The sequence below is a fragment of the Nocardia flavorosea genome (assembly GCF_015477805.1).
GTDB classification, from domain to species: Bacteria; Actinomycetota; Actinomycetes; order Mycobacteriales; family Mycobacteriaceae; genus Nocardia; species Nocardia flavorosea_A.
The window spans coordinates 113,862-171,207 of the sequence record NZ_JADLQL010000004.1 but is presented as its reverse complement, the minus strand read 5'-3'; the positions used below and the strand labels follow the sequence as shown (position 1 = coordinate 171,207).

Annotated in this window: 51 protein-coding genes and 1 pseudogene (1 of these 52 running past the window's edge); 30 read left to right on the top strand and 22 right to left on the bottom strand. The window is 67.2% G+C overall.

Translation table 11 applies throughout. The annotated features are described in order from the left end of the window. Positions 1–379: 379 nt before the first annotated feature. A pseudogene (locus IU448_RS19470) lies at positions 380–1,607 on the top strand (cytochrome P450). Between the two features lie 174 nt (positions 1,608–1,781). On the opposite strand, the gene IU448_RS19465 reads toward IU448_RS19470, so the two are convergent. Beyond that, positions 1,782–2,645, bottom strand: coding sequence for an SMP-30/gluconolactonase/LRE family protein (locus IU448_RS19465; protein WP_195057099.1), 864 nt, complete (start codon positions 2,643–2,645; stop codon positions 1,782–1,784). A gap of 128 nt (positions 2,646–2,773) precedes the next feature. Here IU448_RS19465 and IU448_RS19460 point away from each other — a divergent pair, with 128 nt between their 5' ends. The 7 genes from IU448_RS19460 to IU448_RS19430 are packed head-to-tail and all read left to right on the top strand — an operon-like array spanning position 2,774 to position 9,655. Continuing rightward, on the top strand, positions 2,774–3,961 hold the full coding sequence (locus IU448_RS19460; RefSeq protein WP_195057098.1) for a lipid-transfer protein: 1,188 nt from the start codon (positions 2,774–2,776) through the stop codon (positions 3,959–3,961). 2 nt (positions 3,962–3,963) lie between these two features. Further along, positions 3,964–4,419, top strand: a complete 456-nt coding sequence (locus tag IU448_RS19455) for a MaoC family dehydratase N-terminal domain-containing protein (protein WP_195057097.1) — start codon at positions 3,964–3,966, stop codon at positions 4,417–4,419. Then, complete coding sequence (locus IU448_RS19450) at positions 4,416–4,847, top strand: MaoC/PaaZ C-terminal domain-containing protein (RefSeq protein WP_195057096.1); 432 nt, start codon at positions 4,416–4,418, stop codon at positions 4,845–4,847. Before IU448_RS19455 ends, IU448_RS19450 begins: the two co-directional genes overlap by 4 nt. A 13-nt stretch (positions 4,848–4,860) precedes the next feature. After that, the gene (locus IU448_RS19445) at positions 4,861–5,691 is read left to right on the top strand and encodes an SDR family NAD(P)-dependent oxidoreductase (RefSeq protein ID WP_195057095.1); all 831 of its coding nucleotides are present in this window, start codon (positions 4,861–4,863) and stop codon (positions 5,689–5,691) included. A 29-nt stretch (positions 5,692–5,720) separates the two neighbouring features. Next, positions 5,721–6,866 (top strand): acyl-CoA dehydrogenase family protein, encoded by a 1,146-nt coding sequence (locus IU448_RS19440; protein WP_195057094.1) that lies wholly within the window; start codon positions 5,721–5,723, stop codon positions 6,864–6,866. Positions 6,867–6,893: 27 nt separating this feature from the next. Continuing rightward, positions 6,894–8,441, top strand: a complete 1,548-nt coding sequence (locus IU448_RS19435; protein ID WP_195057093.1) for an acyl-CoA synthetase — start codon at positions 6,894–6,896, stop codon at positions 8,439–8,441. A gap of 5 nt (positions 8,442–8,446) precedes the next feature. Continuing rightward, on the top strand, positions 8,447–9,655 hold the full coding sequence (locus IU448_RS19430; RefSeq protein WP_195057092.1) for a TetR/AcrR family transcriptional regulator: 1,209 nt from the start codon (positions 8,447–8,449) through the stop codon (positions 9,653–9,655). An 847-nt stretch (positions 9,656–10,502) separates the two neighbouring features. On the opposite strand, the gene IU448_RS29425 is transcribed toward IU448_RS19430, so the two are convergent. The 4 genes from IU448_RS29425 to IU448_RS19415 all read right to left on the bottom strand — a co-directional run bounded on the left by IU448_RS29425 (position 10,503) and on the right by IU448_RS19415 (position 14,578). Further along, the gene (locus IU448_RS29425) at positions 10,503–10,634 is read right to left on the bottom strand and encodes a hypothetical protein (RefSeq protein WP_267467170.1); all 132 of its coding nucleotides are present in this window, start codon (positions 10,632–10,634) and stop codon (positions 10,503–10,505) included. Positions 10,635–10,736: 102 nt separating this feature from the next. Continuing rightward, positions 10,737–12,713, bottom strand: a complete 1,977-nt coding sequence (locus tag IU448_RS19425) for a neutral/alkaline ceramidase (RefSeq protein WP_195057091.1) — start codon at positions 12,711–12,713, stop codon at positions 10,737–10,739. A 573-nt stretch (positions 12,714–13,286) separates the two neighbouring features. Further along, positions 13,287–13,934: an enoyl-CoA hydratase-related protein gene (locus IU448_RS19420; protein ID WP_195057090.1), complete on the bottom strand. Its 648-nt coding sequence runs from the start codon at positions 13,932–13,934 to the stop codon at positions 13,287–13,289. Beyond that, positions 13,931–14,578, bottom strand: coding sequence for a TetR/AcrR family transcriptional regulator (locus IU448_RS19415; protein WP_195057089.1), 648 nt, complete (start codon positions 14,576–14,578; stop codon positions 13,931–13,933). The genes IU448_RS19420 and IU448_RS19415 overlap by 4 nt, the downstream gene beginning before the upstream one ends. Before the next feature lie 390 nt (positions 14,579–14,968). Between IU448_RS19415 and IU448_RS19410 the strand changes: the two genes are divergently transcribed. Continuing rightward, the gene (locus IU448_RS19410) at positions 14,969–15,487 is read left to right on the top strand and encodes a DinB family protein (RefSeq protein WP_195057088.1); all 519 of its coding nucleotides are present in this window, start codon (positions 14,969–14,971) and stop codon (positions 15,485–15,487) included. 64 nt (positions 15,488–15,551) lie between these two features. Here the strand turns inward: IU448_RS19410 and IU448_RS19405 are convergent, their stop codons facing one another. Next, positions 15,552–16,520, bottom strand: a complete 969-nt coding sequence (locus IU448_RS19405; protein WP_228813632.1) for an ABC transporter substrate-binding protein — start codon at positions 16,518–16,520, stop codon at positions 15,552–15,554. Between the two features lie 279 nt (positions 16,521–16,799). Between IU448_RS19405 and IU448_RS19400 the strand changes: the two genes are divergently transcribed. The 4 genes from IU448_RS19400 to IU448_RS19385 all read left to right on the top strand — a co-directional run bounded on the left by IU448_RS19400 (position 16,800) and on the right by IU448_RS19385 (position 20,675). Continuing rightward, positions 16,800–17,759, top strand: a complete 960-nt coding sequence (locus IU448_RS19400) for a FecCD family ABC transporter permease (protein ID WP_280457950.1) — start codon at positions 16,800–16,802, stop codon at positions 17,757–17,759. Positions 17,760–17,818: 59 nt separating this feature from the next. Beyond that, positions 17,819–18,838 (top strand): FecCD family ABC transporter permease, encoded by a 1,020-nt coding sequence (locus tag IU448_RS19395; protein ID WP_280457949.1) that lies wholly within the window; start codon positions 17,819–17,821, stop codon positions 18,836–18,838. Next, positions 18,835–19,635, top strand: a complete 801-nt coding sequence (locus IU448_RS19390; RefSeq protein ID WP_280457948.1) for an ABC transporter ATP-binding protein — start codon at positions 18,835–18,837, stop codon at positions 19,633–19,635. Before IU448_RS19395 ends, IU448_RS19390 begins: the two co-directional genes overlap by 4 nt. Positions 19,636–20,069: 434 nt before the next feature. Then, positions 20,070–20,675 (top strand): DUF2306 domain-containing protein, encoded by a 606-nt coding sequence (locus IU448_RS19385; RefSeq protein WP_324188642.1) that lies wholly within the window; start codon positions 20,070–20,072, stop codon positions 20,673–20,675. Positions 20,676–20,718: 43 nt separating this feature from the next. Here IU448_RS19385 and IU448_RS19380 read toward each other — a convergent pair whose 3' ends face one another. Both IU448_RS19380 and IU448_RS19375 read right to left on the bottom strand, forming a co-directional pair. Beyond that, positions 20,719–21,504 (bottom strand): hypothetical protein, encoded by a 786-nt coding sequence (locus tag IU448_RS19380; protein WP_195057083.1) that lies wholly within the window; start codon positions 21,502–21,504, stop codon positions 20,719–20,721. A gap of 60 nt (positions 21,505–21,564) precedes the next feature. Further along, the gene (locus tag IU448_RS19375) at positions 21,565–22,776 is read right to left on the bottom strand and encodes a helix-turn-helix domain-containing protein (protein ID WP_195057082.1); all 1,212 of its coding nucleotides are present in this window, start codon (positions 22,774–22,776) and stop codon (positions 21,565–21,567) included. A 485-nt stretch (positions 22,777–23,261) separates the two neighbouring features. Between IU448_RS19375 and IU448_RS19370 the strand changes: the two genes are divergently transcribed. The 4 genes from IU448_RS19370 to IU448_RS19355 all read left to right on the top strand — a co-directional run bounded on the left by IU448_RS19370 (position 23,262) and on the right by IU448_RS19355 (position 25,968). Beyond that, complete coding sequence (locus IU448_RS19370; RefSeq protein WP_228813628.1) at positions 23,262–23,546, top strand: hypothetical protein; 285 nt, start codon at positions 23,262–23,264, stop codon at positions 23,544–23,546. A 179-nt stretch (positions 23,547–23,725) separates the two neighbouring features. Continuing rightward, positions 23,726–24,298, top strand: a complete 573-nt coding sequence (locus tag IU448_RS19365) for a hypothetical protein (RefSeq protein WP_195057081.1) — start codon at positions 23,726–23,728, stop codon at positions 24,296–24,298. 158 nt (positions 24,299–24,456) lie between these two features. Further along, positions 24,457–25,023 carry a hypothetical protein gene (locus IU448_RS19360; RefSeq protein WP_195057080.1) on the top strand — a complete coding sequence of 189 codons (567 nt, stop codon included), beginning with the start codon at positions 24,457–24,459 and terminating at the stop codon, positions 25,021–25,023. Positions 25,024–25,050: 27 nt separating this feature from the next. Beyond that, positions 25,051–25,968 (top strand): hypothetical protein, encoded by a 918-nt coding sequence (locus IU448_RS19355; protein WP_195057079.1) that lies wholly within the window; start codon positions 25,051–25,053, stop codon positions 25,966–25,968. A 239-nt stretch (positions 25,969–26,207) separates the two neighbouring features. Here IU448_RS19355 and IU448_RS19350 read toward each other — a convergent pair whose 3' ends face one another. Further along, a complete protein-coding gene (locus IU448_RS19350) occupies positions 26,208–26,486 on the bottom strand; it encodes a hypothetical protein (protein WP_195057078.1) in 279 nt (92 codons plus the stop codon). A gap of 487 nt (positions 26,487–26,973) precedes the next feature. Here IU448_RS19350 and IU448_RS19345 point away from each other — a divergent pair, with 487 nt between their 5' ends. Then, the gene (locus tag IU448_RS19345; RefSeq protein ID WP_195057077.1) at positions 26,974–27,528 is read left to right on the top strand and encodes a hypothetical protein; all 555 of its coding nucleotides are present in this window, start codon (positions 26,974–26,976) and stop codon (positions 27,526–27,528) included. A gap of 178 nt (positions 27,529–27,706) precedes the next feature. On the opposite strand, the gene IU448_RS19340 is transcribed toward IU448_RS19345, so the two are convergent. Further along, positions 27,707–33,172, bottom strand: coding sequence for a carboxyl transferase domain-containing protein (locus IU448_RS19340; protein ID WP_195057076.1), 5,466 nt, complete (start codon positions 33,170–33,172; stop codon positions 27,707–27,709). A 171-nt stretch (positions 33,173–33,343) separates the two neighbouring features. Beyond that, entirely contained in the window at positions 33,344–34,228 is an 885-nt protein-coding gene (locus IU448_RS19335; RefSeq protein WP_195057075.1) for an alpha/beta hydrolase family esterase, read from the bottom strand. 277 nt (positions 34,229–34,505) lie between these two features. Here IU448_RS19335 and IU448_RS19330 point away from each other — a divergent pair, with 277 nt between their 5' ends. Both IU448_RS19330 and IU448_RS19325 read left to right on the top strand, forming a co-directional pair. Next, complete coding sequence (locus tag IU448_RS19330; protein WP_416383024.1) at positions 34,506–35,486, top strand: alpha/beta hydrolase; 981 nt, start codon at positions 34,506–34,508, stop codon at positions 35,484–35,486. A 326-nt stretch (positions 35,487–35,812) separates the two neighbouring features. Then, positions 35,813–36,514: an MspA family porin gene (locus IU448_RS19325; protein WP_195057074.1), complete on the top strand. Its 702-nt coding sequence runs from the start codon at positions 35,813–35,815 to the stop codon at positions 36,512–36,514. An 89-nt stretch (positions 36,515–36,603) separates the two neighbouring features. On the opposite strand, the gene IU448_RS19320 is transcribed toward IU448_RS19325, so the two are convergent. From IU448_RS19320 to IU448_RS19310, 3 genes are all read right to left on the bottom strand, one after another. Beyond that, complete coding sequence (locus IU448_RS19320; RefSeq protein WP_195057073.1) at positions 36,604–37,035, bottom strand: hypothetical protein; 432 nt, start codon at positions 37,033–37,035, stop codon at positions 36,604–36,606. Between the two features lie 121 nt (positions 37,036–37,156). Continuing rightward, positions 37,157–37,744: a YdcF family protein gene (locus IU448_RS19315; RefSeq protein WP_195057072.1), complete on the bottom strand. Its 588-nt coding sequence runs from the start codon at positions 37,742–37,744 to the stop codon at positions 37,157–37,159. Between the two features lie 31 nt (positions 37,745–37,775). Next, complete coding sequence (locus IU448_RS19310; RefSeq protein WP_195057071.1) at positions 37,776–38,630, bottom strand: oxygenase MpaB family protein; 855 nt, start codon at positions 38,628–38,630, stop codon at positions 37,776–37,778. Positions 38,631–39,149: 519 nt separating this feature from the next. Between IU448_RS19310 and IU448_RS19305 the strand changes: the two genes are divergently transcribed. After that, the gene (locus tag IU448_RS19305) at positions 39,150–39,923 is read left to right on the top strand and encodes a PaaX family transcriptional regulator C-terminal domain-containing protein (protein ID WP_195057070.1); all 774 of its coding nucleotides are present in this window, start codon (positions 39,150–39,152) and stop codon (positions 39,921–39,923) included. Positions 39,924–39,961: 38 nt separating this feature from the next. On the opposite strand, the gene IU448_RS19300 is transcribed toward IU448_RS19305, so the two are convergent. After that, the gene (locus IU448_RS19300; protein ID WP_195057069.1) at positions 39,962–41,593 is read right to left on the bottom strand and encodes an acyl-CoA dehydrogenase family protein; all 1,632 of its coding nucleotides are present in this window, start codon (positions 41,591–41,593) and stop codon (positions 39,962–39,964) included. A gap of 310 nt (positions 41,594–41,903) precedes the next feature. On the opposite strand from IU448_RS19300, the gene IU448_RS19295 reads away from it, so the two are divergent. Both IU448_RS19295 and IU448_RS19290 read left to right on the top strand, forming a co-directional pair. Next, on the top strand, positions 41,904–42,794 hold the full coding sequence (locus tag IU448_RS19295) for a manganese catalase family protein (protein WP_195057068.1): 891 nt from the start codon (positions 41,904–41,906) through the stop codon (positions 42,792–42,794). 28 nt (positions 42,795–42,822) lie between these two features. Then, entirely contained in the window at positions 42,823–43,407 is a 585-nt protein-coding gene (locus IU448_RS19290; RefSeq protein WP_195057067.1) for a hemerythrin domain-containing protein, read from the top strand. Between the two features lie 249 nt (positions 43,408–43,656). On the opposite strand, the gene dhaL is transcribed toward IU448_RS19290, so the two are convergent. Continuing rightward, positions 43,657–44,334 (bottom strand): dihydroxyacetone kinase subunit DhaL, encoded by a 678-nt coding sequence (gene dhaL / locus IU448_RS19285; protein ID WP_195057066.1) that lies wholly within the window; start codon positions 44,332–44,334, stop codon positions 43,657–43,659. Positions 44,335–44,345: 11 nt separating this feature from the next. Next, positions 44,346–45,341: a dihydroxyacetone kinase subunit DhaK gene (locus IU448_RS19280; RefSeq protein ID WP_195057065.1), complete on the bottom strand. Its 996-nt coding sequence runs from the start codon at positions 45,339–45,341 to the stop codon at positions 44,346–44,348. 459 nt (positions 45,342–45,800) lie between these two features. On the opposite strand from IU448_RS19280, the gene IU448_RS19275 reads away from it, so the two are divergent. Both IU448_RS19275 and IU448_RS19270 read left to right on the top strand, forming a co-directional pair. Further along, positions 45,801–46,760, top strand: a complete 960-nt coding sequence (locus IU448_RS19275; protein WP_195057064.1) for an alpha/beta hydrolase — start codon at positions 45,801–45,803, stop codon at positions 46,758–46,760. Continuing rightward, on the top strand, positions 46,738–47,088 hold the full coding sequence (locus IU448_RS19270) for an ectoine synthase (protein ID WP_195057063.1): 351 nt from the start codon (positions 46,738–46,740) through the stop codon (positions 47,086–47,088). Before IU448_RS19275 ends, IU448_RS19270 begins: the two co-directional genes overlap by 23 nt. Positions 47,089–47,214: 126 nt before the next feature. Here the strand turns inward: IU448_RS19270 and IU448_RS19265 are convergent, their stop codons facing one another. After that, positions 47,215–48,459, bottom strand: a complete 1,245-nt coding sequence (locus IU448_RS19265; protein WP_195057062.1) for a cytochrome P450 — start codon at positions 48,457–48,459, stop codon at positions 47,215–47,217. 354 nt (positions 48,460–48,813) lie between these two features. On the opposite strand from IU448_RS19265, the gene IU448_RS19260 reads away from it, so the two are divergent. The 3 genes from IU448_RS19260 to IU448_RS19250 all read left to right on the top strand — a co-directional run bounded on the left by IU448_RS19260 (position 48,814) and on the right by IU448_RS19250 (position 51,968). After that, complete coding sequence (locus IU448_RS19260; protein WP_195057061.1) at positions 48,814–49,629, top strand: class I SAM-dependent methyltransferase; 816 nt, start codon at positions 48,814–48,816, stop codon at positions 49,627–49,629. A 176-nt stretch (positions 49,630–49,805) separates the two neighbouring features. Next, positions 49,806–50,270: a peptide-methionine (S)-S-oxide reductase MsrA gene (gene msrA, locus IU448_RS19255; RefSeq protein WP_228813733.1), complete on the top strand. Its 465-nt coding sequence runs from the start codon at positions 49,806–49,808 to the stop codon at positions 50,268–50,270. 156 nt (positions 50,271–50,426) lie between these two features. Beyond that, positions 50,427–51,968, top strand: a complete 1,542-nt coding sequence (locus IU448_RS19250; RefSeq protein ID WP_324188662.1) for a bifunctional phosphatase PAP2/diacylglycerol kinase family protein — start codon at positions 50,427–50,429, stop codon at positions 51,966–51,968. 89 nt (positions 51,969–52,057) lie between these two features. Here the strand turns inward: IU448_RS19250 and IU448_RS19245 are convergent, their stop codons facing one another. Continuing rightward, positions 52,058–52,480 (bottom strand): VOC family protein, encoded by a 423-nt coding sequence (locus tag IU448_RS19245; protein WP_195057059.1) that lies wholly within the window; start codon positions 52,478–52,480, stop codon positions 52,058–52,060. A gap of 460 nt (positions 52,481–52,940) precedes the next feature. On the opposite strand from IU448_RS19245, the gene IU448_RS19240 reads away from it, so the two are divergent. Further along, entirely contained in the window at positions 52,941–54,380 is a 1,440-nt protein-coding gene (locus IU448_RS19240) for a glutamate decarboxylase (RefSeq protein WP_195057058.1), read from the top strand. 86 nt (positions 54,381–54,466) lie between these two features. Here the strand turns inward: IU448_RS19240 and IU448_RS19235 are convergent, their stop codons facing one another. The 3 genes from IU448_RS19235 to IU448_RS19225 form a co-directional block, all read right to left on the bottom strand. Next, entirely contained in the window at positions 54,467–54,841 is a 375-nt protein-coding gene (locus IU448_RS19235) for a hypothetical protein (protein WP_195057057.1), read from the bottom strand. Positions 54,842–55,057: 216 nt separating this feature from the next. Beyond that, on the bottom strand, positions 55,058–56,260 hold the full coding sequence (locus tag IU448_RS19230; RefSeq protein WP_195057056.1) for an NADH:flavin oxidoreductase: 1,203 nt from the start codon (positions 56,258–56,260) through the stop codon (positions 55,058–55,060). A gap of 64 nt (positions 56,261–56,324) precedes the next feature. After that, the gene (locus tag IU448_RS19225; RefSeq protein ID WP_195057055.1) at positions 56,325–56,903 is read right to left on the bottom strand and encodes a TetR/AcrR family transcriptional regulator; all 579 of its coding nucleotides are present in this window, start codon (positions 56,901–56,903) and stop codon (positions 56,325–56,327) included. 215 nt (positions 56,904–57,118) lie between these two features. On the opposite strand from IU448_RS19225, the gene IU448_RS19220 reads away from it, so the two are divergent. Continuing rightward, positions 57,119–57,346, top strand: the 5' portion of a protein-coding gene (locus IU448_RS19220; protein ID WP_195057054.1) for a 3-hydroxyacyl-CoA dehydrogenase. 627 nt of this gene lie beyond the right edge of the window; the window shows 228 of its 855 coding nt (coding positions 1–228); it begins with the start codon at positions 57,119–57,121; its stop codon lies off the right edge, out of view.

Here is a 57,346-nt window from a genome sequence, read left to right as displayed (position 1 = left end):
CCCTCTTCTGAACCGTGCCGGATTTCTCCGGGTGGTCGCACGGATCAGGACGTGGGGCGCGGGTTGGCGAACGACGTGCCGAGCGGCCACGATGTGTCTGACATATCGAATACCGTCGTGCCCAACTACGCTGATTTACAGCGCTTTACGGTAGCTATGTGAACGTTCTGTTCGCGTATGTGGCGACGACCGGTTAGTGTTGGGATCCGTCGGCAGGCAGCTGTCGCCGCTCCGGCGCTGGGGGTGCGCGGCACCGCGACCGGCCTTCCGAAGGCGGGGGACGCAGCCGAGAGCTGCCATCTGACGCGACAACGACCCATCACCTCGACCGGAGATGTAACCTTTGCCGAGCCAGCCGCAGCCTCATACCGCCGAGGTCATCCCGGCCGTATCGAGTTCGCCGTACGATCCGGACAGTGTCCGTATCCCCCTCTACACCGAGGAGTTCGCCGCCGACCCGCACCGTGCCTATCGTGAGATGCGCCGTGCGTACGGTGCGTTGGTGCCGGTGGATCTCGCTCCCGGTGTGCCGGCCACCCTGGTCGTCGGCTACGACGCCGCGCGCCGCATTCTCAACGATCCCGAACGTTTCCCGGCAGACCCGCGGATATGGCAACGCACTGTCGCACCCGACTGCCCGATACTGCCGATGCTGGAATGGCGGCCGTGCGCGATCCGCAGCGCGGGGGTCGAACATGCCCGCTACCGGCAGGCGACGGTCGCCGCGGTTGCCGGTGTGGATATGTTCGCGCTACGCGCTACGCGCTACTGTGGAGCGGCTCGCCATCGCGCAGGTGAATACATTCTGCGCGGACGGAACCGCCGATCTTATTCAGCAGTACGCTTTCCCGCTGTCGTTTGCCGTGGTGAACGTGCTCTTCGGCTGCCCGCCCGAGATCGGGACCCGGGTTGCGGACAGTATGGCCAAGATCTTCGAAGGCGACGACGCGGACCAGGCGAACGCGATGCTCGCGCAGGCCTTGCTGGACTTGGTGACGCTCAAGCGCAATGAGCCCGGCAATGATCTCACCACTCGTTTGATGGAGCATCCGGCCGCGCTCGACGACCACGAGATGATTCCGCAACTGGTCAGCCTGTACGGGTCGGGCATTGAGCCGCAGCAGAATCTCATCGTCAACACCATGCGCCTCATCCTCACCGACGACCGGTTCGCCGGGAATGTGCTCGGTGGTAGTCAGTCGACCCGTGCCGCGCTGGACGAGGTCCTGTTCACCGACCCGCCACTGTCGAACTATTGCATCTCCTACCCGCGGCATCCGGTTCTGATCGACGATATCTGGTTGCCGGCGCATCAGCCGGTGGTGATCAGTATGGCCGGTTGTAACAATGACCCGGCGATCTCTGGCGCCGACCGGGCCGACAACAGTTCGCATCTGTCCTGGAGTATCGGGGTGCATGCATGCCCCGCTCGTTCGGTGGCATATCTGGTGGTACAGGACGCCATCGATCAGTTGCTGGACGCTCTGCCGGAAATCGAACTGGCCGTACCCGCGGACGAGTTGACCTGGCGTCCCGGTCCTTTTCATCGCGCGCTCACCCGCTTACCCGTGCGTTTCCCGCCGTCGCCACCGCTACGGCTGCCCTGAAGTCTGTGCGTATCCCGCTCGAGTCGGTTGCCTGCGGCAAGGTTTCGTGTGCTCGCTATGGGCAGCGCGGCCGGCTTAATTCGGTATGAGGGCCCCCGGGCCGCGGGCTCCGGGCTTCCCGCGGCCTGCCGCGTCTGCCCGGCTGCCGGTCGGCCGGGCAGGCGGGGTCCTGGTTCAGCTCATCCGCGGCACGTCCACCGTGACCGATTCGATCCGCGCGGTTCCCTCGAAATTGTTCGACATCCGTTCCAGGTCCGTATCGGCGGTGCAGAGGTAGAGGGTGCGCCCGTCCCGTCCGCCGAGGGCGCAGGACACCACGAAATGGCCGGGCGTCGCGGTCGAGACGGTATCGGTGACGGTGCCGTCGGGGGCGATGCGCCGGACTTCGCTGCTGAACGGGCAGGTCACCCAGATGGCGGCCGCGGCATCCACGCACAGGCCGTCGAGGGCATCGGATTCGAGCCTGTCGAACTGTTTGAAGACCCGCTGGTTCGACAGGCTGCCGTCCGCGGCCACATCGAACGCGGTGAGCCGGAAGGTGAAGGTTTCGGCGACGTAGAGGGTTTTCCCGTCCGGGCTCAGGCCTACTCCGTTCGGGCAGATCAAACCCTGGCCGGCGGTGTGTACCGTGCCGTCGGGTTCGACGACGACCATCGTCGAAGGCTGCGCGTCGGCGCCGTTGAACAGGTCGTAGCCGATTTGGGTGATATAGGCACGGCCCTGGCGGTCGACCCACATATCGTTGGCGCCGGTCGCGACCCCCGCGAGGTCCGCGATGATCTCGGTGCCGCCGGCCGCGGTGATCTTGCGCAACTTGTTGTCGGCCTGGGTCACGACCAGCGCAACACCGTCCGGGGTGAAACCGAGGCCCGACGGTTTCGTGTCCACAGTCGCCGCGACGGCCACTTCGCCGTCGGCGTTCATGGTGTGCACCGTGCCCAGGGGGATATCGGAGAACCAGAGACGGTCGGCATACCAGCGCGCTCCTTCGAGGTACTGGAAACCGTCATGGACCACGGTGGCTGTTCTGGCGGTCATATCGTCGATCCCTTCGCGTCGTCGCGGGGCTTCACTGCTGGACCCCTGTACACATAAGTGAATCACCACTAGACTGATGCTGCAACCGATTCGGGTTGCGAATCCATGCGGTGAAATGAGGAAGGCTCATGGACCGAAAAGCGCGGGTGGCCGGTGTGGGACTGGAGCCCTTTGCTACGCCTAGTAAAAGCCGTGCATATGACGAGATGGGTGCGGCGGCAATAGTCTCCGCTCTCGCGGACGCTGGGGTCGAGTTCGGTGATATCGAACAGATCTACGTCGGCTATGTGTATGGTGACTCGACATCTGGGCAGAATGTTGCCTATCGGGTCGGAATGACCGGAGTGCCGGTCGTCAATGTCAACAACAACTGCTCGACCGGTTCGTCGGCGCTGTGGCTCGCCCGGCAGTCCGTCGAGAGCGGTGCCGCGGAATGCGTGCTCGCCGTGGGGTTCGAGCAGATGCAGCGCGGTGCCCTCACCGCAAAATGGGACGATCGGCCCACTCCGTTCGACCGATTCATGGCGGTCGCCCGCGAGGCCGCGCCCGCGGCGGACGAGGTGCCGATGGCCGCGCAATTGTTCGGCGGCGCCGGCGCGGCGTACGCGCAGCGGTACGGGATCGCCGCCGAGACCTACGCCCGTATCGCGGTGAAGGCACGGCAGCATGCGGCGCACAACCCGCACGCGGTGTTCCGGGAACCGCTTACCGTCGCGGAAGTAATGTCCTCGCCGCATATCTTCGGCCCGCTCACCCGCCTGCAATGCTGCCCGCCGACCTGCGGCGCCGCGGCGGTGGTGGTGTGCAGCCCGGAATTCGCCCGCCGCCGCGGTATTCCGGCGGTGGTCGAGATCGCGGCCCAGGCTATGACCACCGATCGGCCGAGCAGCTTCGACACCGCCGACCTGATGAAACTGGTCGGCTACGACATGACCGTTGCCGCCGCGCAACAGGTCTACGAGGCCGCGGGTATCGGCCCGGACGAGATTCCGGTGGTGGAACTGCACGACTGCTTCACCACCAACGAACTGCTCAGCTACGAGGCGCTCGGACTCACCGCGGAGGGGACGGCGGAGAAGTTCGTGGCCGACGGGCAGAACACCTTCGGTGGCCGGGTGGTCACCAACCCTTCGGGCGGGCTGCTGTCGAAAGGGCATCCGCTGGGGGCGACCGGGCTCGCGCAGTGCGCCGAACTCACCTGGCAGCTCCGCGGACAGGCCGGAAACCGGCAGGTGCCCGGCGCAGGCGTCGCGCTTCAGCACAATCTGGGTCTCGGTGGGGCGTGCGTGGTTTCGCTGTATCGGAAGGTCGATTGATCATGGCGATCGACCAGGCCGTCATCGGCACAGTCCTACCCGAAACCAGCCTGCTCGTGGACCGGAGCCGGTTGCGCCTGTTCGCGAAGGCCACCGGTGCCACCGATCCGGTCTACACCGATATCGCCGCGGCGCGGGCGGCCGGGTATCCGGATCTACCGGTGCCGCCGACATTTCTGTGCGCCCTGCACAACGAACAACCGGATCCGCTGTCCTGGATCGCCGGGCTCGGGGTGGACCTGGGCCGGGTACTGCACGGGGAGCAATCCTTCGAGTACAAGTCGATGGCGTACGCCGGCCAATACCTGACCGCCCGCAGTCGCATCACCGACGTGTACCAGAAGAAGGGCGGGGCACTGGAATTCCTCACCCGGGCTACGACGGTGACCGGGCCGGACGGCCGGACCGTCGCCGAGCTCACCGATATCGCGGTCGTCCGGCACGAGGAGCCGCGATGAACCGCAGTGCCACCGTACGAGTCGGCGACACCCTGCCCCCGGTGCGGCCCGCCCCGATCACGCGCACCACGCTGGCGCTGTTCGCGGGCGCTTCCGGCGACCACAATCCGATCCATATCGATATCGACGCGGCGCACGCCGCCGGGATGGCCGATGTCTTCGGCCACGGCATGCTGACCATGGCGCATGCGGCCCAACTGCTCACCGGCTGGATTCCGCAGCAGTATCTGCGCCGGTTCGAGGTGCGGTTTTCGGCGATCACGCCGGTGCACGCCGAACCGCTGTGCACCGGCCGGGTCACCGCGCTGGACACCGTGGACGGCGAACAACGCGCCACCGTCGAACTCACCGTCACCCTCGCCGACGGCATCACGACTCTTGCCGGGCAAGCCGTGGTGGCACTACCCGATTACGACCCCTCCAATTGAAAGATGAGTACCGATGGGAAATCTGGCCGATAAAGTAGCAATCGTCTCGGGCTCGGGCCGCGGTATCGGCCGGTCGGTCGCGCAGAAGCTCGCGGCCGAAGGCGCGTCCGTGGTCGTCAACGATCTCGATGCCGAACCCGCGGCCGAAACCGTCGCCGCGATCCGGGCCACCGGCGGGCAGGCGGTCGCGTGCGCGGGCAACGTCACCGACGACGATTTCGCGCAACGTTTCGTCGGCACCGCGGTGGAGTCTTTCGGCGGTCTCGACATCATCGTCAACAACGCCGGCTACACCTGGGATTCGGTGATCCAGAAGATGACCGACGAGCAGTGGGACGCCATCCTCGACGTCCATCTCAAGGCGCCGTTCCGGATTCTGCGGGCAGCGCAGCCCGTGATCTCGGCGGCGGTGAAGGCGGCGCGTGCGGCCGGTGCGCCCGTGCCGTGCCGCAAGGTTGTGAATATTTCGTCGATCGCCGGTATCGGTGGTAACGCCGGGCAGTCGAATTACGCCGCGGCCAAGGCCGGGATCACCGGCCTGAGCAAGACTCTCGCGAAGGAATGGGGACGCTACAACGTCACGGTCAATTCGGTGGCCTTCGGCCTGATCCTGACCAGGCTCACCGAAACACCGGCGGGCGGTGACGGCGCGATCGACGTGGCGGGTCGCGAAATCCGGGTCGGCGTCAATCCCGAACTGCTGTCCACCTTGGAACAGGGCATCCCGCTCGGCCGCGCCGGTACCCCGGACGAGGCTGCCGGTGCCGTGTATCTGCTGTGTACACCCGAATCGGACTACATCAGCGGGCAGACCCTGGTCTGCGGCGGCGGATTCCTGAACTGAACCAGCGCACGATATCGACCGGAGGGATCATGAACGCCTATCGCTCACCGTGGATGACCGAGGATCTGGACGCGCTGCGGGATCTGGCCCGGTCGTTCTGTGCCAAGCACATCGCACCGCATCAAGCGCGCTGGCGCGACCAGAAACATATCGATCGGGAAGTATGGACCGAAGCCGGTGCCGCGGGCCTGTTGTGCTTGTCCGTACCAGAGGAATACGGCGGCGGTGGGGGAACATACGCCCACGAGGCGGTGCTTCTGGAGGAGCAGGGCCGGGTGGGTGATACCGCGTGGGGAATCGGCGTGCACAGTGTCGTCGTCGCGCACTATCTGCTCGCCTACGGTACTGAGGAGCAGAAGCGGACGTGGCTACCGCGCATGGCCACTGGTACGGCCGTGGGCGCCATCGCCATGACCGAGCCCGGGGCAGGCTCCGACCTTCAGGGCATTCGTACCCGCGCGGTGCGCGACGGCTCGGAGTATGTGGTCGACGGTGCGAAGACATTCATCACGAACGCGACGCACGCCGATTTCGTCATTGTGGTCGCACGAACGGACCCGGACGCGGGATCGCGAGGTATCTCACTGGTCCTGGTCGAAACCGATCGCGCAGGCTTCCGGCGCGGCCGGATCTTGGACAAGATCGGCCAGCGGGGACAGGACGCCTCGGAGCTTTTCTTCGATGGCGTACGGGTTCCGGCGGCAAACCTGCTCGGCGGAGTCGAAGGCCACGGTTTCGCCCAGCTGATGGGTCAGCTGCCGAAAGAACGTCTCACGATAGCGGTCACCGCGGCGGTCGCGATCGAAACTGCTCTGGATCTCACTGTGCTTTACACCAAAGACCGCAGTGCATTCGGTCAGCGGGTGTTCGATTTCCAGCACAGCCGTTTCACGTTGGCCGAAGCAGCCACCGAGGCTCGGATCGTGCGCTGTTTCGTCGACGACTGCCTGCTCCGGTTACTACGCGAGGAACTCGACGGAGCGACGGCCGCCATGGCCAAGTGGTGGACCACCGAGCGGGCGATGCACATCATCGATCGCTGCCTGCAGTTGCACGGCGGGTATGGCTACATGGCCGAGTATCCGATCTCGCACCTCTGGGTCGACCAGCGAGTACAGCAGATCTACGGCGGCACCAATCAAATCATGAAAGAAATCATCGCCCGATCCCTCTAGACGCGGCATACACACAGGAGTTCGCCGATGTACCTGACCCAGCTTCTGCACCAGGCTTTGCAAACCGACCCCGGCCGAGTGTTCACCATCGACGGTGAACGGAGGCGGACGGTCGCCGAATCCGTCGACAGGATCGCCCGCCTGGCCGGCGGGCTCGCCGGGCTCGGCGTCGTGTCCGGCGACCGGGTCGCCATGCTGGGCCTCAATTCCGACCGCTACGTCGAATACCTCTTCGGTGTCTGCTGGGCCGACGCGGTGATCATGCCGGTCAACAACCGGTGGAGCGATGCCGAAATCGCCTACGCGCTGGACGAATCGGAAACCCGCGTGCTCCTGGTCGACGGGGCCTTCAGCAGCCGGGCGGACGGTATCCGGGAGCGGTACCGCGGGCTGGACCGCATCGTGTACTGCGGAGACGAGGCCTGCCCGGAAACGATGATCGACTACGAGCAGTTGATCGCCGGTTCCGCGCCCGCCGCGGATGCCCGCCGGGGCGGCCAGGATCTGCTCGGGCTCTTCTATACCGGCGGAACCACGGGAGCCCCGAAGGGAGTGATGCTCAGCCACAACAGTGTGCTGGTCAACGCGCTCGGTTGCTTCACCACCGGCGATTGGTTGACCCAGCACGGCCGGATGCTCCATGTGGCCCCCATGTTCCATCTTGCGGACCTGTTCCTTCTCATCAGCGGATCACTGGCGGGCCAGAGCCACATCATGCTGTCCGGGTTCACGCCCAGCGGGGTTGCGGCTGCGATCGAGCAGCACCGGATAACCGATGTCCTGCTGGTTCCCACCATGCTCCAGCAGATCGTCGATCAGCCCGATATCGCCGCCTTCGATCTGTCGTCGGTCCGGCATGTTCTCTACGGCACATCGCCGATCTCGGAAACCCTGCTCGAGCGCACCAGAGGGCTGGTTCCGCAGGCCGCCCTGGCGCAGGCGTACGGGATGACCGAACTCGCCCCGGTGGCGACCATCCTGCGGGCCGAAGACCACAGTGACCCGTCGTTGCGCCGTTCCGCGGGCCGGCCCGCGCCACATGCCGAGGTGCGTATCGTCGACGAGGACGATGCCGAGGTGCCGCGGGGCGTGGTGGGGGAGATCGTGGCACGTGGCGACCATGTGATGCTCGGCTACTGGCAGCGGCCCGAGGATACCGAGATCGCGCTGCGGGGCGGCTGGATGCATACCGGCGATGCGGGATATATGGACGAACGCGGATACGTCTTCGTGGTCGACCGGATCAAGGACATGATCGTCAGCGGTGGTGAGAACGTGTACTCCGCGGAGGTGGAGAACGTGCTCGGCCGGCATCCCGCGGTCGCGTCCTGCGCGGTGATCGCGGTGCCCGACGAGCGGTGGGGGGAGCGGGTCCACGCTGTCGTCGTCCGCAGGTCCGGACAGCAGGTGACGGCAGACGAGCTCGAGAAGTTCTGCCGCGAACACATTGCCGCCTACAAAGTGCCGCGCAGTGTGGATTTCGTCGCGGCCCTGCCCCTTTCCGGGGCCGGAAAGATACTGAAGCGTGAACTGCGCAAGGCTTACTGGTCCGAGAACAGCCGGCAAGTAGGTTGATACGGGTGACCACTGGATCGGTACCCGATGCCCCGCCGCGCGGAACCCGGCCCCGCAACCGCCGGGATCTCATCATCGCGGCGGCGGTCGACCTGTTCCACCGGTACGGATACGAGCAGGTCTCGATGGGGGAGGTGGCGAAGGCCGTCAACGTCAGTCCGTCCGCGCTGTACCGGCATTTCGCGGGGAAACCCGAACTGCTCGTCGCTGCTGTCGTCAGCGAGATGGCGCCGTTCCGGCAGATCTTCGCCTCGGTGCTGACCGCCTCATCCCGGATCGGCCCGGACGAACTCGCCGGCCAGGTCGCCGGGGTCGCGGCCGAGGTGAGCCGGCTGGGGACGCTGTGGCGGCAGGAAGCGCGCAGCCTGCCCGCCGACTCCTACGCGGTACTGCGGTCGGAGATCCGGTCCACACTCGACCAGTTCACTGCCCTCATCCGCGCGCAGCGGCCGGAACTGTCCGAGCCGGACGCCCTGCTCCTGGCCGAGAGCACCTGTTCGGCGCTGTGCGCGACCTCCCATCGCAGCCGGGACCTGTCGCGCAGCGAGTTCGAGCACGTCCTGCGCGATATCGCCGGCACGATATTGAACGCCGAACCGGTGGCGGCCGGCGCCCCGACCGCTCGGCCCGCCGGATACCTGCCGGTCACCCGCCGAGAGCGGCTGCTCGCCGCCGCCGCCGCGCTCTTCGCCGAACGCGGCTACCTTTCGGTCAGCATGGAGGAGATCGGTTCGCGGGCCGGTATCACCGGTCCCACCGTCTACTACCATTTCGGTTCCAAACAGGAGCTACTGGCCGCAACCCTGGAACGCGGCGCCGAATGGCTGTGGCGCGACCTCTACCGGGCGCTGGACGGAACCGGCGACGCCGCGCGCGGCACCAAGGTACTCGGTGCCTATGTGGCGTTCATCGCCCGGGACAGCGAGTACGCGGCAATCCTCGGCACCGAGACGCGGCACCTCGACGATACGAGCCGCGACCGGCTCCAGCAGAGTCACCGTGATTTCGTGGGGGAGTGGATCGAACTGATCTGCATCCAGAATCCGGCGGTGGGCGCGGCCGAGGCGAAGATCCGGCTCGATGCCGTGCTCACTTTCGCCAGCGATATCTCCCGTACGCAGTATCTGTGCCATCGTCCGGGAGTGTTCGAAACCATCGAGCAAATCGGGCATGCGGTGCTCTTTCCGGAGCGGCCGGTCGTGGCAAATGAGTGAGAACCCCCGGTCGCCGCGAGTGCCTGTGTCCGGTCCTGTCGGTCGGTCGGCGATTTCACCAGGGGGCCGCCGCGCCGAAGAGGGTGGTGCGGCTGGTTCTATCGGCGATCTGTGACGTCACTCATCGGTGGATGTTGGCGTCGGTCGGGATCGGGAGATGTTCGTATCGGCGAATTTTGACGTCGTGATCTTGGTTGCGGTGCGAGGATCGGTGTGCTTGGTCTCGGGTCCGGTCCTTGTGGAAGTGAGCCGCTGTTGCCTCGTCAGTCGAAGGTCGAGCTGTATGCCGCGATACGTCGGGATGCTCGGGCGGGGATGTCGGGGCGGGCGTTGCAGGCCAAATATGGGGTGGGGTGGCGCACGGTTCAGGCGGCGACGAATATGGTGTGGCCGGCGGAGCGGAAGTCGTATCCGCGGCGGGGGTCGAAGCTGGATCCGTTCAAGCCGTTCGTCGACGAGGTGTTGCGGGCTGATCTGGATGCTCCGCGCAAGCAGCGGCACACGGTCAAGCGGCTCTATGCCCGGTTGATCGATGAGCAGGGAATGTCCGGCATCGCATATCAGACGCTGCGGGATTATGTCGCTGATCGCAAGCCACAGATCCGGGTAGAGGCCGGTCGGGGGCCAGCGCAGGTGTTCATCCGGCAGAGCCATCGTCCGGGTGAGGAAGCCGAGGTCGATTTCGGTGATGTGACGATCCGGCTGAGGGGCGAGCTGGTCCAGGTTTATGTGTTTGCGCTGCGGTTGTCATTTTCGGGAAAGTCGGTCCACCGTTGCTTTCTTTCCGGTGGTCAGGAAGCGTTTTTCGAGGGCCATGCGCACGCGTTCGCGGTGCGGACCGCCGGGGTCAGGCCGCAGGTCGCAGCGGGCCGATATAGGTGCCCGGATGGGTGGCGCCGTCCTGGCGCTGCACGCTCACGCCGGTCGGCCACGGTGCCTCGAGTTGGGCACCGGTGCGGCCGCGCTGGTCGCCGACCACGGACCCCAGCAGTGGTTCGGGGCCCGGAGGTGCGGGAGAGTCATCGCCTGAGCGAGTCCGGGCGAACCGTGGGAAGCTCGTACCGACGCCGTGGCGGGACCGTCAGGCGCTGTGATCCTCGCCGTGGATCCGGAACTCGGGGGATGTTCCGCTGATGGGGACCGGGTCGCTGCTGGGTTTCACGGCGTCACCGAAATACCGGATCCGGTAGCTGCCGGGTTCCGCATCGGCGGGGCTGTGCCAGCCGATGGTGATCCGGGAACTCTGCGCCGGACCGGGCGTCCATTCGAAGGTGGTCTCCCAGTCGCCGTCGTCGGCGATCGTGCGCCAGCGTGCACCGTCGTACCGCTGCACCATGACATAGGTGCTGCCGCGATGGAGATCGTGATTGGGGTGCGCACCGGCGAACTCGACACTCACCCGTTCGCCGGCACGATACTCCGGCTCCGGCTCGGTGAGTACGTCGCCGAAATTCTGTCCCACCGGCGGGAAGTCCGGCGGCGGATCGGTTTTTGCGGATAGCCACAGCTGCGACAGATCGGGCGCCGCGGCCCCCGCGGGCAGGGGGCTCTCGTCGCGCAGCGCGGTCGCGAGCTGCGCCGCGATCTGTTGCAGGGCCGGCAACTGCCATCGGCCGAACAGGGTGCTCGCGCCCTCGTAACGCTGTGCGGTGTACTCCTCGGGCGTCGTGACGTAGTGGAAATAGGCGTTGCTGTACCCGGCGATCAGGACATTGGCCGGCTCGACCCCCAGGATTGCCGCTACCGTGCGCCGCAATCGCAGACCGGCGGCGATCGTCACTTCACCCGGAATACCGAGCAGATACAGCTCGGCGATCTGGAACAGCTGTACCGGGACGATCTCCTGGACGTACGGCTTGGACCGGTTGAGCAGTCCGCCGGGGGCGACGATCGCCTTGGGGGCCTGCGCATCCCGCAGTGCCGGTGCGAACAGGTACGCCGACCGGGACAGGAGATCCCAGCCCGGGTTACGGCCTTCGTGGAATGTCTTCCAGTTCGTGGGCCCGTCGTACCCCGCACCGGCGAAGGCTGCCGCGCCCCCGGCCGGTCTGCCCGTGCGGTGCTCGCGACCGTCACCGGTGAACTCCTCGGACACGGTCACGGCGGACAGATCGATATGCAGGAAGCGGTAATCGACGATGCCCGCCATTCGCGGCATGTATCCCGCGGCGAGTTTCGCTGCCGCCTCGTACTGGCGCAGGCCGAGGATCCGGGTGTTCTCCCGCTCGTCACCTGTGGGGCCGTGACCGGGCTTGCCGTCGAGATTGGGCGACATATCACCGGCGTTGGTCTGCGCGAAGGCCGCGACGAAATCGGGGTCTCGGTCCACCAGGTAGTTCACGCCCTCGACCACGCGTTCCCAGTGATACGCCGCGTATCCCTTGTTGTCTCCGCTGATCAGCGTGTTCCGGTTGGTCATGGACGTGCCGTGGGTGGCGAACCAGTTGACCGCGCCCACCGGTTCCCCTTCGCGATCGATACGCAGCAGGGTCGTCTGCGGGTCGATCGCGTCCGGGAAGAAATCCCTGTCCTCTTCCGGATTCAGGTCGAATGCCGCGCGCGAGCGGTTGACGCTGGCCTCGTGCAGTTCGCCGTGGATCAGGCGCAGGGTGGCCGGTGCGATATCGACGTGTGCCCGCTCGACCGCTTCGACGATGCCCTCGACGATCGCCGCGAAGGTCTTCGGCCGGAACCCGCCGGAACCGTTGTACAGCCGGTGATGCGAATAGCCGCCGGGCCCGCAGTGGGTATGGGTGGCGGTGATCATCACGTTGGATTCGGTGTAGGTGTCGCCGAAACGCTGCGCCAGGCGGCGCAGCACCTCCTGGGTGACGCTGGAGAAGATCAGCGGTAGTTCGGTGACGACCAGCAGGACCCGGCGGTCCACCAGCGGGTCCACGAACACGAAGGCGCGGGCGCGCAACCGGAGATGGATCCCGGTGGTCTTCTGATCGGCCTTGCCGTAACCGAGCATTCCGGCCTCGGCCGGTTCCCCGGTGATGTCGGCAATGGCACGGCCGACCAGATGGCGGTCGGTCGAGTAGTTCGTTTCCGGCATCGACCTCTTCTGTCCTGTCGGGATCGGTCCGCGGCAGCGGTGCGGGTTCGGTACACAGACAAGTTAGCAAGGACAGATCGGGAACGACTTGCGTCACCGACGGTTTCGTCTCCGGGCAGGTCGGCGGTGGTCGCATCCACTGTCGAGCAGGCCGTACCGCTGCGGTGGCCGACCGGCGGGCCCGTTGCCCGGCGGTTTTCACAGGTGCGCGACCGGGGCGCGCGGCTGCCCGCCAGGACCACGGCGACGATGCGTTCCGCGTCCCCGCGATCATGCTGGTGCGCAGCCGGCCGGACCGTTATCGCAATCCCCCACACAGAGCAGTCCCCGGTAGTCTCCATCGGATTCCTGAACCTCAGTCGTCGCTGACTGTCCGGGGTTCCGACTGGCTTGCCGGGGGCCTGGCCGGATCTCCGAGGGGTGTCACCGCGATTCTCCGAACGTCTTCTTCGAACCCGTCACACTCTTCGTTGTTCCGGTGTATCTCCAGTCTCCTCCGGATCGGCCGCCAGTCAAGACCTGAACCGCAGGTGGTGCCGATGTTTTGTCCCGCCGGGTGTCCCGGCCGCTGTCTCAGTGCAGTGCCGCGACAACCGCGCCGTACATGGTGGTCTTGATGGCGGCGAGTGTTGCGGGGTTCTTGCCCACGAGGGGGGTGATCCGTTCGACGGCGGTGGTGCGAACCGCCGATTCAGCGGCGGTGGCGTCGACGAGTCCGGCGGCCAGTGCCTCCGGCCCGGCGAAACGATGACCGGTGGTCATGGCGGTGACCGCGGCCTGCGGACCGAGTTTGGCCTGGATGAGCGCGGCCATGCCCGGGGTGAAGGGGATATCGATATCGACCTCGGGGAAACAGTAGTAGCCGCGGTCGGCGCGCATGACGCGGTAGTCGTGGGCGATGCCCAGCATGGCGCCGGCGCCGAAGGCGTGGCCGTTGACGGCGGCGACGGTGGGCAGCGGGAAGGTGAGGATCCGGGCGAACAAAGCCTGGACGCGGGCGACGTACCATTCGGCGCGGTCGCCGTTGGCCATCAACCAGTCCAGGTCCAGGCCGTTGGAGTAGAACTTTCCGCTACCGATGGTGATCAGGCCCTGGGCTTCGCGTTCGACGGTGTCGAGGTGGGCGTCGACGGTTTCCAGCCAGTCGGGAGAGAAGCGGTTCTCGTCGTCGCCGAGTGTCAGTACGGCGATCTTGTCCTCGTAGTCCAGGTTCGTGGTCATCGGGTGCCTTTCACTTCGTGGTCCGGGTGCTGGGGTAGGGGCAGCGCCAGTACGGCGCGGACGGCGGCCGCCAGGCGTTGACGCACTGCGGGTTCTGGAGTGCGCCGGCCGCGCAGTAGCAGCGCGGTGGGTAGTTCCACGACACAGTCGCGGACAACTGTGAGCGCTTCGCGGTCGGCCCGGTCGAATACGCCGCGCGCCAATACGGTGAACAGTTCGGTCAGGGCCTGATCGAGCCGGCGCATATCCCCGGCGATATCGTCGGGCATCTCGCCGGAACCGAGTAGTTCCGCTCGGGACACGGTCAGCAGGAACCGACCCGAGGCCGGCTGCCGCAGCAGGAATTCGGCCGGTGCGTCAGCGGCCGCGACGACCGCCTCGACAGCCTGCTCGACGGATGCCGCCGCGGTCAGTTCGCGATCGGCCGCCGCGCGCTGCAGGTCGAGGAACCGCTGTGCCGCCCGCAGCCATACCCGGCCCATCAGTCCGGAACGCGAGCCGAAGGCGTGATAGATCGCCCCGTTGGATACCGCGGTGGCCGCGGAGAGCGCCCGGACGGTGACTGTTGCGGGCCCGGTGTCCACAGCCATCTGCTCGGCGGTATCCAGCAGGTACTCGAGGTCGTGTATTCGAGGGCGGGGCATGATCCCATAGTAACAGAGCAATTGCTCTGTTACTGATCCCGGTGCACCCGAAATCCGCCGGGCAGCCCGTCGGGTACGCTTCGGGCAACGCCTGCGCGCGACGCACAAGCCGGTGGTGTGCCGGTTCTTCGCGACACCAGAGCTTGCGGTCGGATCCCGGCCTCACGCATCCGGCTTGTCTGCCCTCCGCGCGGCCGATGCCTCGACCGGACTGTGCTGGTGCCCGCGTTCGCTCTCTCTTCCGGGAAATGATTCCCACGCCGGATGGCGACCGGCACTCATTCCGAACTTCACCGGGCCCGCGGTCATCTCACCCCACCGACTGATCGATTCCCGAAACCCGCAGTGACAGAGCGTTTGCCGAAACCCGACGACAGAATGGAGACCGCAATGACATGGTCGATACCCCAGGTCACCACCGGTTGCGAGCGTTACCTCCTCGAGCATGTGCTCGATCGCAACAGGGCCGAATTGATCAATGCGGTGCGCGGCCTATCCGAAGCCGAGTCCCGCCGCCGGCTGGTCACCTCGCTGACCACGCCGATCGCCCTGGTGAAACACGCCGCGACCGCCGAGCGGATCTGGTTCCAGCATGTGCTCGCGGGTGTACCCGAAGGCGAATGCGGCGGCGGCACAACAGGTGGCGACCCCAGCTTCGTTGTCGGTGACGACGAAACACTGGCGGACGTGATCGCCGAATTCGAAGGAGCCTGTGCCCGTTCCCGCACTGTCGCCGCGGAATTCGATCTCGACGATATCGTCACCCACCACCATCTCGGTGATGTCAGCCTGCGGTTTATCTACCTGCAGCTGACCGAGGATTTCGCGCGGCACGCCGGCCACGCCGATATTCTGCGCGAGCAGATCCTGGATTCCAGGCCGCCCGATCACACCGGGCAGGCGCACTGAAATGTTGCCGCTCGCACCGGTTGCCGGCGATCCGGCGTTCGCCCGGATCCCGGTGAACCGGCGGCTATTCCGGAATCAGGTCCGCGCGCGGATCGACACCGAAGTGCTCCGCCAGTTCGGTGATCGAGGCATGCGCGCCCTGGATACTCACCGAGAGAACGAAAGGCTCGTCGTCGACGTGGAGCACGTCGCCGGAAAGGCGCTGCCACAGCGGGTTCGCTTCGAACGAAGCCTGCTGATCCCGGCTGGAATCGCCTTCGTCGCCCGGCGGCGTGTAGGCCGAGACCAGGACGACACCCGCGTCCGCCTTCAGGATCTGCTCCATCGACAGCGGTGTGAAGATCTTCTCGGTGGTATCGGGTGCGCCGGCCGGGCGCGGGATGCCCATATCCGCCATGATCTCGCCGATGAACGAATTGCTCGAATACAGCCGCGCGGTGTCCTCACCGGCGAAACGGATCAATGAGTAGGTGATATCGGGCCGTTGGGCCCGGATCTGGTCGCCCACCGCCGCAGCGCGTTCCTCGTAAGAGGTGATCAGCTCTTCGGCTCGGTCCTTGCGACCCAGTGCCTCGCCCAGCAGGACGATATTCTGTTTCCAGGTCGGGCCGGTGGACTCCGAGAACACCGTCGGCGCGATCTTGCTCAGTTGGTCGTAGAGCGATTCGTGGCGCACCTTGGCGGAAATGATGAGATCGGGTTCGAGTTCGAGAATCTTTTCGAGATCGGGTTCGGCCGTTGTGCCGACATTGACCGAATCGGCGACCTTCTCGTCGATATCGCCCAGATACTCCGGGAACGGATTACCCGGATCCGCCCGGTATTGGACGTAACCGGCGAGCGGAACGCCGAGTAGTAGCGCCGCGTCGGCGTAGCTGGGATCCAGCGCGACGACCCGCTCCACCGGGCCGTCGACGGTCGTGACCCCCATGGCGTGTTCGACCGAGATCGAGGAGTCGTTGCCGCCCGCCCCGCCCGGCTCCGTCTCGCCGGAACCGCCACAGCCTGCCGCGAACACCAGGCCGCAAGCCATGAGAGAGATCAATGATCGCCGCGCGATCGGTCGAGGGGATATACCTCTCATGACGTGACCTTTCTTCCGGGCCGGGCGGTACGACGCCTCCGAATAAGGATAGGCTGCCCAACGTAGGACGACCTTAGCAAGGAGTACCGAGATGTCGACACCGCATCCGCGAGCGCACCGGTGCTGAACGACACCCCCTCCGGCCCGCCGGCCTCCACGGGCACTGCTTCGCCGACGCCGGAAAACGCCCTCCGATCCGTCCGTTCACCACTGCTCACGGTCGTCGTTGTGATAGCCGCGGTACTGGCCGCCATCGTCGTGAGCGTGTGCGTCGGCAGTAACCCCTCGAGTGTGGCCGAGGCGTGGCATGCGATCTTCACCCCCACCGGAACCGATATGGACGTGACGATTCGCGAGCTCCGCTGGCCCCGCACGCTCATCGGTATCGCTGCCGGCGCCTGCCTGGGGGTGGCCGGGATACTGACCCAGGGCCATACCCGCAATGCTGTCGCCGAACCGGGACTGCTCGGCATCAACCAGGGCGCGGCCCTCGCGATCGTCGCCGCCACCTTCCTGCTCGGCAGCCTTCCCGTGCACGTCGAAGCCGGTCTGGCCTTCGCCGGTGCTCTGATGGCCAGTGTCCTGGTCTTCGCGGTCGGCACCGCCGCCCGGCACGGGGCAACCCCGGTCACCCTCGTGCTGGCCGGCGCGGCCGTCGCCGCACTATGCGGCGGCCTGGTCACCGGTCTGGCACTGCTGGACAGCGCATCCCTGGACACCCTGCGTTTCTGGCAGGTCGGTTCGCTGGCGGCACGTCCGCACACGATCGAGGCGATGTGGCCGTTCGTCGCCGCGGGATTGCTACTGGCCGTGCTGAACATCGGCGCGCTCAACACGCTGGCGCTGGGCGAGGACACGGCGCGCTCGCTCGGTACCTCGATACCGCTCGCCCGGTGTGCCGGTATCGCCGCGATCACCCTGCTCGCCGGATCCGCCGTCACCATGGCCGGCCCGATCGCCTTCGCCGGCCTGCTCGTGCCGCATATCGCACGTTCGCTCGCCGGCGCAGACTACCGTCGATCGGTGCCCGCGGCGGCCGCGTTCGGAATCGTCGCGGTCCTGCTGGCCGATACCGCCGGCCGGGTGATCGCGCGACCGGGTGAGCTGTCGGTCGGGGTTGTGCTCGCGGTGATCGGGGCGCCGTTCTTCGTGTTCCTGGCCCGCCGCCGCAGGCTGGTGACGGTATGAGCGGCGCCGCCCCGAATCTGCTCGCGCCCACCCGTGTTCTGCGGTGGAGGCGGATTTCCGTGCGCATCGCACCCCGCGCGCTGACGGTGGGTGTCTCGCTGTTCCTGCTCGTCCTGGCAGCCGCAGCCGTACATGTGGCCAACGGGGGTTCCGCGTTACCGCTCGACGAGGTCGTCCGGGCGCTGCTCGGCGATGATTCGAATACCCGGGTTCATCTCGCGGTGACCGAATTCCGGGCGCCCCGCACCGTCGGCGCGATCATCGCGGGTGGCTGCCTGGCCATGGCCGGAGCGTTGACCCAGACCGTCGCCCGCAACCCGCTCGCCAGCCCCGATATCCTCGGCGTCACCGCCGGTGCCTCGCTCGGCGCTGTCTCCGTACTGGTGCTGGCCGGTGGTGGCGCGGCGGGTTTGAGCGGTATCGCCGCGGAAACCGGATTACCGGCTGCCGCGTTCACCGGCGGCGTACTGGCCGGGGTAGTGGTGTACCTGCTCGCGTCGTCGGGGACTCTCGACAGCTATCGCCTCGTACTCGTCGGTCTCGGTATCAACGGCCTGGCTGTGAGCCTGACGACCTGGCTGCTGACACTCGGTGATGTCACCAACGCGGCCCAGGCCCTGACCTGGATGTCCGGGTCCCTCAACGGTAAAGACTGGCTGCTGGTCCGGCCGATGGGCCTGCTGGCACTCGCCCTGCTCGCGGGTGCGCTCCTGCTGGGGCAGCGGCTGGTACTGCTCACCATGGACGACGATGTGGCGATCGGCCTGGGCGTACGCCTCGGTGGCCTCCGGCTGTATGCGCTGCTGCTCGCGACACTGCTGGCCTCCGCCGGTGTCGTCGTCGCCGGCCCGCTCGTCTTCGTGGCACTGGCGAGCCCGCAGATCGCGCGCCTGCTCACCGGCTCGCCCGCCCCGCCGCTGTTCCTGTCCGGCCTGGTGGGCATGGTGTTCGTCCTGGTCGCCGATACGGTCGCCGCGAACGCGCTGACGGTATCCCTGCCGGTGGGGGTGGCCACCGCCGTACTGGGCGGCCCGTACCTCATATTTCTCGTCCTGCGGAACCAGAGGAGACTGACGTGACGGAGTCGGTACTGCGCACGGAGAACCTCACCCTCGGTTACGGCGGTGCCGATATCGTCACCGATATGACCTTCGAGGTCCCGACCGGATCGGTGACCTCGATCATCGGCCCCAACGGCTGCGGCAAATCGACCCTGCTGCGCGGTCTCGGCCGGCTGATCGCACCCCGTTCCGGCCGTGTACTGCTCGACGGCTCACCCATCGGCAGTCAACCCACCCGCCAGGTTGCCCGGCGCATCAGTATCCTGCCCCAATCACCCGCTGCCCCACCCGGTCTCACCGTCGCCGACCTCGTTTCCCGCGGCCGCCATCCCCGGCAACGGTGGTACGAGCAGTTCTCCGTCCTGGACGAGAAAACGCTCCGGCACGCGCTGACCAGCACCGGCATCCTCGACCTCGCCGGTACCCGGCTCGAGGAACTCTCCGGCGGCCAGCGCCAACGCGCCTGGATCTCCATGACGCTCGCCCAGGAAACCGGCATCATGCTGCTGGACGAGCCGACGACCTATCTGGACCTGGCGCATCAAGTGGAGCTGCTCGAACTGATCGTGCGAATGAACCGCGAACACGACCGCACCATCGTCATGGTGCTCCACGACATCTCCCTGGCCGCCCGCTACAGCGACCATCTCGTCGCGATGAAAGACGGCGCCATCGTCACCCAGGGCCGGCCCGAAGAGGTCGTGCGCCCGGAGGTACTGCACGACGTATTCGGCCTCACCGCCCAGGTGATCACCGAACCCACCCATGGTCGCCCACATGTCATTGCACTGGGCTCGATCGCGACGGGGACATGACCTCGAACGGGGCCATCGCCGCCTCGAGCCGGCAACCAGATGGTGCAGTCTTTCGGTCGATCGAGGCAAGCACTAGCTGTACGGGATCAGGGCGGCGGCCGCCATAAATACTGTCAGCGGGCAGGGGCGATGCCGGGGCGGTGTACACGCTGAGTTTCGCCGCCGGCGGCGTCGGTACTCACCGGCGCACTGCGGAGAACCAATCGCTGATCGAGGCTGCCACTGTTGGCCGCCAGGATAGCCAAGGGTGGAACTGCGGTATTGCATGACGGCGCCATGGACCGCTCCGGAGAGTGATGTGTATCCGCGCCCGACGTTCCTACTGTCGTTTCGTGATCACCGATAACACGATAGGTGCAGTGCGCCGACACCGTCCGGAACCGGCGACCGGTCCCCGTTGGTGGCGCCGTCCCTGGATTCTCCCGTTGGCGGCCGTGGCAGTGTTGTTCGTCGCGGTCTCGCTACCCCGGTATCTGACCTTCGATCCGGCTCTGTCGAGAGTTCAGCGCCCCGGCGTCGCGATGCACTACCCGTTACTGGTTGCGCACGTGCTCTTCGGTTCCATTGCCATGATCACCTGCTGTATTCAGGTATGGCCGTGGTTTCGCCGGAAGTATCCGTCCGTACACCGCTACGCCGGGCGCATCTACGTTCTGGCAGGTGTGCTGCCCGCGGGCGCTGCTGCGCTGGTCCTCGGGGCGACAACTCCGTTCGGGCCGGTCGCCATGGCGAGTAATGTGCTGCTGGCCGTCATCTGGCTCGGCTGCACGCTGCAGGGCTTCCGCACAGCCCGGCAGCGTCGTTACGCCGACCATCGCCGGTGGATGATCCGCAGCTTCGCACTCACCCTGTCGATCATTACCAATCGAGTGTGGGGTGTGCTGGTCGTTATGGCGTTGGCGCCGCAGCTCGACACCACGTTCGGCGGCAACGAGGAACTGTTCGGGCATGCGGTCGGCGGGACCGTGGCGTGGCTGGGCTGGACGGTACCGCTGCTCATCGCGCAGTGGTGGCTCGACCGGCCGCGCACCACCGCCTGATCAAGACACGGGCGGCGTCGAGGAACAGTGGTGGATGTGCCGATCAGGAGTCGGCGGGGACGGCGGCGATGAAGGTTCCGCCGCCGAACCGACGGTAGTGGGCACTGCCGCCGGGCAAGGCGTCGAACGGGATGAATGTGGGGTATTGCGGGGCGCGGAGGTCGGCGATGAGGGCTTCGTCGGGAAGAGTCGCCGCGGCGGCCGCCAACTCGGTGTCCGAGCAACGGCGGGCCGACAGCGCGTCGAGGGTGGTCGCTGTCGACTCGTCGCGAGGTAAAAGGATCTCGGCCGTGTTGGTCCACCAGTCCCGGAAGACTGTTTCGAAGTCCAGGTCGTAGCGATCGTCATCGTCCAGGTCCAGAACGAGATCCTCGACCTGTTCGCCGCCGGCAACCCGCAACGACAGGTCCAGCCCCTCGGCGAGCGCGGCGAACCAGTCGCTGACCGACGGCGCGACGAGAGTGCAGGTGTTGTCTTCCCAGTGACAAAAAACCGGTCCCCAGGCACCGGTTTCGGAATCGATATCTGCGAAATAGGTTTCCGCAGCGGCATTGTCGTGTAGCGCCCACCAGGTTGCCGGGGCTCCGGCACGGCAGCACCTGGTCTCTGTGTTCTCCGGATGCCCGAAGGTGACCGGAGCGTGGTCGTCGAACGAGATTGCGCCGATCTCACGTGCCAGCAGGCGGATATCGGACGGGACGGGGACCGGCCAGGTGTCGATCACATCGTCCGGAGTACCTGGCCCCAGCCGAACCTTACCGTCCGAGGCGGCCGCCACGGCCCGCAGTCGCCCAATCGCTTCCTCTGCCCGCGTAACCGGATTGTTCATGAGTTACTTTCTATCGGAGGTCATACCGACGGTCGAAACGCTATCGGGCGAAAGAGGTACTCAGCGAGCCGTCCAAAGACCAAGAAACTCCTGAACTTCGGGAACTCTGGCATGTGCCCGAAGCGAGGTAGCGAGTTCGCCGAGACGCCCCTGTAGCCGCCTGGAGGCAAGATCCAAGATGGTTGGCAACGTTTCGACAAGCTGATTGCATGCGGCGGCAACGTCTCCGCTCTGCAGGAAGTTGTGCGCGAGATGTAACTGCCATGAGGCCCGCTCCCGCGGCCACGCCGCAGATTCGGCTATCGCTTCCATGAGGTGTGCGGTGGCGGCAGCGTGGTCGCCGAGTCGCATATGGGCTTTGCCGGAGACCCCGCTCATTTCTGCCTTCGGCAGATACACCCAGTCCGGATCGAACCCCCGGTTTGATTCGTACGCCCGGAATGCCCGTGATATCGCGTAAGCCATCTCGGATCGGTCGCCCCTGGCGCCGGCGGCTTCGGCCTCCCGAAGCGCCATCAGCGCTCGCAGCTTCGGCCCGCCTCGTCGCAATGCCGCGCGCGAGGCAGCTTGGGCATACTGCACGGCCCGCTGATCGCCGTTGGTGCGGGAGCCGAACCGATTGACCATCAGGTGGCTGGCATTGCCGAGAGCGTGAGCAGCTGCGATGCCATCGTCCGCGGCTGTCGCTGTCTGCGCCGCCTCGGTGTAGTAGCGCGCAGCTTCATCAGGATGCCCGGAGTCGTAGTGCACCCAGCCTGCCGCGGTCATCATTTCAGCGGTTGCACCGGCAAGCTCGCGACCGACCGCATCGCTGTAGGTACCGACATTCAGGAGCTGCTGAGCATAACGAACCTGGCCGGTGGCCAACCCTCGTAGCCGGTCTCCGCCGATCACTAGGTCGAGGTTGTGAAGCTGCTGAATGCTCTCATTGATGGCCGCGAGGTCAGGGGCGCCAACCTTGACGGCTGGGGGTGGCGCCGGATCGGCGGGGATCGACATAGCGCCGACAGTGATGGCCGCCGTGCCCGCTCTGAAGAATTCGCGTCGTTTCACGTCCGCCTCCTCTTCATCCTCCACCACCAGTATGGCAAGTGGAATGTGTAGTGCGCGGGCTACACGGCGCAGCACACGCACATCGTGGACACCGGAACCGTCCCGCTCCAGCTGAGAAATGGCGGGCTGGGTATACCCGAGGACGGCACCCAGCTCCGCCTGGGTCATGCCGATCGACCGTCGGATACGTCGGATGACCTCGCCGGTCGTCATATGCATTCTGTTCTCCCCGCTCCCGGAGCCCGCTTCTGCATGGATTGCCGGATGACCAGCCCCATTGTCCAGCAAAGGCTTACCGACCAGCAACGGACAATATGTGAGTTTCTTATATCCCAAAAAGGGCGCTGCTTTCGGCCCTCCTGTGGCCGAAAGCAGGCCCTACGGTCACTCCGACGCCCGGTGCCAGGTGACGCTGTTTCCAGGACGGCGCACCAGCCCCTGCAGGTGGCGGGAAGCCGGTGGCGAAAGCCCTGGCGCCGGGTGCCACCAACCATCGGACCGAGGATGAGGGAGTGCCATGAACAGGGAACTGCCAACCAGAGACCGAGGCGCGACCGGTATCCCCGCCGGAGCCGGCTGGACCCCTCCGGCGACGCTCGTCCAGCTGGAACACCTGCTACAGGTGATCCGGAGGTGGGCGGACACCGCCGAGGACCGCCGTGCCTGACCGGAAACTCCGGCCTGCAGCGGTCGCGCTGATCCGAATGGACATCTCCACGCGCGGTGTCGACCTGTACGAACTTGCCGAAAGGCACGGGTACCGGCTGGTTCACACGGTCAAGGTCGACACCGTCGCCCGGCTGGCCATCTTTGCGCTGGCCAGGCATGCGGCCGAGGCCGGCGCGGAAGCGGTGGTGGTGCCGAGTTTCGAACATGCCGAGGACCTACGTCACTTCATCACCGAGAACGCTGCCTTGATCACGCCGATGCAGCTCTATCCGCGCGGGTACTGCTGGCCCAGCGGGAGTTTCGAATCGGCACTGATTTGATGTCGGCCGACACCGCACTTCTGATATTGGTGCTTTCGCTGATCGGCCTCACGATCGCGCTGTGCCTGCCGACTGATCGTCCGTAAGTGGAGGTCACGGTATGTGCTGCTCTGCCGGTCGGGTAACCGGCATGGACGAATCATCTGGTCACCGGCAAAAGCGGACAGAGGACACCTGAGATGAACACTGAATTCGAGCGTGCCCAGCAGGACCCGGAATACCTGGCGTGGCTCGAGGTCATGGACAGCGAGCTGAACCGTTTCCTCGCCGAGGACGCGCCCGAGATTGGCAAGCTCGACGATTCTTACACTGCGGAAGGGCAGGCACTGTGTGAGCAGGCGATCCGGGACCGGTTCGGTAGGGGGCAAGCTATTGCGGATCCCGTCAACGCCGAGATGGCCGACCGGTTTACCCGCTACATCGGTGAAGTGCACCGGCGCGCCACCGAAGCTCGTTGGGTGAACGCCGGCCGTATGTCCGAGGGCGCGGCGATTCGCCCGCAGTTGTTGTTCCCGTTCTCCGAGTATTCGTTCGATCCGTGTGAACAGATCGGTAGTGCCTTCGCTGCCGACCCGCAGCTGCCGTCTGAGCTGGTGTGGGTGCTGAACAACATGCTCGAGGAGCACACGCGATGGGTTGGGTTCGGGCGTCCTTCCGTCGATGAGTACTGGCGGCTCTACCTCGAGCGTTGGTGGCCGAGACCGATGGAAATGACTTATAAGGGTGCGGTGAGACCGCTGGGACAAACCTGATGCGCTGACGCCTGCAGAGCGGCAGCAATACGAAGAAAGGTACGTCCCCGGAAAACTCCGCGATGGCGAGATCCCAGGGACCGTCGTTGCCACGATCAGCAGCGGCACCGTAGCGTTCTACCGCGACACCGGATCGAACAGCAGGGGAAGGGCTCACTATGGATAACGTGTGGTTCGACGAGGCCGCCCAACAAGGCTCGGACTGGCAGCTGTTCGCACGCCCGGCCCGAATCGCCGAACAGGTCGATCGCCTGTTCACCGAGACGTTACCCACCGTTCCGACCGGCCCCGGCGGCTGGAAAACCTATGCCGGCGATCCCGTCCCGGCCATGCCGCAGGTCGACGATCGATACAGCGACGACCTGACCCTGCATTGGCTCGCGCAGGTGTTCGATTTCTTCTTTCCCGACGAGGACACGTTGTTCGACAAGGCCGATATCGCCGACCAGTGGGTCTGCTACATCGGGGCTTACTTCGTCGAACGCTGTGGCGGCCGCTGGGCCAACGTTCCCAGCGTCGGCGGGACGCTCTACGAGTACGGGCCATCGGTGGTCTACGACTGGCTTTCGTCCACCGCCGATTTCCCGGTCGACCTGTTGTGCACCGCGGTCGAAGAACAGGATTTCTCGGTCGTCACCGACAAGTGGTACCAGCGCGACGCTGACTATGCCGAGGCGCACGGGTTACCGCACGAGGCCAACGATCTGCGCCGAACACTCGGATGAGTTCGTGAGTGGCCGGGGGTGTGGGGGATGCCCAGCGACGATGAACAGCACCGGCGCCGATCCGCGCGGGGGCGAAAGCACAACGAGCGCGGCCGCCATTTCCACCGCGGAATGGCGCAACTACGTGGCGAGACGGGCAAGAACGGCTGGCGCCACGAGGTAACCGTCGAACTGTGCCGAGGTGTCGAGCGCAGACACGACACCGCCCGCGTCAATGAACGCGGAGGCCGCGATTTCACCGAGTACAAGGGCGGCAATCGGGTCGGCGGCGAGCGCACCGCGGACCAGCTCGCCAAAGATCGCGAAATCCTTACGCGCGACGTGAACGCACGCGGCACATGGGTACTCGTTCAAGGCGCGGTCAGCTCCACCGTCCGCAAAGAACTCGAGGCCCTGGCCCACGACTTTCCCGGGCGGTTCCGTATCGAGGAAGTCACCCCCGCTCGAGCGCGGCAGGCCCGCACCCTCGGCCGCAATCTCGAGCGCGAGCGTAACCAGCTCGAACTGGTCGACGGCGATGCACTGCGGTCGGTGCAACGGGCGCGGGAAAGGGCCCAACGCGCCCGGGACACTGCACGCATACGGGACGCCGCCCAGCGCGCTGTCGAACGTGACGAGCGCGAGCGCCGGCAGGGACGCGAAGAACGGGCACGCGAAGACGAGCGCATCCGAGAAGCGACTTGCCGCGCGCTCGCACAAGTGGAGATCGAACGCAAGGCGAAAGAACAACGCGAGGCCGCCGAACGGCTGGCAGCCGCCGCACGCGAGGCAGCCGCCCGCGGCGAGCGCCGCGCGATGAGTACCCGCGAGGTGGCCGACGTGCTCGCCCTATCGCAACCGACGCCGGGCGTCCAGAGCCCGAACCATCACCCGCACGTCCAACACCGCAGCAACCGGGTGCGAGAACGCAACAGCAGGGAACGGGGCCTCGGGCGCGAACGCTGAGTGCCACCCCCGCATGCCACTACAGCCCACAGCGCCAACGCGGGGGTCTGATTACGGCGTTCGATGCCGGGGCAGAACCGGATCCGCTCGCACGGCCGCAGTCCCCGGCATCGAACGACCTCACAGTGACCCATGCGAATTACCATGGAGGGTAAGGCGATGGCTTTGACGGCGCTCGAGCTCGGCACACCGATTGCGATCGGCTATCTACGCAGCGACATATCCGGCAGTACGCGCGTTTACGACGAGGCCAGCAGTTCGGCGCGCTCGTCGTGTGGTAGCAGTCCCTTCAGGGGGGAGACTTCGCGCATTTCGATCGAGTCGCGGTCCAATCCGGTAAGTACTCGATGAAGTCCGGGTAGGTCGCGTTCTTCGAGGAGCGAAGTCCAGCGATCGAGGTTACGTAGATGGGGTTGGCCGGTCACTCCGTTTCGGAGCTGCTGAATATTGCGGTCGATCCGTGGCCGCCGGGATTCGAGAGCCGGCCGGGTGAGATGGGTCGCGAGTCCACGGTGCAATTGCCAGGATCTACGCTCGGAGCGGGTCAGTTCGGGGAGTAGCGGTCAGCGTACGACCTCGAGGCGAAATCCCATACATGAGAGCAGCCGGCCGAGCTGTTCGTCGCTGAGGTTTGTCTTTACGGACAGGAATTGGCAGCGCACCACGAGGCCGTCCACGATCCCGACGTCGCCGAATGTGCCGCTGAGGGCGTCCGGTTCGGCGTTCAGGAACTCTTCGGAAGTGATCCGAGGGGGCTCAACCCCGGACGGCCATCGGTGCGACGAGACCGCAACTGTGTTCCCAGTGCTGACAAGTCGGAACGGCGGCATTGTCCGGCGGGAGTTCGAGAACGATATGGACTACAGGTCTGTTCCGGTACATCCGTGAATGTCTCGAATACGCAAAACACGAAGCGACGAAAGGGCTTTCAGTAATGAAACCTTCCGGATATGCGATCATCCACACGATCGATCCGCACATCGAACACAGATAGGGAAAAACACAATGAAATTCGCCAAAATCGCTGCAACGGCGTTGCTTTCCACTGCGGCCGTCGGCGTGATGGCCGGTACGGCACACGGTGAGGCGACCATGGCGCATCCGGTGGCCGGGAAAGTGGACGGGAATGTGGGGTATTCGATGGCGTGGTCGCCTGACCGCTCCAGCGCGACCACCACGCTGACATCGGGTAATTTCGAGGTCACCGCGGATTCGGTCGAGGTCGTCGCGGCCGACGGCGAAGTGCTGGAAGAGGTGCCGCTGGTGTACCAGGTCGCGGGCCGGGAAGTCCGTCTCGATGCGCAGGTGAACGCGGCCGGAACCGCCCTGACCATCGACCGTCCCGCGGCTGCCGCAAACGGTGCGCCGGTGCCGGCTGCGCCGCTGAAGGATATCGCCAGTAACGACACGATCATCCTGGGTGCTGCTATCGGCTGCGGGATCGGTGCCCTCGTCGGTCTCATCTTCCTGGTCTTGGGTGCCCTGCCCGGTTGTCTCATCGGTGCCATCGTCAACGGCGGCCTGGTGATGAACGGCCAGGGGATCCTGCCGCCTCGGTAATCGAACCTGCCGGGCGGTACCGCCCGAACCGGGCTGCGGCACCCTATGGTGCGGAGCGCAGGCGTGTGGCGTTCACACCTCCATAACCGACGATGCCCTCGCCGACTCGGGGTCGGCGAGGGCATCGGCAGGACTTCGGGCGGTGCACCCGGCCTACCGGGTGCACCGCGCGATCAGATCACCGGAGCCGGGCTTCGATGGCTTCGATGATGCGGGGGCGGAGTTCGGCGGCGCGGATGATGGCGTCCACCGAGCCGACCTCTACGGCGCGCTGGATGCTGTGCACACCGTCGAATTCCGCGGCGACCTCGCCCAGTTTCTCGGCGCGGACCGAGGAGCGCAGTTCGTCGAGTTCGGCGGTGAGAGCGGCGCGTTCGGTGCCGCCCGCGTTCGCCGCGCGCTGTTCCAGGTCGCGGACCCGGGCGTCGGTGGCGGTGCGTTTGCCGACCTCGCCCGCGAATACGACAGCCGCGGCGGGGGCGCCGCCGAGGACCGAGGCGAAGGAGCCTTCGATGGCCAGGACCGTCATATTCGGGTTCAGGGCCTTCGAGAACACCACGAACGCGCCACCGTGGTAGCGGGAGATCACGCAGAACACGATCGGCCCGTCGAAATTGACGATGGCGCGGCCGATTTCGGCGCCGTACTCGAGTTGCAGTTTGCGCATCGATTCCGGGGAACCGTCGAACCCGGACAGGTTCGCCAGGACCACCAGCGGGCGGTTGCCGCTGGCCGCGTTGATCGCCCGCGCGGCCTTCTTCGACGACTGCGGGAACAGGGTGCCCGCGGTGTAGGTGTCGGGGCCGTCGGTCGCCGGGAAACCGCGCCGCGGGATGCTCTGGGATTCGATACCCAGCAGGCAGACCGGGATACCGCCCAGGTGGACGTCCTGGACGACGGCGGTTTCGGCGTCGGCCATGCCGGCCCAGCGTTCGAGCACATCGTGGTCCTGGTCGGACAGTGCCCGCATAACGGTCCGGATATCGAACGGCTTCTTGCGGTCCGGGTTGGCGGTGGGGGAGAAGATTTCGCCGACGGTGGTGAAACCGCTGTCCGCCAGCACATGCGGGAAGTCGGAGATATCGCGATCCACCGGGTCGGTGGTGGTGGCCCGCCGCGGGGACTGCTCGCCGGGCGCCACGTAGGTGTGATCGTAATGCGACATCAGGACACCGCGGGCGGCGGTGAGGTTCGGCGCCCAGTACTGGGCCTGGCCATTCGGGCCCATCACGCGGTCATAGCCGCCGATACCGAAGTTGTCCTCGGCCGATACGCCGCCGGAGAAGTCCAGCGACTGTTTACCGGTGAGCACCATGGCCGAATCCGGGGTCATCACCAGGATGCCCTTGGTGTGCATGAGCATGGTGGCTTCGGCGTTCCAGTACGGCTGGGCGCCGACATTGATCCCCGCGACCACGATATTGATCTCGCGGCCGGCCTGGGTGAACTCGACGATACGTTTGAGCGCCGCGGCCACCCAGTCCATGTTCTCGGTGCCGGAGGTCATCGAGATCCGGGCACCGGAGGACAGCGCGTACCACTCCAACGGGACCTGCATCCGGTCGGCCAGATCGAGCGCGCCGATGATCCGGCGGCATTCCGGTTCCGACAGCGCGCCCAGCGATTTCGTGGGATCGCCGAGCAGCACCACGCGGGTGATGCCTTCCGGGTACCGGTCGGTCGGGGTGGTCACCACACCGGCGACGATCGCCGCGGTGTTGCGGCCCTTCGGCCGGTCGACCGGCACCAGCGCGTGCTCGGCGTCGAGATCGTATTCGGTGAAATCGCCGAGCTGATCGGTCAATTCGTACGGGTACACGGCATTGCGCCCGGCCGCCCGCAGCACCTTCTGGCGGTATTCGTCCAGCGGCTCCACCGGTTCGTCGGACCGCTCACCGACGACGACCTGGGTGCCGCCGATCGCGTCGAAGGTGATCCGCAACGCCAGTTTGACCAGGGCCCCGGTTCTCGGATCGGGCTGGCGGGCGATGAGCAGGATCTCCTCCAGCCCGGCGCCGACCGTGGTCGGGCGCACCCGCTCGACGATTTTCTCCAGCTCGCCGCGGGTGACGTCGATCGTGGGCCAGATGTACATGACGATGCGGTTGGTCTGCAGCCGTTTGGCCGCCGGCCGCCCGGCCTGCGCTCGTCGGATCGAATCGAGGCAGGTGGCGATGGTGCTCTCGGCGGTCGGCAGGGTGACCAGCCGGCCGTCGTGATCGCGCAGCGCGGTCAGGTCGCGGACCTGGGCGAACGCGACGAGACGTTCGTCGGCCGGATTCTCCTTGGCCACACACCGGAACAGGTACACCTCCTCGTTGTCCGAGGACGGCAGCTGGGTGAGATCGAATTTGTGCAGCCGCTTCATCTGCATCCGCTGCGCGATATACGGGTGCAGGCCGCGGATGAGGTGTTCCTCGTCCAGGCCGGTGGCCGACGGGCGGAAGGTGAAGTGATAGTGCATGACCGCGTTATCGCTGCCGGCGACGGTGGCGGTGATCCGATGGACCGAATTGGGCAGCGGCTGCGCATTCAGCACCTCGTGCAGCGCGGCCGCCATAGTCTCGAAATCCTCGGGCTGATTCTCCCAGGACAGGTAGATATCCGCCTCGATGGATGCGGTTCCGGTGCCCAGTTCGGCCAGCCCGCGCACGGTCTCGGCGAGGGAATCGAAGCTCACCGCGGCCGAGACCAGGTTCACGCCCTTGCGTTCGGCGACGACGAAGGTGCAACCGCCGGCCTGCCGGGTGCGGACATCGGTGAGGTCCTTGTTGCCGTAGTAGCGGCGGGTCAGCACCTCCAGCATCGCCGTGTTGTCCGCGGAACCCCGCGAAAGCCGCTGGCCCAGCAACCGCACCAGCGGTTCGGTGGCGCTCACCATCTGCGCGATCCGTTCGCTGCGGTCGGCGGCGTCCGGGTTGGCGTCGAGGTAGCTGAGGTTCTTGCGGGTGTCGGTGTAGACGCGGGCGCGGTTGCGGCGCAGCACCGGCTGGCCGTACCAGGCGAACACCAGACCGCGGGTGAGGTCGGCGATCACCGGGAAACGCACCTGGGTCGCCGCGACGAGGCGTTCCAGGGCGAGGCCGACGGGCTCCCGCAGCGCCCGGTCGGGCATCGGCTCGTTCAGCCATTCACGCAGCAGCGTCGAGATCACCTCGACGGTATCGGCGGGCCGCTGCTGGGCGAGGAAGATCCGGAAGACCGCGGCCTCGAGATCCGGGGTGCGATCCAGTTCGGTGACACCGTAGTGCCCGAGCGCCGCGGCGAGCTTCGCCCGATACGACTCCGGCAGCCCGGCCCGCTCGACATCGAGGCTCTGCAGATAGGTGTGGAAGTATTCGCGGGCACTGTGCACATGGCTGCGGCCGCCGCCGTCGTCGTCGAACGACCGGTTGTGGCTGAGTTCGGCCAGGTCGGCGAACACCTGCATCAGGTCGAGTTCCTCGGCCAGCGGCCGGTGATTGTCCGCGACGGCCGCCCGGCGCGCGGCGAGGTAGTCGTCGAGGACCCGGCGGTCGTCGTGCGGGTCGACATCGAAGCCCAGCAGCAGGCTGCGCAGGTCCTGGCGGCCGCGGGACATCCGCTCGTGTGGCAGGACCTGGCCGGATTCGGCGGGCAGATCCAGCTCGACCGATACGGTGGCCGAGGTTTCCCCGGCCGCGTCGTCGTCGGCGAGCGGTTCCAGGCGCAGCAGCGGCGCACCCGTCTCCACCTGGGTGCCGACGGAGACACCGATCTCCTTCACCCGGCCCCGGAACGGCGCTCGCAGCACCGTCTCCATCTTCATGCTTTCCAGCACCAGCACCGGGGCGCCGGCCTCGACCTCGGCACCGGCCTCCAGCGGGGTCGCGACCACCAGCGCCGGGGCGGGCGAACGGACGACACCGCCTTCGTCGCGGCTGATGCGGTGGGTCACGCCGTCGATATCGACCAGGTGGACCGGACCGTGCGTGCCGGTGATCAGGCGATACCGCACACCGTTGACCACGATCTGCCCGGTGTGCCGGTCGAAACGTTCGAGGTCGACATCGGCGGTGCGGCTGTCGGCGCCCGCCTCGATCCCGACCCGGAACCGGTGCGCACCGATCCGGGCGACCCGCACCCGGTAGCTCGCGCCGCGCAACTTCAGGTCGAGCGGCCGTCCGCTGTCGTGCTGGACCTGGGGGCGGCCACCGGCGGCGGTGGACAGCAGCCGATGCTGTTCGACCTGCTCTTCTTCTTCGTAGGCGTCGATGGCGGCGGCGGCCAGGGCGGCGCTGGAGTGCCGTTGCGAGACCAGCCGGCCTTCGCCGCGTACCCGGTCGATCCAGCCGGTATCGGCGCTGGCGTCGATCACCTCGGGCTGGTCCAGCAGGTCGAGGACGAAGCTCTTGTTGGTGGCGCCGCCCTCGATGATCACCCGGGTCTGCGCGACCGCGCGGCGCAGCCGGCCCAGCGCCTGCTCACGGTTGCTGCCGTAGGCGATGATCTTGGCGATCATCGAATCGAAATCGGCCGGGATGGTATCGCCCTCGCTGACGCCGGTATCGACGCGGATACCGGGGCCGGCGGGCAGGTCCAGGTGCGCGATACGCCCGGGGGCGGGCGCGAAATCACGGTCGGGATCCTCGGCGTTGAGCCGCGCCTCGATGGCGTGGCCGCGTTCGGCCGGCGGCTCACCCTCGAGCTTGCCGCCGGAGGCGACATGCAGCTGCGCCCGGACCAGATCGACACCGGTGGTGTACTCGGTGATGGGGTGCTCGACCTGCAGCCGGGTATTGACCTCCAGGAACGCGAACAGCTGCTCACCGGGGTGGTAGAGGAATTCGACGGTCGCCGCGCCGCGATAGCCGACCGCGATCGCGAGCCGTTCGGCCGAGGCCTTCAGTTCGGCCGCCTGCTCCGGGCTCAGCACCGGCGAAGCCGATTCCTCGATGATCTTCTGGTTGCGCCGCTGTACCGAGCAGTCGCGCACACCGAGTGCCCACGCGGTGCCCTGACCGTCCGCGATCACCTGGACCTCGACGTGGCGGGCGCCGGTGACCAGCCGTTCCAGGAACACCACGCCGCTGCCGAACGCACGCACGGCCTCCTGCCGGGTGCGTTCGTAGGCGTCGGCGAGTTCGGATTCGTTCGTGATCACCCGGATACCGCGGCCGCCGCCGCCGGCTGTCGCCTTCAACATCAGCGGGTAACCGATATCGCTCGCGGCGGCCAGCGCATCGTCGAGCGATTCGACCGCGCCGCGGCTCCACGGCGCCACCGGTACGCCGACCTCCTCGGCGATCAGCTTCGCGCCGATCTTGTCGCCGAGTTTGCGCATGGCCTCCGGGCTGGGGCCGACGAAGGTCACGCCGATCTCTTCGCACAGTTCCGCGAACGCCGGATCCTCGGCGACGAAGCCCCAGCCGACCCAGGCGGCGTCCGCCTTCGTCGCCAGCAGTGCGTTGCGCAGGACCTTCAGGTCCAGGTACGGGCGTGCGGATGCCGGGCCGAGGTCATAGGTCACATCGGCTTCCCGTACGAACGTCGCGTTCCGGTCGACGTCGGTGTACAGGGCGATCGTTTCGATGGGTTGCCCGGTTTCGGCGGACAGATCCCGGGCGGCGTGGATGAGCCGCATGGCGGACTCTCCACGGTTAACGATGGCGATGCGGTTGAACACTCGCCGACTCCTTCCTGCGCAAGCACGAGCCCGGTCGGGCGGGGTTGCGGGTTACGTTTGGGCCAGTCTGCCTCCTCACTGCGCGAAAATGCACAGCGTGTGGGGGCTACTGGCACGTATTTTTGCGGAGTCGGTCCGGCCGCGCCCGTCGGACGCGGCCGATCGGTGGCGTCAGGGGCGGGGATGGGCCTGGAACAGCGTCCACATCCGGTTGAGGATTTCGGTGCGCCGCGGCTCCGGCGGCCAGTTGTGGCCGCCGTCGTTGTAGACCCGCCACAGGACCCGGGTACCGGAGGCGCAGTCCCAGCGCCTGGAGTCCTTGACGTCGGTGCCGCCGTCCGCCTGCTCGTTCTGGCAGGGACGGTTTTCCCAGCTCCAGTACATGACATGGCTGTAGGCGATGGGTTCGGGGACGGTGAGGTCTGCTGCCGAGGCGAAAACGCCCCAGGAGATCGCGCGTGCCGGATTGCAGCCCGTGGGCGGGGGAGCGGGTGCGTACACCGCACCGGAGGCGAAGATGCCCGGATTCGGCGCCGGGTCCTCGCAGGCCACCCGGGACGCCATCTGCCCGCCGTTGGAGTGGCCGGAGAGATGGATGCGATTCGGATTCACGCAGTACTTCGTGCGGACGTCCGCGACGACTTTTTTGATATGGGTGTTGTCATAGGCGCCCGCGCCGGCATCCCAGCCCCAGCCCGAGCCCTCCGGTTTGCTGCCGCGCGGATAGACCACGATTGCCTTCTGTTGCCGGGCGACCGCGTTCCAGCCCGATTGGGCCTCGATCCCCTCGGGACTGCCCAGACCGCCATGGATGGCGACCACCAGTGGCGCCCCGGCGGCGGGTATCCCGGCGGGCACGTAGACGCGGTAGTACCGGCCGTCGAAATTGTCGACCCGCCGGCTGGTGTTTCCGGTCGGCGTTGTCGAGCAGGCGACGGCCGCACCCCCTGGTTCTTCGTCGGCGTGGACGGGAGCCGCTACGGACAGGGCGAGTGAGAGGGCTGTGCAGGAAGCGCCGAACAGTACTGCCAGATTCTTCTTCAGTGAGGACGCCACACCGAACTCCTTGTGTGCGATCAGTCTTGCGCTCCGCACACTACTCAGAAATGCGGGATTTCCGGACCGGAATCGGTCGATTAACTGGATGTAAACTGCTGTCGCACAGCGAATTTCGCGTTCACCGTCATTCGGATCACGGTCGCTCACCGGTAGCTGCAAGCCATCCCGGGCAAATGAGCGCTGCGACCGCCGCCGATAACCGTATGGGCGGAATTCCGGCCGGTTCGGTAGCGTTCTGCTCGAATACGAGACGAGACTGAATACGGGGTACGGAGTGCGAGCAGGGAATCCGGCTGCGCGGGGGCGGTTGCGGAAATTCGGTGTGGTGGTTGCGGCGATACTGCTGGCGACCTGGTTCGGTGGGGCAGTGGTGGCCGCGGCGCCGGTTCGCGCTCCGGTGCTGCGGGCCCCGGCCGGTGGGTATCAGGAGCTCGTGGTGCCCTCGGGGATGGGGCCGATCGAGGTGCAGGTGCAATGGGCGGCGCGGGGCGGTAGTTCGGCGCTGTATGTGCTCGACGGACTGCGGGCGCCGCATGATCACAATCAGTGGGTCAGCGATACCGATGTGTTGAAACGGTTCGCCGGCGACGATGTCACCCTGGTCTTCCCGGTCGGCGGGCATTCCAGCTTCTACGCCGACTGGTATCGGCCCAGCAGTACCAACGGTCAGACCACCACGTACAAATGGGAAACCTTCCTCACCGAAGAGCTGCCCGCCTTTCTGGCGCGGTACGGGGTTTCGCGGACGAACAACGCCGTCGTCGGCGCTTCCATGGGTGGTGGGGCGGCGCTGACACTGGCCGCACACCACCGCGATCAGTTCCGGTTCGCCGGTTCCTTCTCCGGTTTCGTGAATCCGACCTTCCCGATGTGGAACGAGGCGGTGCGCGCCGCGATGTGGGATGAGGGCCGGTTCGATGTGGACGATATGTGGGGCCCGCCGAGTGACCCGGCGTGGCGTCGCCACGACCCGACCGTGCAGGCCGAACTGCTACGCGGCCTGCCCCTGTACATTTCGGCCGGCAACGGCGTGCCCGGACTTCCCGATGTGCCCTACGGGGCGGGGAACACCGTGAACGCGATGGGGCTCGAGGCGATGGCCATGACCGCCGCCCGGATCTTCGCCGACCGCGCCGCATCCCTGGGCATCGCCGCACGCGTCGATATCGGCAACGGCACGCACACCTGGCCCTACTGGGAACAGGCCATCGGCACCGCTCGTCCGATGATCCTGGCAGCGCTGGGCGTTCACTGACTCGCGGTGCCGGCCGTCGATCCCGGCGTGGCCACTTCTCCGGGATCGTCGGCTGGTGGGATCGGGCCGATCGCCCCGTAGTCCAGGATTCGCCGGCGACTCGCCGGAGCGTCCCGAGCCGTTGAACTGCGCAGACGGTATTCTTCCGGTCTGCGCACGCCGGACAGCGATGCCCGGCTGCGCCGCATATCGGGCATGAGCGAGACCGGAGCCGGGCCCGTCTACCGAAGCGCAGGCGCAAGCACCACAGCACTGCCTCCGGACCCGACTCGCTGATGCCGACCCGTTTGCCACGTTCGCTTCGATGCCCACTCGACTGGAGCGCGATGAACCGCAAGCATTCCTGTATCGCGGCAGCGATCACCGTAGCGTCAGTGGCCGCCGCCGCTGCCGCCCTCGGCACACCGGCCCGGGCCGCGCCCGGCGAAATCGGCGTCGGCGGGATGCGCCTGATCGCCTCGGTGGATGCGACGAACTCGGCCCCCGCCGGGGATATCTCGGCCGGTGTTCCGTTCAGTCATGCCACCAAGGTGTCCGGGAACTTCTCGGTCGCCCTCGACGGGGCGCCGCAGTTGCAGGGCGGACGGATCGTGGCGGGTTATCTGGTCGGATGCGCGGTGGATGTGTCCGAGGGAGTTTCGATCGCGATCGTCCCGGAAATCGGTGGCGGGGCCTCGATCGCGCCCTATACGGAACTCGAGGTCGCCACCACCTTCGAAGAGGGCGCGGCGCCGGTCGTCACGATCGCGCCGCTCATCGGCGTAGAGCCGAGCGTCGGTGTCGAATCCGCGCTCGCCGGGGAAGTGGGGGTCAACCTGGCGCCCGGTACGGTGGCGCCGGTGGTGGTCGGCGAGACCGAGCTGACCCCGGAAACGACGTTCCCGTATGCCTTCGCCCACGCCGGCACCCCGCTGAACGTCGACGGATGTCTCTCCCCGGCTTCGGCCATGCCCTTTGTCACCGTCACTGCGCAGACTCCAGGCGGCACCGCCCAGACCACCGGCTACGGCACACCGTTCGAGTTCTGAACCGGGGCCGCCGCAGGTGCGCCGACCGATTCGGCGCCGAGTCGATGGTGGTTTGCCGGTGTGCGGCAACCACCATCGACGGCACGGGCTCAGGGGAGTGGCAGGCAGGTACTTCCGGCGCCGACACCGTATCCGATCACATCGACCTCGAGGTATTTCGCGGAGGTGTACCGGCCCGGAGTGAACTGCTGTGCGGTGATGTTCTGACGGCCCGTGTACTCGGGCGTCCAGGCGAACGTGGCCGTCCCGTTCTCGGGGTGGTACGTGGCTTGTCCGAGGCGGACGCCACCGCCGGGTACCCCGCCGCCGCTGTTGATGATCGTGACCTCGCCCGCCTCGGACGGTGGCGCGTCGACCGTGGCCGTCACTGTATAGCTGCAACCGACCCGCAGTCCTTCCGGTCCGGCAGCAACTCTCACGTCGGTGACCTCCGCGCCGGCGCCCGGCGCCGCGAGTACCGTCGCCAGACCGGCGATACCCGCAATTGCGGTGGAGCTGAACAGCCGGATGGATTTACGCATACAGTGCCTTTCTCGTCATACGTCGGACTACCCGAGTGTGGCACGCAATAACGGAGGGCCGCAGTGTGGGACAACGGCGTATTTCTTGTTGGCGTCTCGTAACTCGTCGGGAGCGAACGGTTTACGCCACAGAGTGTGCGGTGCGGCCGTGCTTCACCAGTGCATAGAGGGTCACCAGCGGCTTCAACGGCATCCATTCCCCGAACCGGTACTCCGCACCCCGGGTCAGGCGGTGCGCCAGATCCGGGCGCTGCCGTGCCAGATACCGGCGTGCCTTCGCTGCGTGGACGGGCAACGAGACGATTTTGATCTGGTCCACATCCACCAGATAGGGGACTGCGAACGCGATGTTCTGCCAGGTGCTGCGGCTCTGTTCTTCGAGTACCAGTTCACCGCGGTACCCGCGCGCGCCGGTGGCGTAGTCGGCCATGAGCGCGGCCTCCGACCGTGGGCCCGCACAGGCTCCGCCCGCCAGGATCAACCTGGTCCCGGCCGCGCCCGGGTCGAGAGATCGCAGGCCGGCCCGTACCCGCCAGCGGTTCATGGCGTTGGCGCGGTCCCCGCCGTTGCGGTATCCGAGAACGAGGACGGCTTCCGACCCGCCGGTCGCGGAGCCGGTCAGGCTGCGCGAGGCGCGCCAGTTCGTCCATTCGCCCCACAGCAGCAACAGCGTTATCGCACCGAGGGCGAGCCGGGTCCGTTTCCGCACCCGGCCAGTCGAGCACGTCGCATTGACCCCGTCAAACCAGTGGTTTGCCCAGAGCCCGGCGTCTTCTCATATCCGCGAGATGGCGGTTCAGCGGATACAGTCGCCACTGTTCGGGGCCGGCTGCCGTGACGAAACCGATGGCGCGCATCACCAGTTCGAAGGCCCGCTGGCGTCCCGGCCCCCACGCCAGGCCCAGTTCGTCGCGGAAACGCTGGGGCAGGAATCCGGTGGTGAAGAACCTGTTGATCCGGCGGAACGCCAGCCGTTCGAACCGGCCGTAGGGGCCCAGATCGACGACTTGGCCGAGCAGATAGGTTTTGACCTCGTCGTCGAGGGAGATCTCGGCGCTTTTGCGGTCCCAGTATTCGGCGAACGCGGCGCGGTCGGCGGGCCACATCTCCGGGCGCATCTGCAGGGTGGTGCCGAAGCGGGCCGATTCGCGGTACAGCTCGTCGGCGTCCGCCTCGCTCAGTGGACCGAAGAGAAAGGTCACCGAATCGACGACACCCTTGTAGATGCAGGCCGCGACCCACCGTTGCAGTTCCGGGTCGAACGCGTTGTACTTCACCGGACTGCCGGGCCGGGCGCGGACGTGGCGGTGGGAAGTGTCGGTCGCGGCGCGATAGGCCGCGCGTTCCTCGTCGGTGCCCAGCATGGCGACGGCGAGGTAGGTCAGGGTGGTGCGTCCGCGTTTGCGGGGATGAAGATCGAAACGGCCGCTGTCGACCGTGCTCTCGACGACTCCCCGGCCGACCGGGGCCAGGCTCAGTTGCATGATGACATTCGCCGGTCCGCCGAGCAGCGCTCCCGGACCGGCCAGGTGTTTACGGCGGGGCTCCGCATCGGGTTTCGGTGCGCGCGGCTCCGTTGACGCTGGGCGGGACATCTCGACCCCCTGAATGAGTGAGAGGATTACTATTGAATTCTCTCACACCTGGTGGGGTGATTCAACGGCCGCTGATGCTTTCCGTGTCCGCCGCCGATAGTCCGGACGGCTTGGGGTGATGGCGCGAAATCCCGGCTTCCGGACCGCAACGCCCGGTTCCCGGCCCGTGCCCACCCAGCACGGTCTTCGTCTGGCCCTCGAACCGGGGCTCGCCGACCTCCACGCTGACATGCCGATATCGACCCGACCCTGCCGCCGCGCCGAATCGGCCGCGCGCTGATCCCTCGGCCATGCGGCCGCCTGTACAACGGGTGCCGACCTCCGACAGGAGGAGCGGCGGACCCAGGCATGGCGGTGCCGGATATTCGGTGCCGGCCGCACGCGGTGTCGTACCTGCGTGGCCGGGCGGGGGCCGCTGGACGTCGGAAGTGCCGAGCTGCGGCTCCGGCGCGGCCGGTGCACGGCCGGCGTCGCGGCGACCGATACAGGGTTATCGGTGCAGGTCGATACGATCGGCCCATGTCTGCGTCTCCCGCCCGCGTCCGGGCGCTCACCGCGCGTTCGGCGATCCTGAGTGTCCTGCTCGGATCGCATCCGGCGCAGGCTCCGGCCGGCTGGATCGTCCGGGTCGGGGCCGGGCTCGGGTTGCAGGAATCCGCGGTGCGCGCCGCGCTGACCCGAATGGTCGCCGCGGGTGATCTCGAACGCGGCGCCGACGCGACCTATCGGCTGTCCGAACGGCTGGCCGAACGTCAACGCCGGCAGGACCGGGCCATCTCACCGGACCTGCGGGCCTGGCACGGTAGCTGGATCCTGGCGGTCGTGACGGTCGGCGCCACCGATTCCACCGACCGTGCCGCCTTCCGGGAAACTCTGCGACTGGCCCGGTTCGGGGAGCTGCGCGAAGGCGTCTGGTGCCGGCCCGACAATATCGCCGCCGACCTCCCCGAAGCCGCCCGGCAGCGGGTGGATCTGTTCACCGGGCAGCCCGAGGAGCCGGCGGCCGTCCTGGCCGGCCGCCTGTTCGCGCCGGACCGGTGGGCGAGCCGGGCCCGGGAATTGCTCACCGCCCTCGACGATGCCGAGACGATCGGGACACGTTTCGAAGTGGCGGCGGCCGTGGTACGCCATATCCTCGACGACCCGGTGCTGCCGCCGGAGCTGCTGCCGAAGGATTGGCCCGGCGGGGTTATCCGGGCACGCTACGAAGTGTTCCGCGCCGAGTTCCAGACCTACGCCGACGAACTCATCGAAACCAACCTGTTACGCCGTAGTGAATCCGATCCACGGTAGGGCGCCGTCGCAGCCCGCGACCTGTTCGCTGCCGCGAGTCAGCCGATCTTCGGAGTCAGCCGGTCGATGATCGCGCCGGTGTCCAGCCCCACCGGCAGGGTGCCGAAGACATCGCCGCGGTCGCGTCCGAGCCGGGTGCGGGTGAAACCTTCGGCGACAGCGGGATGTCCGTAGCGGACCAGTAGCGAACCCTGGAGCACCAGGGCCATATCGCCGACGATCCGGCGGGCGCGGTGCGGCAGGGTGTCGAGTTCGGTGAACTCGGCCTTCAGCCGCTTTATCGCGGTATCGAGCACGGAATCGGCGCCGGCGGCGAGTTCCACCTCGTCGAGGAACGCGGTCAGGGTGGCCGGTTGTTTGGCGAGCGCACGCAGGACGTCCAGGGCGGCGACATTGCCGGAACCTTCCCACACCGACATCAGCGGGGCCTCCCGGTACAGCCGCGGCATCCGGGAATCTTCCACATACCCGTTGCCGCCCAGGCATTCCAGGGCTTCGGCCGCGTGGATGGGTCCGCGTTTGCAGACGTAGTACTTGCTCACCGCCAAGCTGATGCGGCGCAGCAGATCGGCGGCCGCGTCGCCGGTGGTGGCGCGGTCGGTGAGTTCGGCCAGCCACAGGGCGGCCGTGGTTGCGCCCTCGGCCTCGATGGCCAGATCGGCGAGGACATTGCGCATGAGCGGCTGGTCGACGAGGTTCGCGCCGAACGCGCGGCGGTGCTGGGCATGGTGGATCGCCATGATGGTTCCGGTGCGCATCCCGGTGGCGGAGGCGAGGGTGCAGTCGAGGCGGGTCAGGTTGACCATCTCGATGATCGTGGGCACGCCGCGGCCCTCGTCGCCGACCAGCCAGCCGGCCGTATTGTCGTATTCGACCTCGCTGCTGGCGTTGGAGTGGTTACCCAGCTTGTCCTTCAACCGTTGTAGGTGGAAGGGGTTGCGGGTGCCGTCGGGCAGTACGCGGGGAACGAAGAAGCAGGACAGACCGCCGGGTGCCTGCGCCAATGCGAGGAAGAAATCCGACATCGGTGCCGAGGTGAACCATTTGTGCCCGGTGATCCGGTAGGAACCGTCCGGCTGCGGGACCGCGGTGGTGGTGTTGGCCCGGACATCGGATCCGCCCTGTTTCTCGGTCATCGACATCCCGGCGATCAGGCCGGGCTTGTCGGCGAGCGGGCGCAGAGCGGGGTCGTAGTCGCGGCTGGACAGCAGCGGTTCGTACCGGGCGGCCAGATCGGCGTTCGCGCGCAGGGCCGGGACGACGGCATAGGTCATCGAGATCGGGCAGCCGTGCCCGGCATCGACCTGCGACCACACGCTCGTTTTCGCCGCCCGGACCAGATGCGGTGCAGGCCGGGTATCAGCCCAGGGGGCGCCGTGCAGGCCGAAGCGGACGGCATGCCGCATGAGCTCGTGGTAGCTGGGGTCGTAGCGGACCTCGTCGATGCGGTGACCGTAGCGATCGTGCGTCTGCAGCACCGGCTGGTGTTTCTCGGCCAAGTCGCCGAGTTCCTGGGCGTGCGCGCTACCGGCCAGCCGGCCGATCTCGTGCAGTTCGTCGAGGGCATGGGCGGCCCCACCGCGTTCCAGGGCTTCGAGGATCACGGGCACCTCGGCGGCGTCGTAATCGACCAGCGGCGGGACCTGGTTGGTGACGATATGGGTGGACACGACGACTTCTCCTTCGCGGACGGCAATACGGGTGGCTCGGCGCGGGCGAACGGCCGCCTGGTTTCTTATTACAATTCTGAATCGGGCGATGAGAATTTGCAACACCGAATGTGCTGGGTGCGGGTGTCCGGCGTGCCGGCTTCACTGGGCGCTCGGCCGGAGGGACACGAACCTGTCGATCGCCTCCACACCGCGGACGATCCGGTTCCATGCCGGCCCCGGCAGGAGGCCGCGGCTGCTGGTTTGGCTGTGATGGGCCGGGGTAGGCGGCGGACATCACTGCTCGGCCCACCGCGACCAGAGGAGACCCATGTTCGTACACAACAAGGATCTGCAGTTCGAGGTACGGGTGGAACGGCCGGACCCCCGGTTCGCCACCCTGCTCCAGGAGCAGTTCGGCGGTGCCAACGGTGAGCTCAAAGCCGCCATGCAGTACTTCAGCCAGGCGTTCGTGCTCCGCCGCAAGCATCCCAAGATGTACGACCTGTTCATGGATATCGCCACCGAGGAATTCAGTCACCTCGAAATCGTCGGCAATATGATCACCATGCTGCTCGACGGCCTGAACGACGACCTGAAACAGGCCAACGAACACTGCGACTGGATGCCGGTGGTCGCCTCGGCCGACGGCAAGGAACAGGCCATCCACCAGGTGGCGACCGACCCGCTGTTCCTCGCGCTGCGCGGTGGCGGACCCGATGTCGGCAACTCCGCCGGGGTGCCCTGGAGCGGGGCGTATGTCAATTCCAACGGTGAGCCGTCGGTCGACCTGCGCAGTAATCTCGCCGCCGAATCGCGCGCCAAGATCGTGTACGAGTACCTGAAGCAGTTCACCGACGATCCGGGTGTACAGGACACGCTCTCGTTCCTCATGAGCCGTGAGGTCGCACATTTCCAGCAGTTCACCGCGGCGCTCAACGAACTGCCGGTCAACTTCCCTCCCGGTGCGCTGACAGGCGACGACCGTTTCCAGAACATGGCGTTCAACATGTCCAACGGCGATGCCAGTGCGCGCGGTCCGTGGAACGAAGGCCAGGGGCCGTGGCCGGAGGGGGTGGAATGGGAGTACGTCGCCGATCCGGTCCGCGACTGGCTCGGTAGCCGGGCGCGGGAGAACCAGGGCGCGAGCGCCAACCCCGAGGGCAGCCCCGCCGTGATGGGCACCAAGCAGTTCACCCACGAACAACACTCGCCCGCCTGAACTGCCGGGCCGGGCAACGGAGACGATCATGGACGCATTGACTTTCCTACGCGCCGACCACGAAAGCGTGCTCGGAATGGTCGAATCGCTGGAACGCGGCCGCGGTTTCAGCGAGGCCGAACTACAGAACCGCGCACATCTGGCGACCAGCCTCGTGATCGCCGCATCCCAGCACGAGGCGGTGGAAGAACAGTTCTTCTGGCCCGCGGTGCGCCGAGTGCTGCCCGACGGCGACGAACTCGCCGACCGCGCCCTCGACCAGGAGGACGCGGGTAAACAACTGCTCCAGCGGATCGAGGACGCGAAGGCCGGGTCCCGGGATTTCGAAGAGGCCCTCACCGAGTTCATCGGCGCGATCCGCGAACATATCGAATTCGAGCAGAACCAGGTGTGGCCCGCGTTCGGTCGCGCCCAACCGCCGGCGGAGATGGAGGAACTGGGCACCAAGATGGCCGCGGCCAAGAAAACCGCGCCGACCCGCCCACATCCGACCACACCGTCTACGCCCGGTGCGCAGAAGAGCGCGGGACTGGTCGGCGCTGTCGCGGACAAGGTACGCGACGCCTTCAGCGGACGCCGATCGCACCAGCCGCCGGACCCGCCCGCCCCCTGAGCGGCACCGCGGACCCAGGCCGGCGTGTTCAGGGCCTGTGCGGGTCGGCTTGGCTGTTCCGGCGGACAGCAGGCCGACCTGCCGGTAGAGGCGGGTGGCCGTCCCGGTGGCACGGCCCGCATAGTGCTCGGGCCACACGGTGTCGGCTCCCACCTGGCACCGCCGCACAGGGGCTTCACCGCAGCCGTGCACCACTGGCCGCGGCCACACCGAGCCGGCGATCAGCACGCCCGCGGCATCGGGGGCCGGTCAAGTAGCTGTGTCGAGCCATCCGGTGTCGATATCGCCGGGCCGGTCGGCGTAGGCCGCGGCAGCGGTTTGCAGGATCAGCGCCGCCGCGGCTGCGCCCGGATCCAGTACGCCCCGCGCCACCTCGCCCACATAGCTGGCGCGGCCGCGCTTGGCGACCAGTGATGCGGTACCGGCGGCGCCCCGCACCGCGGCATCGGCGGCGGCTTCGAGCGCTTCACCGGGGTCGCTGCCCGCCGCGACCCGGGCGGCGAGGGCTTCGGCCGCCGGCGCCAACGCGTCGACCATCGTCTTGTGCCCGACCTCGGCATTCCCGTACTGCTGCACCGTGGCGACACCGGCGCTCAAGCCGCGGGAGAACTCGGCCGGGCTGGGTTCCGAATCGCTTGTGCAGCGGGCGAGTTCGCGGAAGAACATGCCGAACAGCGGCCCGCTCGTCCCGCCCGTGCCGAGGAAACCCCGCGATACCGCGGTCAACCACGCCGTGTAGGAGGCCGCCGGTTCGGCGTCGATATTCTTGCGCGCCCGGCGCAGGGCGGCGGCGATATTGGCGCCGAAATCCCCGTCGCCGGCGCGGCGATCCAGATCCGCCAGGGCTTCGGTGCGGTCCAGGAAGGCCGCGAACATCGTGTTCACCCAGCGTTCGCCGAATCCGGCGGGCAGTGCTGCGTCGGTCATGGCGGGCTCCTTCACCAGGTCAGGGCGGGGGTGCGCACGGGCGCGTCCCACAGCGGCAGCAGATCGGCATCGGCGGGCAGCAAGGTGACCGAGACGCCGACCATATCGAGCGAGGTCACATAGCTGCCGGCGAGCGAACGGGCGACCGTGATGCCCTGCCCGGTGAGCCGCCGGTGCACCGCCCGGGCCGCGATCGACAGCTCGATCGGGTAGGCGCCGCCGAGGCCGTTCACGATCGCGACCACCGCGGACCCGCGCGTACAGCCGAGTTCGGCGACCAGCGGATCGACCAGCAGCGCGATGAGCGTATCCGCATCGGCGAACGGGACCCGGCCGGTACCGCGTTCGCCGTGGATCCCCACGCCCAGTTCGACTTCGCCGCTGTCGAGAGTGAAGGCGGGACTCGTCTCGCCGGGGTGCGTCCCCGCGCTCAACGCGAAACTCAAAGTGCGCGCATTACGGGCGACGCGACGGCCGAGTTCGGCGACCGTGCCCAGATCCGCCCCCGCTTCCGCGCCGGCCCCGCAGATCTTCTCGGCCGCGAGCACGGCCGCGGTGCCGCGGCGGCCCGGCCCGTCGTCGCTCTGGGTGGCCAGATCGTCGTCCACCAGAACGGTTTCGGTCGCGACCGCGTTGTCGTCGCCGGCGAGCTCACCGGCGATCCGGAAGTTGAGCACGTCGCCGGTGTAGTTCTTCACGATCTGCACCACACCCCGCCCGGAATCGGCGGCCACCGTGCCCTCGTGCACCTGCAGCGCGGTCGGGCTGGCGAAGACGGCGCCCGGTACGGCCACGTCCAGCATGCCGCGGCCCACGAAACCGGCGTGCAGCGGTTCGTGCCCGGACCCGCCGCCGGAAACCAGCCCGACCTTGTCGCGTGCCGGAGTGGCCCGGGTGACGAGGCCGCGTTCGCGGTCGTAGGCGATGAGCGTGGGATGGGTCAGGGCGAGCCCTTCGAGCGCTTCCTCGGGAGCGTTCTCGGGCTGGTTGAGAATCTGTCGGCGCACGGTGCTCCTTCGGATCGACTCCGACCGATGCTAGTCCAGCGACAGCGACCGAACCTGCTGCCTTTCGACTGCCCCGGCCACGGGATTACCGGCTCGTCGGCAGCCGGGTGCTGCATTCGATGCTGTCGGCGCGGGCGCGCTGCCCCGCGACGATGTCGAGTAGGCCGCATTCGATGCAGGGGCGCGGGCCGGCGCTGCGCCGCCCCGGGCGCGGAGAGTCCGGTGCGGCCGGTCGACCCGCTGCTCCGGGGACGTCGGCGGTACGGGCGAAACTGGACTTTTGTTTAGTTGCCGCCGCAGCGGTAATGCCGACGGCACGAGGCCGGTGGTTGCCGCGGGGGCGAGCATCCACCGCTCGTCGAACGCGATGGAACGGAGGACAGCCATGTCCGGATCGGACGCTCACCACAATGCCCTACGACCGGTTCGGCCGCATACTCGCGGGCAGGCAGGTATCCGATGACATCGTGGCGGGCGCGGGCGCTGTTCGCCCGGATGTGGTTGCGGCAGAACAAGCGGTTCTACGCCGATCCCTCGGCCATGCGCGATGGATTACCGCGACATCAGGAGCCGAAGCGTTCTCGGCCGCCGCGGCGTATCACCGCGAAATATCAGGTGACCTGCGAGGAGGTCGACGGCCGCCCGGTCTACACCCTCACACCACCCGGTGGGCCGAGTTCGCCCTGGCATATCTTCCATATGCACGGCGGTGGATTCGTCGAGGCGCCCGAACCGCATCATTGGCGGTTCGCGGGCCGGATCGTCGCACGCACCGGCTGCACCTACACGCTGCCGATGTATCCGCTGGCGCCCGAGAACGACCACCGGGCGATCGTGCCGATGGTCGAGCGCGCCTACGACCGCGTGACCCGTGCGACCGCACCCGGTAACCGGATCGTCTTCGGTGATTCGGCCGGCGGTACGCTCGCCCTCACGCTGGCCCGCCACCTGCATGAACGCGGACAACCGCAACCGCGTGCCCTGGCGTTGTTCTCCCCGTGGATCGATCTCGCGACCGACGATCCACTATCGCTGACCATCGACGACCGCGACCCGGAACTCGGCGTCTCCGGCTTGAAGCAGGCCGGTCGATGGTATGCGGGCGGCAGGGCCCTCGACGATCCGCATATCAGTCCGGCGTTCGCCGACCTCACCGGGCTCGCACCGGCCGTCGTCTTCATCGGCCACCGCGACATCCTGCTGCCCGATGCCCGCCGGGTGGCCGAACTCGGCGATGCGGCCGGAGTACCGGTCGAGCTGCACGAATATCCGGGGATGATGCACAACTGGATCATGAAACGAATCCCCGAGGCCGGGCAGGCGACCGATGAACTACTGCATTTCCTGCGAACCGTGCCCACGGCACTCCCTGCGAACAGTGAAGGAGGAACCGGCCATGATCGTGCGGACAACTCGTGACATCACCGGAACCGATCGGCAGGTCGATACCGACCACTGGACCTCGAAACGGATCGTCCTGTCCGACGACGAGGTCGGTTTCTCCTACCACGAGACCACCGTGGCCGCCGGTACCGAGACCCCGCTGCACTATCCCGACTACATCGAGGCCGTCTGGCTCATCGAAGGCCACGGCCACCTGATCGACCGGGACAACGGGGTGACCCATACGCTCGCGCCGGGCACCATGTACCTGCTCGACGGGCACGAACGCCACACCATCATTGCCGACACCCAGTTGCGGATGTACTGCGTATTCGCCCCCGCCGTCCCGCCCGGCAGCGACTGACCGGGCCTACGGCCCGGCAATCGTCGAACTCGCCCGCTCCGGCCGGTCGTCCCGGTACCGGCGACCCGATCACTTCCCGGCGGCCGCCGGCACGGCGGGCGGCCGGGCCGACCACGAGAGCAGCCGTCAGACGGGGAAGGGTGGTGACGGCGGGAACTTCACCGGCAGTGCGGTGAGTGATCGGTGGAACGGGCCGGGACGCCATTGCGGTCCGTCGGGCATATCCACTTCCATTTCCGGCAGGGCATCGAGTAGTTGATCGATCGCTTCCTGAGCCACCAGGTACGCCGGGGTCTGAGCGGGGCAGCTGCGCTGACCCAGGCCCCAGGACAGGTGCGAACGGTTCCCGCGCTGATCGGCGGATCTGATCGCCGGATCGTGGTTGCAGGCGGCGATACTGATGACCACCGGTTGGTGGGCGGGTAGCCAGACGTCTTCGATCAGGATCGGCTGCCGCGGATAGGTGATGAGGAAGTTCGCCATGGGTGGGTTGTCGAACAGCACCTCGTCGAGGGCGTCCCGGGTGGACAGGCTGCCGCCCAGCACACTGCCGCCGAAACGGTCCTCGGTGAGGATCAGCAGAAGGGTGTTGGCGATCAGGTTCTGCTGGAGTTCGATCACCGCGCCGTACTGGCCGGCCAGCTGGTGAACCATCTCCTCTTCGTTGAGGTTCGCTTCGTGCTGGAGCAATCGCGTGGTGACATCGTTGCCGGGGTTCGCGCGCTTGTGCTCGACCAGTTCGGCCAGCGCCGCGTTGATCATCCGGTTGCCCTCGTCGGCGTCGACGCCTTCGAACATGGCAGCCATCCCGGCCGCCACCCGCTGCCCGATCTCCGGCGGGCAGCCGAGCAGCGTATTGCAGACACCGAACGTCAACGGGAACGCGTACTGGAGCAGCAGGTCGGCGCTGCCGGTTTCGCAGAAGGAGTTGATCAGCGGGGTCGCGAGGTCGGTCACGGCCGCGCGTAGCGCGTGCAGGTCCACATCCGTGAGCGCCGCCAGACTGGCCGACCGGTAGCGCCGGAACGCCTCTCCGGTGCTGCGGTTGGGAATGGGCCGCCACTCCATGATCGGCAGCACCGGGCAGTCGGCGGCCACATCTTTCTGCCAGGTGCGCGGATCGGCCGGAAAATGCTCGTGATCGTTGAGGATGCGCACCGCCACCGCGTGCTCGATCACCAGGGTCGCGGGGATACCGGGAGCCAGATCGACCGGCACCATCGACCGATGTTCACGGCGCATCTGCCCGTACACCCGGTGCGGGTTGTCGGCGAATTCGGGCGCGTACAGCGGGAACCGGGGGCCGCCGTCGGCAACCGGGGAACCGTGTACGGGGCGGGCGGCGGGGACGTCGAACTGTCGGGTTGTCAAAAGGGCTCCATACTGTTTCGCACTGTGGGCCGAGCGGTCTCCCGTGTCTCGGCGCCGACTGCAAACAGTACGCGAACGATGCACAAATTGCGTTGCGGCTCAGCCGGTTTACCGAAAATGGCGCATCCACGACACCGCCGTTCGCGATCCCGGCGCGAGGTTGTTTCCGGCGCGCGGTCCGGGTGTGTAACCGGTCGCCGCCATTGCGGCCAGGTCGCCGCGAGACCGACAATGGGACGGTCCGGTAGCGAGCTGACCGGGTGTTTCGACAATTCGAACAGGCGGCCGCGAAAGCAGTACTCCGGAGGGCGCGATATGCCGTGAAATCCGCAGTTGCGAGGTGAGGAGCAGACGATGTCGCAGTCCGTTACCGGGGACCTGAAAACCAAGCACAGAGCCATCTGGGCGGCCGGCGATTATGCGCGGGTGGCCGCCGACGTGATACCCGGGCTGGGTGCTCGGCTCGTCCGCGCCACCCCGATCGGCCCGGGGAAGAAAGTACTGGATATCGCGGCCGGATCGGGGAATGCGGCCATACCGGCCGCGGCCGCCGGCGCCGAGGTGGTGGCCGGTGACCTCACTCCCGAGTTGTTCGAGGCCGGGCGGCGTAATGCTGCGGCGGCCGGGGTCGAGCTCACCTGGGAGCAGGCCGACGCGGAAGCGTTGCCCTACGCCGACGGTGAGTTCGATGTGGTGATCTCGTGTGTGGGGATCATGTTCGCGCCGTTCCACCGCGCCGCCGCCGACGAACTGATCCGGGTGACCAGAAGCGGTGGGTCGATCGGGTTGGTGAACTGGACGCCCACCGGGTTCATCGGCCGGATGTTCGCCACCATGAAACCATTCGCCCCACCGCCCCCGGCCGGTGCGCAACCGCCGCCGCTGTGGGGATCGGAGGAGCACGTCACCGAACTGCTCGGGGACCGGGTCACCGGGATGACGATGCGACGCGAGCAGGCCGTCGTGGACTGCTTCGCCGACGCCGACGCCTTCCGTACCTTCTTCAAAACGAACTACGGGCCCACCATCGCGGTCTACCGGGCACTGGCCGGTGAGCCGGAACGCGCCGAACAGCTGGACCGCGAACTCACCGATCTCGCGGCCGCGCACGATCTCGGCGGCGGCCGGATGGAATGGGAATACCTGCTGGTCACCGCCCAGCGGGTCTGAACGATACCGCGCAGCGGTTACGTTGCCGGTGGGCGTGGTGGGCAAGCGCACGGCCGGGCCGCGGGACTTTCCGGGATACCGGCGGCGTTGCACCGGGCACGCATAATGTGGGGGACGAAGGAGGAAGCGTGACGGAAACGCGGAAGGCGATCCTGGCCGGTGGATGCTTCTGGGGTATGCAGGAGCTGATCCGCAAGCAGCCCGGGGTCCACAGCACCCGGGTCGGCTACACCGGCGGACAGAACGATCACCCCACCTACCGCAACCATCCCGGCCACGCCGAGGCGGTGGAGATCGTCTACGACCCGGCGCAGACCGACTATCGGGCGTTGCTGGAATTCTTCTTCCAGATCCACGACCCGACCACGAAGAACCGTCAGGGCAACGATATCGGGACCAGCTATCGCTCCGAGATCTTCTATCTCGACGACGAGCAGAAGCGGGTCGCGCTCGAGACGATCGCCGACGTCGAGGATTCCGGGCTGTGGCCGGGCAGGGTCGTCACCGAGGTATCGCCGGCAGTCGAGTTCTGGGAGGCCGAACCCGAGCACCAGGACTACCTGCAGACCTTCCCCAACGGCTATACCTGCCATTTCCCGCGACCCGGCTGGAAACTGCCGAAGCGGCAGACCTCGGCATAGGTGGGGGCCGAGTTTTGGTGCCTGCCCGGCGAATCCGCCGGTACCCCGTGGAGTCGCGGGGGCAGGGCCGCGCTGGGTAGTGTCGGTCGGGTGAGTAGGTGGACGCGCCGTAGGTTCCGCAGGATCGGCCGAATCGATCGCGCGGTGGGCGATACGGTGGCGGGGTTGCCTGCCTCGAAGGCCGATGCCGGTCTGCTGCGCCTCACCGCGGGCGCCGACCACGGTGTGCTGTGGCTGGCCGGTGCGGCGCTGCTGGCCTCCCGCAGCGGGTCGACGCGGCGGGCTGCGGTGCGCGGGGTCGCCTCGGTGGCCGGCGCCAGTTTCGTGACGAACGTGGTACTCAAATCCGTTTTCGCGCGCCGCCGGCCGGCTGCCGAACTGATGCCCGTCCACCGTCGGCTGGTACCGGCGCCGACCTCCTCGTCGTTCCCCTCCGGGCACAGTGCCAGCGCGGCCGCGTTCGCCACGGCGGTAGCGATGGAGAGCCCGCGTACCGCGCTGCTGGTGGCGCCGGTGGCGGCCGCGGTCGCCTACTCGCGGGTGCATACCGGCGTGCACTGGGGGTCGGACGTGCTGGTCGGCGCGGCCGTCGGTTCCGGGATCGCGCTGGCCACCCGGCGCTGGTGGCCGGTGCGTGAATCCGACGAGGCGCAGGCCGGCCTCGTTCCCGAAGTGCCCGTTCTCGCCGACGGTAAGGGGCTGGTGGTGATGGTCAACCCGGTCTCCGGGGACCCGAACTACGATCCCACCGACGATATCGCCGCCGCCCTGCCCGCGGCGACGGTGCTGCGGACCCGCCCGGATATGGATTGTGCCGTTCAGCTGGAACAGGCGGTGGACGCGCAGCAGGAGCCGGTGCTGGCGGTCGGCGTGGCCGGCGGGGACGGCACGGTGGCGGCCGTGGCCGCGTTCGCGCTGCGCAGGGAACTGCCGCTGGTCGTGATCCCCACCGGCACGCTGAACCATTTCGCCCGCGATCTGGGTGTCTACGATCTGCGCGAAGTGATCGACGCGACCGGCGTCGGCGAAGCCGTGGCGGTCGATATCGCCGCGGTCGAATACGGGGACGAAAACCGGACCCGTACAAGGCACCTGATCAATACGTTCAGTCTCGGCTCCTATCCGGACCTGGTCCGGTTGCGGGAGAAATGGCAGAAACGCTGGGGCAAATGGCCGGCCTTCGCCGCCGCGCTGGTGGTCACCCTGCGCCGCGCCGAGCCCATCGAGATCTTCCTGGACGGGCGCTGGCAGCGGGTGTGGTTCCTGTTCGTCGGCAACGGTCCCTACCATCCGCACGGCGCGGTACCGGCGTTCCGGGATCGGCTCGATTCCGGGTTGCTGGATGTGCGCTGGCTGCGCGCCGATCTGCGGTGGTCGCGCACGCGTGCGGTGATCGCGCTGGTATCGGCCGCGATCGGGCACAGCCGGGTCTACGGCGAACGCCAGCTGCCCGAGTTGTATGTGCATCTACCCGAGCCGGAGGCGCTCGCTGCCGACGGCGAGGTGATCGGCAGCGCGACTCATCTGCGGTTCTCCGTGGCCGGGCAGCTCGCCGTCTATCGCCGGGACGAATCCAATCCGCTCTGGGTGAACCGGAGCCGCCCGCACCACCGGCGCGCGCCGTGGCTGCCGGAGGTCTTCCGAATTCCGATGAGCGGCCGGATCGCGGTGGCGATGCGCGGTTCCGGCCGCGGGTAGTGCACCGGTTCGCGGGCCGGGGCGTGTGTGGCGCGCGGCGCCGGTAGCGACCAGCCCACCGGGCGAACGCCCCGATCCGGCAGGCCGCGCTACTGACCGCCGAAATCGAACATCCACGGGATGGAGAACCGGTCGGTCAGCATCCCGAACAGTTCGGTCCACTCCGTTTTGGCCAGATGCATATCGACGGTGCCGCCGACGGCGAGGGCGTCGAACAGCCGCCGCGCCTCCTCCTGATCGCTGAGTTCGAGGCATACCGTGAAGTTCGGGCGGGTGGAAATATCGACGGTCTGCCCGGGCGGGCAGTCCGAGCCCATCAGTATCTGCTCGACACCGTTGAGCGGCAGCGCCACATGCGCCACCAGGTTCTTGGCCTCGGCGGGCAGATTCTCCGCCTCGCCCATATCGCCGAAGCGGATCAGTTGGAGGTCGCCGCCGAATACGGATCGATAGAAGGTGAACGCCTCTTCGGCGTTGCCGTTGAACATGAGGTAAGGGTTGACGGATTTCACGCGGATCTCCTTGTCAGGTGATTGCGGAGCCATGATGTCGGCGAGCAGCGATCGAACAACCCGGGCCCCCTCCGTCGGCCGCGCCGTCGGGCCGGTCGCGGTATTTCGGGTGGCCCACTCAACCCTAACGCGCCCGGTGCCGTCCGGAGCGCTGCGAGCCGGTCGAAGCTCGGCCGGTCCATCTCGGCAGGGCGGTGGCGATGTGGTACGCGCCGTCGGCACGCCGGGCTCACCGGTGATCCGGTCGACACGCCGTCGACCAGTACATACTCGGGACATACCCCGGATGTCACCACATCGGCGAACGTACCCCGGCCGCGTCGCCGAGGCACGCAGAAACTCCGGCCTGCTCCCGCGTCCCGGGTCCGATGTGATGCGGTGGTCGCGACTGTCGAGTGCTGAACACCGAGGCCGCCCCCCGCGTGCCACGCAGGCGCGCCACTGAACACAGAGGTGTTGCATGGCGTTGACCCATCCGGCGCACTCGCCGGGCAACGATCGTGATCGGGTCGCGGTGAACCCCGTGTTCACCCGGGAACCGCTCGAGGTGCCGCGCAACCGGCTGCCCGCCGACGAAATCGACAGCGATACCGCCTACCAGATCGTGCACGACGAACTCCTGCTCGACGGTAACGCCCGGCTCAATCTGGCGACTTTCGTCACCACCTGGATGGAGCCGGCAGCGCAGACGTTGATGAGTGAATGCTTCGACAAGAACATGATCGACAAGGACGAATACCCGCGCACCGCGGAACTCGAGCAACGGTGTGTGCGGATACTCGCCGATCTCTGGCATGCCGAGGATCCCGGCCATGCCGTCGGCTGTTCGACCACCGGATCGAGTGAGGCGTGCATGCTCGCCGGGCTGGCGTTGAAACGGCGGTGGCAGCGGCGGCGGCGCGCGGCCGGGCAAACGACCGACCGGCCCAATCTGGTGATGGGCGCCAATGTCCAGGTGTGCTGGGAGAAGTTCGCCGATTACTGGGATGTCGAGGCACGGCTGGTGCCGATGTCGGGGGAGCGGTTCCATCTGACGGCCGATGAGGCGGCGTCGCATTGCGATGAGAACACCATCGGTGTGGTGGCGGTGCTCGGGTCCACGTTCGACGGCAGCTACGAACCGGTTGCCGAGATCTGCGCCGCACTGGACCGGCTTCGCGACGAACGCGGCTGGGATGTTCCGGTGCATGTGGACGGCGCGTCCGGCGCCATGTTCGCCCCGTTCTGCGATCCGGACCTGGAATGGGATTTCCGGCTGCCGCGGGTGGCCTCGATCAACACCTCGGGACATAAGTACGGGTTGGTCTATCCGGGTGTGGGCTGGGTGCTGTGGCGCGATACCGCCGCGCTACCGGACGATCTGGTGTTCCGGGTCAATTATCTCGGCGGCCAGATGCCGACCTTCGCGCTGAATTTCTCCCGGCCCGGTGCGCAGGTGGTGGCGCAGTACTACACCTTCCTGCGGCTGGGTCGTCGCGGTTACGAACGCGTGCAGGGGTACTCGCGGGAAGTCGCCGCGGCATTGGCCGACCGGATCGCGCGGCTGGGCCCGTTCCGGCTGATCACCGATGGACGCCAGCTCCCGGTTTTCGCCTTCACGCTGGCGCCGGAGGAGACCGGGTACTCGGTATTCGACGTATCCGCGGCCCTGCGCGAACAGGGCTGGCTGGTACCCGCCTACACCTTCCCGGCCGATCGGCAGGACCTGGCGGTGTTGCGCATCGTGGTGCGCAACGGTTTCAGCCATGATCTGGCGGATCTGCTCATCGGTGCGTTCGAACGGGCATTGCCGCGGCTGCGTGCCCAGCGGGCGCCGCAGCGGGGCACGGAATCCGCGGCGTTCTCGCACGGCGCCGATGCCGATATCCGGTCGTCCTCGCCGGCGGGCGAGGACACCTGAGCGCCGGCGGGATGGGCGCGGCGCCGATCGCCGACTGCGCCGCGCCCATCCCGTAGGCACCTGCTGGCAGCGAGCCGCCGGACAGGTCAGAACGCGCTGCCGGTACCCGGCAGGGACCAGGGCAGACCGAAACCGTGGCCGTGCCCGTAACCGTGCCCGTAACCGTGGCCGTGGTTCCATCCGCGGTTCCAGCCGGGGTGGCCGTGGCGATGCCGGTTGCGGTAGCCGCGGTCCCAGCCGGCGCCGTGATCGTGGCGGCCGTTCCAGCTGTGATCGTGGCGGCCGTTCCAGCCGTGACCGTGCCGGCCCGGACGGCTCACCTCGCCGGCCTCGTCGCTCGCGGTGACCGCCACCGGATCGGCCAGTGCGGGAACGGCGGTGACGGCCAGCGGTGCCACCGCGATCACGGCGGTGGCGGCGATGCGGGTGACGAATCGTTGGATGCGTGGGCTACGGCGCATGGTTCGGTCCTCTATCGGTCGTCCCCGCCGCGTGGGCGGGTGGTCTACGGGCAATCGCACTGAGAGAAGCGCGATTTCGATAGCCAGAACCATACCGCTAAACAACGGCACATTCAATAGGTGTCCGTTAATCGGTCTTGCGGACCACCGGACGGGTCGCGATGGACCCACCCGATGCGAGTCGGGCGAACACCCGGTTCGTGCTGCCGCGGCGGACTACCGGCCTTCCGCGGCCCGAGTCGTCGCCGGTCGCGGCGGGTCGAGCCGCAGTACGCACCGCGTGCGACTGTAGATCGTCGGCATACATTCGTTGCAGTGCACGCAGGCCGATTCGGTGGCGGCATCGGATTCGATGCGCCGCAACAGATCCGGCTCTCGCAGCAGCGCCCGGCCCATGGCGACGAACTCGAAGCCCTCCGCCATGGCCAGCTGCATCGACTCCAGATCGGTGATACCACCGAGCAGAACCAGCGGCATGGACAGCTCCCGGCGGAACTGGCGGGCCCGTTCCAGCAGATACGCCTTCTCATAGGGGTATTCGCGCAGGAACGCCTTGCCGACCATCCGGAAACCCCACCGCGTCGGCGCCGGCAGGGTTTTCGCGAATTCCTTGCGGGGCGCCGCGCCGTGGAACAGCAGCATCGGGTTCAGCAGCGAACTGCCCGCGGTGAGTTCCAGCGCGTCGAGCGCGTCGTCGGCCTCCAGCCAGGAAGCCACCTGCAGCGATTCCGGAAGCGTGAAACCACCCCGGATACCGTCTTCCATATTGAGTTTCGCGGTCACCGCGATCCGGTCGCCGACCGCCTCGCGGACCGCGCGGGCTATTTCGCGGGCGAAGCGGGCCCGGTTCTCGAGCGAACCGCCGTAGATATCCTTGCGCCGGTTCAGTATCGGGCTCAGAAACGAACTCGCCAGATAGTTGTGCCCGAAATGGATTTCCACCGCGTCGAATCCGGATTCGACCGCGAGTTTCGCCGCGTCGGCGTGGGCGGCGACGAGCTCACCGATCTCGGCGATGGTGGGCACCTTCATCGGGGCCATACCGAGCGGGCTGAAGAAACGGCTCGGCGCCACCGCCGGGACCCGGTTGGACGCGGCATTGGCGACCGGGCCGGCGTGCCCGATCTGCGCACTGGCCGCCGCGCCCTCGGCATGGACCGCATCGGTGAGCCGGCGCAGGCCGGGGACGGCTTCGGGGCGCATATAGATCTGGTGCCGGTCGGTGCGGCCACCGGGCGCCACCGCGCAGTAGGCCACCGTCGTCATCGCGACCCCACCGGCGGCCACTTCACGGTGGAATTCGATGAGATCGTCGGTGACCAGCGCGTCCGGGGTGCGCCCCTCGAAGGTCGCGGCCTTGATCACCCGGTTGCGCAGGTTGAGTGGGCCCAGGGTGGTGGGTGCGAATACGTCGTTCACCGAATCTCCTTCGTGGCTGATATGTATGGTTCGCGGAGGCCGCGGTGGGAGTCGGGGCTGCGACTCATCGGTGGTCTCCGGTCGGTGCGGTGAGCCCGGCGACGACGAAATCGCGCAGGGTCGCCGCGGTATGCGGGGACAGCGGGCGGTCTTCGGCGGCGGCTGCGCCGAAACGCATGATGATGAGGTCGAAGGCGAGCATCCAGCGGTATCGGCTCTCGCGTTCGTCTACCTGCGGCAGCAGCCCGGACCAGGAATCGATCCGGAACCACTGCTGTTGCCAGTGCAGGACCTGCCGGCCGATCACGCATTGCGCGAGCAGGCGCAGATGCAGCCGGCCCAGCGGATCGGCGGCCAGTTCGGTGAACGGCGCCAGGACCGCGTCCACGATTTCGGCGACCGCGCGCGGCGCGGCGGTGGCTTCGGCCAGCCGGTCCGCCCACAGTGCGCCGAGCCGGTCTTCGAGCAGAGCCGCGAGCAGGGCCTCCTTGGAGCCGAAGTGATAGTGGACGGCCGCGGCGTTGGCGCCCGCCTCGGCGCAGATGCGGCGCACCGAGACCTCGTCGTAGCGTTCGGTCAGCAGCAGCCGTTCGGCCGCCGTGAGCAAACGTTCCCGGGTGGCGGCCGAGACGTTCTGGGGCATACGCGTAGTGAACCACCGCTCCACCCAAATTTCAATCAATGATTGAAATATTGATTGAAACCCCTGGGTATCGCCTGCCGTGCCAGTCGTTATGTGATCGCAAACGGTACGACTGCCCGGACCGCGCACCGCGCCGGCCGATCCTGGTCTACTGGTCTGCACATGCCCGTGATCGTCCCGGAATCCCGCTCGATACGACCGGTAAGGAGAACACGATGGCCATCGAGATTCGCGCGGTCACAGTCCTGGGCACCGGAGTGCTCGGTTCGCAGATCGCCTACCAGACCGCCTACCACGGCTACCCCGTACAGGCCTACGACATCAGCCAGGCCGCCCTGGACGCGGCCTCCGACCGGGTCGCCGGTCTCGCCGCCACCTACCGTGACGAGGTGATGGGTGCGACCGCCGAGCAGACCGAGCAGGCTCGCGCGCGGATCGCTCTC

What these genes read in the sequence shown, in the direction of transcription:
- IU448_RS19465 (WP_195057099.1), bottom strand. Translation starts at nt 2,645, where the DNA reads ATGACCGCCAGAACAGCCACCGTGGTCCATGACGGTTTCCAGTACCTC.
- IU448_RS19460 (WP_195057098.1), top strand. Translation starts at nt 2,774, where the DNA reads ATGGACCGAAAAGCGCGGGTGGCCGGTGTGGGACTGGAGCCCTTTGCT.
- IU448_RS19455 (WP_195057097.1), top strand. Translation starts at nt 3,964, where the DNA reads ATGGCGATCGACCAGGCCGTCATCGGCACAGTCCTACCCGAAACCAGC.
- IU448_RS19450 (WP_195057096.1), top strand. Translation starts at nt 4,416, where the DNA reads ATGAACCGCAGTGCCACCGTACGAGTCGGCGACACCCTGCCCCCGGTG.
- IU448_RS19445 (WP_195057095.1), top strand. Translation starts at nt 4,861, where the DNA reads ATGGGAAATCTGGCCGATAAAGTAGCAATCGTCTCGGGCTCGGGCCGC.
- IU448_RS19440 (WP_195057094.1), top strand. Translation starts at nt 5,721, where the DNA reads ATGAACGCCTATCGCTCACCGTGGATGACCGAGGATCTGGACGCGCTG.
- IU448_RS19435 (WP_195057093.1), top strand. Translation starts at nt 6,894, where the DNA reads ATGTACCTGACCCAGCTTCTGCACCAGGCTTTGCAAACCGACCCCGGC.
- IU448_RS19425 (WP_195057091.1), bottom strand. Translation starts at nt 12,713, where the DNA reads ATGCCGGAAACGAACTACTCGACCGACCGCCATCTGGTCGGCCGTGCC.
- IU448_RS19420 (WP_195057090.1), bottom strand. Translation starts at nt 13,934, where the DNA reads ATGACCACGAACCTGGACTACGAGGACAAGATCGCCGTACTGACACTC.
- IU448_RS19415 (WP_195057089.1), bottom strand. Translation starts at nt 14,578, where the DNA reads ATGCCCCGCCCTCGAATACACGACCTCGAGTACCTGCTGGATACCGCC.
- IU448_RS19410 (WP_195057088.1), top strand. Translation starts at nt 14,969, where the DNA reads ATGACATGGTCGATACCCCAGGTCACCACCGGTTGCGAGCGTTACCTC.
- IU448_RS19405 (WP_228813632.1), bottom strand. Translation starts at nt 16,520, where the DNA reads ATGGCTTGCGGCCTGGTGTTCGCGGCAGGCTGTGGCGGTTCCGGCGAG.
- IU448_RS19380 (WP_195057083.1), bottom strand. Translation starts at nt 21,504, where the DNA reads ATGAACAATCCGGTTACGCGGGCAGAGGAAGCGATTGGGCGACTGCGG.
- IU448_RS19375 (WP_195057082.1), bottom strand. Translation starts at nt 22,776, where the DNA reads ATGCATATGACGACCGGCGAGGTCATCCGACGTATCCGACGGTCGATC.
- IU448_RS19370 (WP_228813628.1), top strand. Translation starts at nt 23,262, where the DNA reads ATGGACATCTCCACGCGCGGTGTCGACCTGTACGAACTTGCCGAAAGG.
- IU448_RS19365 (WP_195057081.1), top strand. Translation starts at nt 23,726, where the DNA reads ATGAACACTGAATTCGAGCGTGCCCAGCAGGACCCGGAATACCTGGCG.
- IU448_RS19360 (WP_195057080.1), top strand. Translation starts at nt 24,457, where the DNA reads ATGGATAACGTGTGGTTCGACGAGGCCGCCCAACAAGGCTCGGACTGG.
- IU448_RS19355 (WP_195057079.1), top strand. Translation starts at nt 25,051, where the DNA reads ATGCCCAGCGACGATGAACAGCACCGGCGCCGATCCGCGCGGGGGCGA.
- IU448_RS19345 (WP_195057077.1), top strand. Translation starts at nt 26,974, where the DNA reads ATGAAATTCGCCAAAATCGCTGCAACGGCGTTGCTTTCCACTGCGGCC.
- IU448_RS19325 (WP_195057074.1), top strand. Translation starts at nt 35,813, where the DNA reads ATGAACCGCAAGCATTCCTGTATCGCGGCAGCGATCACCGTAGCGTCA.
- IU448_RS19320 (WP_195057073.1), bottom strand. Translation starts at nt 37,035, where the DNA reads ATGCGTAAATCCATCCGGCTGTTCAGCTCCACCGCAATTGCGGGTATC.
- IU448_RS19310 (WP_195057071.1), bottom strand. Translation starts at nt 38,630, where the DNA reads ATGTCCCGCCCAGCGTCAACGGAGCCGCGCGCACCGAAACCCGATGCG.
- IU448_RS19305 (WP_195057070.1), top strand. Translation starts at nt 39,150, where the DNA reads ATGTCTGCGTCTCCCGCCCGCGTCCGGGCGCTCACCGCGCGTTCGGCG.
- IU448_RS19295 (WP_195057068.1), top strand. Translation starts at nt 41,904, where the DNA reads ATGTTCGTACACAACAAGGATCTGCAGTTCGAGGTACGGGTGGAACGG.
- IU448_RS19290 (WP_195057067.1), top strand. Translation starts at nt 42,823, where the DNA reads ATGGACGCATTGACTTTCCTACGCGCCGACCACGAAAGCGTGCTCGGA.
- dhaL (WP_195057066.1), bottom strand. Translation starts at nt 44,334, where the DNA reads ATGACCGACGCAGCACTGCCCGCCGGATTCGGCGAACGCTGGGTGAAC.
- IU448_RS19275 (WP_195057064.1), top strand. Translation starts at nt 45,801, where the DNA reads ATGACATCGTGGCGGGCGCGGGCGCTGTTCGCCCGGATGTGGTTGCGG.
- IU448_RS19270 (WP_195057063.1), top strand. Translation starts at nt 46,738, where the DNA reads ATGATCGTGCGGACAACTCGTGACATCACCGGAACCGATCGGCAGGTC.
- IU448_RS19260 (WP_195057061.1), top strand. Translation starts at nt 48,814, where the DNA reads ATGTCGCAGTCCGTTACCGGGGACCTGAAAACCAAGCACAGAGCCATC.
- msrA (WP_228813733.1), top strand. Translation starts at nt 49,806, where the DNA reads ATGCAGGAGCTGATCCGCAAGCAGCCCGGGGTCCACAGCACCCGGGTC.
- IU448_RS19240 (WP_195057058.1), top strand. Translation starts at nt 52,941, where the DNA reads ATGGCGTTGACCCATCCGGCGCACTCGCCGGGCAACGATCGTGATCGG.
- IU448_RS19235 (WP_195057057.1), bottom strand. Translation starts at nt 54,841, where the DNA reads ATGCGCCGTAGCCCACGCATCCAACGATTCGTCACCCGCATCGCCGCC.
- IU448_RS19225 (WP_195057055.1), bottom strand. Translation starts at nt 56,903, where the DNA reads ATGCCCCAGAACGTCTCGGCCGCCACCCGGGAACGTTTGCTCACGGCG.